The organism is Rossellomorea sp. GAMAL-10_SWC, from assembly GCF_049568075.1.
Taxonomy (GTDB): domain Bacteria; phylum Bacillota; class Bacilli; order Bacillales; family Bacillaceae_G; genus Gottfriedia.
Window position 1 is genome coordinate 3,689,997 of record NZ_CP144911.1, and the last position, 57,671, is coordinate 3,747,667.

Below are 57,671 nucleotides of genomic sequence, written 5' to 3' on the forward strand. Positions count from 1 at the left end.
TCTCTACTATTTCAATATTTTTTATCATTAAATTGCTTAAATTCTTAGACATTTCATTGAGGATTTTACCAAGAATACCGATTTCATTATTTCGATACAATGTAGGTGGATCCACATTAAAATTACCTTTACCAATTTGTTTAGCCATATAAACTAATCGATTGATTGGAATGACGATACTTCTAGACAACCAAATGGCAAAAACAATACTAATGATCGTCGTTATAACGAACAACTGGACACCTAATTGATTCATTGACTGAGTATTTGCAATAATCTTACGAAAAATAGGCTGATAATTACTAAGCTCTAAATCAACTAAGTTTTGACTATCCTCTCTAATAAACCCTGATATTTTCTCTATATCTCGGTATTGATCTGTATAACTTGAAAAATTTTGTGAGACTAAATTATCTGTAATCGATGATTCTAACTCTAGAAAAGAATCAATCATATGGGTAAAGTTTTCTAACACAAGCTGATTATTTTTAGTAGCATTATGTGTTAACAATTCCTTTTTTAATTTTTGTAAGTTGCTTTTATGCTGCAAAATTGATCGATAGTTTTTTGGCTGTGGATTAATAATATAACTACTAACTAAACTTAAGTTTTCCTGAGTTTCAGAAGAGATTTGTTTATATAAAAATATTTTATTAATCATTAAATTATAACTCTCTTGAACTTTCTTACCATTTTCAAAAACAAAAAATGAAACTAGATTTAATAAAATAACTAAAATAGGAATAAAAATAAATAACTTTGTCCTAATTTTCAACGTTTCTCCTCCTGATCAACGTTTCTTTCGTCACCACCTCGGTTGGTGTAAAATTTTCTTTATTAATAACTTTTCCATGTAACCAGTCGATTAATAAACCTACAGATTGAAAGCCCATTTCATATGGCTTCTGAATAACTGTTGCTTTAATCGCATCATCTTGAACTGCTTGGAGTGTACCTTCAATGTTATCAAATCCAAAGATCTCAACTTGATTTAACTTTAAATTTTTTGATGCATTCAAAATGCCAATCGCGTCTAAAGCACTCGTACCAACCATAACTGAAATGTCTTTATTATTACGAAGCATACTTTCAGTTTGAAGCTTTGCTTGAATAATCGATATATTAGAGGACTCAATATCCTTTACTACTAATTTCGGATGCTTTTTAACAATACTTAAAAATCCGTTTAGTCTCGCCTGCTGACTTTCCGACTTTTCACTCCCTATAATAACGCCAATTTTCCCAACACCATTCGTTTCCTCTACAACAACTTTTCCTAACTGCTCTCCCGCGCTAAAATTATTTGTACCTACATAGGCAATACGCTTACTTTTTGGAGCATCTGTATCAATTGTAATAACAGGAATATGTTGTGTAACCGCTTTATTAATTACGGGTGAAAAAGTATTCTCATCCAGACTTTGCACGATGATACCATCCACCTGAGAAGCAATTGCCTTTTCTAATAACTTAATTTGTTCTTCCGGACTTGTACGTAAAGGACCGATGTACTCAACATTCACTCCATATTTTTCTGCAGCAACATCTGCCCCTTCTTGTACTTTCCTCCAATAAGGATTATCAAACTCCTGCGAAATAAGGACAAAATGGAGTTTTTTCTTCGGTTCTACCTCTCGATCCTGTAATTTTTGAACTGAATTTTCAATATTTCTAGCATTTATTTCAAAATGAATAAGTACATAAACAAACAATAAAAAAAGTACGCTTAAAATAATCGACCATTTTTTCTCTTCCATAACGTCCCCCAGTCCTATATTAAAATAGTACATTTTGATTATACAGTTTACAAGACTATTAAACTTTACAATTTTTTCCCTTTTATTTAAATGAACGAATGGCTTCATAAATAGATCTTCACAAAATCGGTCTTTAAGCTACATTTAAATCGTTATATTGGAATTTTTTCAAAAAAAAAATAATCCCATTTCTATAATTGGAGATCTTCATCTTAAAACTAATTCAACTCTAATGCTCACGGCGATAATATAATAGTAGAAAGTGTATTAGGAAATGGTAGTACATTTATTGTTCGATTGCCGATTTGAATATGTATTTGATTTATCGAAAGCAATGAATTGAAATTTACTGCTTCATGAGGATGTTAATTAGCTGAAAGTTGAATAGCTAAAAAATTGAAATATACTTCCTCATGACTGCTTCATAAGGAAGTTAAATAGCTAAAAGTTGAATGTACTTCCACATAACTGCTACATGAGGAAGTACAATAGCAAAATGTTGAAAAATACTTACTCATAACTCGTTCATGGTTATGTACTTTTGCAGAAAACTAATGACAAACTCATTTTTCACCAATTTAAAGTCATCTTATAAGGTGGCTTCTTTGTTTTTCAAATTCTAAGAATAGACCTACAAAAAAAGGCAAGCATTAAGCGAGCCTTCTTAAACGGGATTTTTTATTTAACCTAATTAGGACGGAGACGGAAATCTCGCAGCTTCAAAATGAGTACTAACATCCCCATCTACATTTGCTCCGATTACACCAGCAATGCTACTTTGAGCAAAAATCTCAACCTTATCCAAAGCATTAAGTTTCTGGATCGGATCGTCGAAACATTTACAGCATTTCCGAAGTTTATTGGACCAAAGAAGTCGTTATCAATCGCGATTGCGGGTTGTCCATTTACACGTATTTCAATCCGTGCTCTATATTTGACACTATTATCATTCGGGATAAAAGAAATCGTAGCAGAAATTAAATAGACCCCATTATTTTTTGGTCTAAACACTGAGGTAAATGGATTATACTCATTTGCTAAATCAAATTGTTTAAGTTGATAATTCACTTTTACAAAAGTGTTTTCAGGAACAGTTTGATTTGCATTATTAACAGCTCTAAAAGCCGATGCAATATTAATATTCTCTTTATTCTCTTCATTTGAATCATTTGGTTTTTTTATTTTTGGCGGCACACTTTTCACTTCACTCTCTCATAAACTCCTATCATTATATTGAGACCAGACTTAAGTGATTGTATGCTTGTCCTTGTACGAGTACTATTTATGAGAAGTTAAATCTTATTAATTTATTGGGCTCAGTTAAATTAATTTTTTGATCTTTTAATCAAAAAAAGAGCTTTACTCATAAGAGTAAAGCACATATTAATTGATGACAAATTTACCAACTAGTTTCTACAAGTTTTTGTTAAGGCGACTTTTCCATATATACGTTATCGTAATAAAGATATAGATGCAAAGAGTAATAATCGTTACGATAACCGGTGTCGTGAAAATAATTCCGATTAGAATCATCATTAAAGCGATGATCACAGCCCAAGTCGTATATGGGAACCATTTAACCAAATAGTCACTTGTTTTTCTAGATGACTGTTTACGTGATTTCAAATGGGCAAAAGCAATAATCAACCAGATGAATAATACGGTATATCCAAGCGATCCCATTAGGAAATCAAAAGTCTTGCTTCCTGCAAATAAGGAAATTAGTACACCGCCAAGTAAAGTGGAAGTACACATTAATATTGCGTTTACAGGAACTTTCCTCTTAGATAATCTTGAAAAGATTTTCGGAATGCGTCCGTCCACAGCTTGCGTATACAGAACGCGGGATGAACCATACAATCCAGAGTTCATCGATGAAATAATCGCTATTAATACAACGGCGTTCATAATATGGTCAGCACCAGGAATCCCGATCATTTTAAAGACCATCACAAATGGACTTTCAGGTACTCCATTTACTTTGTTCCAAGGAATTAAACTAACGATAATGAAAAATGGAATGATATAAAAAGAAATGATTCTGACCAATGTACTTCGAACGGCTTTTGGAACCACTTTTTCGGGATTTTTCGTTTCTGCTAATGTAACCCCGATAATTTCAGTGCCACCATATGAATAAATTACCACCAGCATAGCTGAGATTAAGCCTGTTGATCCATTTGGAAAGAAACCGCCATGGTCTGTTAAGTTATGGAAACCTACTGCTTTGTGATCACCAAAATTCACTAGTAACAACACTAATCCAGCTAAGATGAACACAATGATGACAGTAATTTTAATTAAAGCAAGCCAGTACTCCGTTTCAGCAAAAACCTTTACTGATAGCAAGTTGATTGTTGTAACTACCACCGAAACAACTAATGCCAGTATCCAGATTGGATAGTTAGGCAACCAATATTGAATGAAAATAGCAGCAACGATTGATTCGGCCGTTATGTTCAATACCCACATTTTCCAATAGATCCAATCAAGGAAATAAGCAGGATACTTTCCTAAAATAGATTGGACAAGATCCCTGAATGTTCTTGCCTCGCTATTGCGAACCGCCATTTCAGCTAAACCTTGTAAAACGAATAATAAGATAATGCCTCCTAGCAAGTAAGCAATTATGATAGATGGGCCTGCCATATCAATTGCAGAACTACTTCCCTTAAATAAACCTGCCCCAATGGCACCTCCTAATGCCATCATCGTAATATGTCTTGACGTCATTGTCCTTTGTAAATTCCGTTTTTCCGTTTTCATATCCTAACCTCCCAAGAAATCAAAAAAGGCATATCATCTCATTCTTCATAATCAAATGAAGAAAGAGACGATATGCCTTAGCTTACCGCGGTACCACTCTTATTGGCTCTTTTGTGAACCCTACTTTAAAAACCTTGTAACGAAGGTCAATCGTTAAAACAAGAGAAAAGATTAAATCTAATCTTTCGCTTTACCACTCCCAGGCAAGTTCAAAGTATCATTGGACTGCGTTGCACCAACCCGCAGCTCTCTTAACCTAATAATTCACTTTTACTACTCCTGATCTTTGCGTTTTGATAAACATTTCTGAATATTTTTTATAATAACTAATACTATACGGACGTGAAGCAAACTTGTCAACAGTTTTTTTAGGATAATATTTTTCAAAAAACAAATTATAAGCTTATTGGTTCAATAGCAAAATAGATGCTTAAAACCCTTTTATTGAAGTATCATCTGTCAATTTTGTTAGCCCTTAAAAACCAACTAAATCAGACTATATTTGTTTCGAATACTATTATTTATTAATTGATTTTTAGTGGTCACATATGAATAAAATTACCTAAACGAAATGGAGGGTGCCAAGAATGAATGAAATGATTGAAAGTTTGAAAAGTATACACGATGAAATAAGTCTTAAACTTAGCAATGCTTTCAACTTCTCAGAAACCAATGATAAGCATAACCAAAGTTCACATCAAAATTATACTGAATTATCTAAAGCTGCTAAAGAACACTTAGAACAAAATAAAGAACATCAAATAGCTAAGACAATATTGAAACATTTAGAAACATTACTTATTGAGGTTGATGAAATAAAAAACGCTTAACTTTTGGATCGTTACATAACAATAATATTTTTAATCAAAATAGCACCCAAACCTGTATAAAGGACAGGACCAATAAATAAAAAAAATCTCTACGGAATCTTCCATAGAGATTTTTAAAATATTTATCTTTTTGCTCCTGTGAAGCGTCTATTTAAAAACTTAGCAAATAATCTAGCAAATAGATTAAATAAAAGGATCATTACAATTAAGACTGCCGCAGATTTTGTAGCGATGCTTTGCGCATCTGGAACTATACCTTCTGAATTTAATTTCCAGATATGAACTGTTAATGTTTCTGCTGGTCTAAAAATATTAAACGGATTCATCGGTGTATTTAATGGAGCAGCATTATTTAGAATAGGCGTTGTAAGTCCAGCAGTATAGATTAATGCCGCTGCTTCACCAAAAATTCTTCCAGCTGCTAAAATAATTCCCGTAATTAATTGTGGAATTGCAGTTGGGATACTAATTTTAGTAATTGTTTGCCACTTTGTAGCTCCTAATCCAAGACTACCTTCTTTACTAGTTTTAGGAACATTTAATAATGCTGTTTCACTTACCCTTGTTAAACCTGGAAGATTTAAGATTGAAATCGCAAGTGCACCACCAATTAAAGTGTAACCCCATCCAGTCATTGTTACAAATACTAATAAACCGAATAAACCTACTACGATTGAAGGCAATGAAGCCAACGTTTCAATACATAATCTTAAGAAATTTAAAAAACGACCTGGTTTTGCATATTCTGCCATATAAATCCCAGCTCCAACTCCAATCGGAACTGAAATAATTAATGTTAACACTAAGATATAAAATGAATTAAATAGTTGTGGTCCAATCCCACCACCTGCTTGAATATTACTAGGTTTTCCAAACAGGAAATCAAAGTCCCAGAATCCCCAACCTTTAAAAATAATTTCACTTAATAAAAATAGTAATAATATTACAACTAAACCTGCTATTAAACAAAGTATTCCCGTCCAAATCTTATCCATTTTTCTTGCAATCATGATTCATATCCTCCTTTTCTTCCAATTAATCGAATGACTAGTATAAAGAGGAAGGATATTAGAAGTAAGATCATTGCTAGAGTCCATAAAGTGTTATTCCAAGCTGTACCGTTTAATGTATTTGCCATATCCATTGTTAAAATTCCTGTTAATGTTGCTGTTGGGTCAAAAATACCATTAGGGAATTTAACTGTATTTCCGATTACCATTTGTACAGCTAATGCTTCACCAAATGCACGTGCAAGACCTAAAACGATCGCTGTTAAAATGTTTGTTTTTGCAGCTGGTACAATTGCCAATTTAATTGCTTGCCATCTTGTAGAACCTAGTCCGTATGATGCTTCCAAATAGGTTCTAGGAACAGCTCGCACAGCGTCAGATGCTATACTTGCAATTGTAGGTAAAATCATGATACTAAGCACAATAATCCCTGCAATTAAGCTAAAACCTACTCCACCTACAGTATTTCTAAGAAGCGGTACTAATATTGTTACGCCAAGAAATCCATATACTACTGAAGGAATTCCGACTAGAATTTCTAAAACTGGAATTAATACTTTTTCACCAAATTTTGGTGAAATAAAATTCATGAAAATTGCTAATGCAATCGCAATTGGTGCAGCTATAATTACTGCGCCAACAGATACTAGAATTGATCCAACAATAAAGATTAAGGCGCCATATGTTGGGCTTGAAGCATTATTTGGACTCCAATGTTTTGAAAACAAAATTTCACTTAACGATATATCATTTACTGTAAATGATTGGATTCCTTTACTAACAATAAATCCTATTATTGCTATTGTAATACCGATCATTAAGAAACCACATAAAGTTACAAGAGTTCTTCCGAGGTATTCAATTAGAAAAAAGTTTCTTTTTTTGAAATTCATGATAAACCCCTATCATCCATTAATAAATTAGTTTGAGAGTTGGTATAAAACCAACTCCCATTTTTTATATTATTCTAAACCTGTCATTTTTGAAGCTGGGATATAACCCATCTCAACTAACTTGTTAGCAAACTCATCGCCACTAATGAATTCAATATATTCTTTTACAGGAGATTTCGCATCGCCTTTTGTAATCATGTACTCGTAAGAATAGAATGGGTAATCACCTGCAACGATATTGTCTGTAGTAGATTCTTTTCCATCAATTTTCACAGTTTTTAAAGCATCCTTTTTATCGCCGATTAAATATGAGTTAGCAAGGTATGAGATTGCACCAGGAGTAGAGTTTACAGCTTGTTCAACTGCACCGTTTGAATCTTGAACTGTTCCTACGCCATCATTAATCTTAACGTCTTTCATAATTTTCTTTTCAAATGCTGCACGAGTACCAGATGATGCTGGACGATTAATTACATTAATTTTCTCATCTTTACCGCCAACTTCTTTCCAGTTCGTCACTTTACCTGCGAAAATATCTTCAATTTGTTGAAGTGTAAGTGAATCTACACCAACATCTTTATTTGTTACCATTGAGTAACCAACACCAGCAACTTTAGCTTCTACTAATGAACTTGCTAAAGTTTTATCTTCTAATTTTTCAGCAGCTGGTACATCTGAGTTACCAATTTGAATTGCTCCTGTAGATACTTGGTTTACACCAGTACCACTACCGCCACCTTGAACTGTAATTGAAACTTGTGGAAACTTTGCCATAAATTCTGTTGCCGCTTCGTCAGCTAGTGGTTGTAATGCTGTTGATCCTGCAGCACCAATTGTTCCTGTTAATTCTACTTTTTTATCATCTGAAGTCTTACCAGTTGTTTTTTCATCTTTATTAGAACATCCTGCTAACATACCTGTAATAGCCATTGCTGCAAATGTTAATTTTAATCCACGTTTCATTTTAATCCCCCTAAAATGTTTGTTTTTATTTTTAATTTTGTATTTAATTTTTGTTTGTTATCTCTTACAATCTCTACTTTAAAGTTTTTAGGTTAAGCAAGTTTTAATCAATCGTAAAGAAATTGTAAATCTTTTTAAGAGGTAGTATGTTTAATTGATTTATGGGCATTTAAAGTAGCGATAAAATACTAATTACTTATTAAAATCTGCTAAATATAAAAAAGAAAACTACTTAAAAGTAGCTCAACTTTTAAATAGTTTCAGGTGCTGATCTATTTCAAATAGGAAATACTAAAAACACATAGTGGATTCTAAAGGAAATAAAAGCTGACTCAGAAAAGTCATAGACCTTTCGAGTCAGCTCTAAATTGAATTATTATTGTAAACCTGACATTTGTGAAGCTGGGATATAACCCATCTCTACTAACTTGTTAGCAAATTCATCGCCACTAATGAATTCAATATATTCTTTTACTGGAGATTTTGCATCACCTTTTGTAATCATATACTCATATGAATAGAATGGGTATGCACCAGAAGTAATGTTATCAGTTGAAGATTCTTTTCCATCAATTTTCACAGTTTTTAAAGCATCTTTTTTATCGCCGATTAAATATGAGTTAGCAAGGTATGAGATTGCACCAGGAGTAGAGTTTACAGCTTGTTCAACAGCACCGTTTGAATCTTGAACAGTTCCTACGCCATCATTAATCTTAACGTCTTTCATAATTTTCTTTTCAAACGCTGCACGAGTACCAGATGATGCTGGACGGTTAATTACATTAATTTTCTCATCTTTACCGCCAACTTCTTTCCAGTTTGCTACTTTACCAGCAAAAATATCTTCAATTTGTTGAAGTGTAAGTGAATCTACACCAACATCTTTATTTGTTACCATTGAGTAACCAACACCAGCAACTTTAGCCTCTACTAATGAACTTGCTAAAGATTTATCTTCTAATTTTTCAGCAGCTGGTACATCTGAGTTACCAATTTGGATTGCTCCAGTAGACACTTGGTTTACACCAGTACCACTACCGCCACCTTGAACTGTAATTGATACTTGTGGGAACTTCGCCATAAATTCAGTAGCCGCTTCGTCAGCTAGTGGTTGTAATGCTGTTGATCCTGCAGCACCAATTGTTCCAGTTAATTCTACTTTTTTATCGTCTGTATTAGTCTTTCCAGTTGTTTTTTCATCTTTATTAGAACATCCTGCTAACATACCTGTAATAGCCATTGCTGCAAATGTTAATTTTAATCCACGTTTCATTATTTTAATCCCCCTAAAATGTTTGTTTTATTTTTGTTTTTTTGTTTGTTTTATTTTGCGTTTTTGTTTGTTTCTTCCTTACATTATCTACTTTAAAGTTTTTAGGTTAAGCAAGTTTTAATCAATCGTAAAGAAGTTGTAAATCTTTTTAGGTTTAGTATATTTAATTGATTTATGGACATTGAAAATCACGATAAAATAGGAATTGTTTATTAAAACTAACTAAATATAAATAAGAAAACTACTTAAAAGTATCTTAACTTTTTAAGTAGTTTCAGAATTCTGATCTATAGCTAGTAGGTAATATTGAAAAAACACAAACATATAGTGAACTTTATTGATAAAGTTGTTAAAATGCTTTCAGATTATTCATCCCCAAAGAAACAAAAAAAAAGCTGACTCAAAAAGTCATAGACCTTTCGAGCCAGCTTAAATTGCATTATATTATTGTAAACCTGACATTTGTGAAGCTGGGATATAACCCATTTCAACTAACTTGTCAGCAAACTCGTCGCCACTAATGAATTCAATATATTCTTTTATTGGAGATTTTGCATCACCTTTTGTAATCATATACTCATATGAATAGAATGGGTATGCACCAGAAGTAATGTTATCAGTTGAAGATTCTTTTCCATCAATTTTCACAGTTTTTAAAGCATCTTTTTTATCGCCGATTAAATATGAGTTAGCAAGATAAGAAATTGCACCAGGAGTAGAGTTTACAGCTTGTTCAACAGCACCGTTTGAATCTTGAACAGTTCCTACGCCATCATTAATCTTAACATCTTTCATGATTTTCTTTTCAAACGCTGCACGTGTACCAGATGATGCTGGACGATTAATTACATTAATTTTCTCATCTTTACCGCCAACTTCTTTCCAGTTCGTTACTTTACCAGCGAAAATATCTTCAATTTGTTGAAGTGTAAGTGAATCTACACCAACATCTTTATTTGTAACCATTGAATAACCAACACCAGCAACTTTAGCCTCTACTAATGAACTTGCTAAAGATTTATCTTCTAATTTTTCAGCAGCAGGTACATCTGAGTTACCAATTTGGATTGCTCCTGTAGATACCTGGTTTACACCAGTACCACTACCTCCACCTTGAACTGTAATTGAAACTTGTGGAAACTTTGCCATGAATTCTGTTGCCGCTTCGTCAGCTAGTGGTTGTAATGCTGTTGATCCTGCAGCACCAATTGTTCCAGTTAATTCTACTTTTTTATCGTCTGTATTAGTCTTTCCAGTTGTTTTTTCATCTTTATTAGAACATCCTGCTAACATACCTGTAATAGCCATTGCTGCAAATGTTAATTTTAATCCACGTTTCATTATTGATTGTCCTCCTAAGGAAAATTATTATTTTCTACATTTCTAACTATAAAAAAGAATAATTAACCTAGTTTTAAACGATTGTAAATAATTCGTAAAGTTGGGATAGGAGCATAAATTAATGATAATAATAAGAATCTCTATTTACTCTTATAGGTACTTGGATTTCAGAAAATATCTTTTTAATATAAAGAGCTAAAACAAAAAAATATGAAAATAGACGAAATCTTCGTCCATTTTCATTTAAAACTCTTTCCTACTAATTATAAGAAAACCCTATTTATTCACTTTCTCAACGCATAGTTTTAACACACTATTAAGTAAAACATTCGCTCCTTTAGCACAATCTTCATATGAAGTTAACTCATCTTCACGATGACTATATCCATTTACACTTGGTACAAAAATCATAGCCGTTGGGATATAGGAAGCAATGAATTGCGCATCATGTCCGGCACCGCTATACATTCGATTTTCTTTATACCCAAGCTCTTTGCAAGCATATTCCACAGCATTTACGACTTCTTCATCAAAGTCAACTGTGTCTCGATCCCAAAGACGTGTTGATTTGATTGGACAGCCACTTATATTTCCTGGCAGTTCTTCCACCATTCGTGTAACTTCTGCAATAACACTCGGATCCTTATGTCTCGCCTCTAAAGTAAAGGTTACTTCTGAAGGAATGACCGTATGAATATTTGGATATGCATTTATCCGACCGATTGTGTAAACGAGATCTGAATCTAGTCTTTGTAATTGCTTTTGTAAATCTACTACCACATTAGCAGCAGTGAACATCGGATCTTTGCGCATACTGATTGGCGTCGTCCCTGCATGGTTGGATTCTCCAAATACAGAGATTTCATAGCATACCATTCCTAGTACACCTTCTACTACCCCGATTTCTAAGTTTTTTCGTTCCAGTACAGGTCCTTGTTCAATATGTAGTTCGATATACGCGCTAGCATCTTTTAAGCGATTTGCTTCAGAACCCTCGAAACCACTTTCATTTAGTGATTTTTCAAATGTAATTCCATTTTTATCTGTAGAAGCAATCATCTTCTTTTTATCAAATTTACCTGATAGCACTCCAGATGACATAAGAGATGGCTCAAATCTTGCCCCTTCTTCATTTGTAAAATTGACAACTGTAATTGGGTAATCTAACTCAATCTTTTCATCTATAATTGTATAAACAGTCTCTAAAGCTGTTAGTACACCTAGTACGCCATCAAAACGTCCTCCCTTAATAACTGAGTCTAAATGGGAACCAATTACAATTGGAGGCAAGTTTTGTTTCCCCGCTAAAGTAGCATACATATTCCCCATATCATCATGCTTTACTGTCATTCCCACTTCTTCACATAACGCTTGAAATTTCTTCCTTGCAGCAATATCTTCAGCAGATAATGCTAGTCTTGTTACCCCGTTGTTTTCCGTTTTACCATATTCACTAAACAACTCAATTAATTTTTGAAGCCGATTAGCATTCGTCCTGATCATATGAAGGCCTCCTTTAATTATTGGGCAATATCTTCAATAAAAATTGCTGCTAATTCATTTAGTGAACTAGAAATATTTAAAGTTGTTTCATTAAATAATACGATGGAAACTACTGTTATAATACTAGGAATTGCACCTTACTTATTCATTCAAAAACAAAGACAGACGCGTTCCCATTTTTGGAAACTGCATCTGTCTTTATTTTTTATAAATATATGAAGAACGAACCCTACTTTAAATCATCTGAAACTATGATAATTACCTAATCCCTAACGAAAAAAGGTCAATTATATTATTTATATGAGCACTATCTATGACTGACATTAAGTGTCCACAATTCAGAAAATTTGTATTATTTTGCTATTTTCCATTGATTTGTGTTTATAAAAAGTTATAATTATTTTGAAAACAATTTGTGCAAACGTTTGCAATAAGTTGGCATTACCTACATACATATTTTTATTGCATCTTTTGTATAAACGTTTTCCTAATTTAGATAGAGAAAGGGGTTTTTTCATGAGGAGAAAACAGAGATCAATATTATCGCTTGTTACTGTATTAGGATTAGTTCTCCAGATGTTTCCGGGATTTTTTACAAATGTGAGAGCAGCAGAAACGACAGCTAGACAAGTTGTACTTGTAGGAAGTTTTCAAAAGTTATTAGGAAATTCAGGTGATTGGGACCCATCATCACACCAGACAGAAATGGTGTATAAAGGGAATGGTCTCTATACATTTACTGGTACTTTACCGGCTGGTGAATATGAGTACAAAATCGCCATTGGTGGAAACTGGTCAGAAAATTACGGTGAAGGCGGAAACCCTGGCGGCAACAACATTAAACTAGTTCTATCCGAACAAAAGGATGTCACTTTCTACTATAATGATAACACTCATTCAATTACTGATAGCACTCATTACACTCCTATAGCAGAGGAAAAACAACCACGTCTAGTTGGAACGATCCAGCCTGCTATTAATGCAGGATCAGCTTGGAGCCCAGCAGACTCAACAGCCTTTTTTACAGATGATAATTTCAAAAATATCTATTCATTTACTACAAAAGTGCCAAGTGGTACTTACGAATACAAAATTGTACTAGGAAAAGATTGGAGCGAGTCCTACCCTTCTTCTAATCTGAAGCTAACTGTACTCTCTGAATCTACTATTACATTTTTCTTTAATAGCCAAACAAAAGAAATGTATACAGATTATAAACCAACAGGCTCTGATGGCTTAATTGATCAGAATGCCCTTTATCACGATTCATGGGACCAAGTATACAAAAAGCCATTTGGGGCCGTTCCAGAAAAGACACCTGTCACCTTCCGGATATCGGCTAAGAAAGGAGATTTAACAAGCGCGAGCCTTTATGTAAAGAACTATAATTCTGGTACAACAAAGGTCTTGGCTATGAAAAATGTAGGTTGGTCAAATACAAATGACAAAGGTGACCTTGAATACTGGGAAGCTACGTTTACACCAACGGACAAAGGGGTTCATGGGTATAAATTCATTGTCAGAGATCAAGATACAACGGCAGAATATGGAGAGGATACACAAGAAGGTCATACTGGAAAAGCAGTAGATAAAAATGCAAGCCTTTTCCAACTGACAGTATATGACCCTAATTATCAAACGCCAGATTGGATGAAAGAAGCTGTAGTCTATCAAATCTTCCCCGATCGCTTTTTTAACGGAAATAAGACCAATGACAATGTAAAGGATAAAGTTGGAGCTCGGGGTAATCAGCCAATCGAACATCCCGCTTCTTGGTCAAGCTTACCTGATAATCCTTATGAACAAGGAACTGGATCATATACTGGAGATGGAGAGTTTAGTAATGATTTTTATGGAGGAGACATTGTTGGAATCAAGTCAAAGCTTGATTATCTTCAATCACTAGGAGTCAATACACTCTATTTAAATCCGATTGCTCTTGCACCATCTAACCATAAATATGATGCAACAGATTACAAATTAGTTGACCCGATGTTTGGCTCAGAAAAAGAATTTAAAGATTTCACAAAAGAATTAGCAAAACGTAATATGCACTTAATTTTGGATGGCGTTTTTAATCACGTCTCAGACGATTCAATCTATTTTGACCGTTATAACAAATATAATACAGTAGGTGCATATGAATATTGGTCTCGCATTTATGATTTAATGAATAATGAAAAATTGTCCGAGGCTACTGCCAAAGAGAAAGCAAAAAAGCAATTTATCTCCGAAGGCCAATCTTTTAGCCCGTACGGTTTTGAAAACTGGTTCCATATTGAAAATGTTAAAGTGCCAAATGAGAAAGTAAACGGTGTTTCAACTGGAGAACATTATAAGTATGAAGGTTGGTGGGGCTATGACAGTCTCCCTGTATTTGAATCAAAAGACGGATCAAAAGTTGATCACCCTAGTGAACTTAATAATACTGCATTTGCTAACTATATCATGTATGACAAGGATTCCGTAAGCAAATCATGGATTGATCGTGGTTCTTCCGGTTGGCGTTTAGATGTAGCGAATGAAGTAGACAGCTCATTTTGGCAGGAATTTCGAAAAGAAATTAAATCCAAGACGATGACAGGTGCAGGACAAACTCTTCAAAAAGATGAAAAACCACTTATTTTAGGAGAAATTTGGGATGATGCTTCCAAATACTTTTTAGGAGATCAATATGACTCCGTAATGAATTATCGTTTCCGAGGTGCCATACTAGATTATTTAAAGAATGGTAATGCTGAAAATGCACAAAACTCCCTCCTTGCTGTTCAAGAGGATTATCCAAAGGAAGCTTTTTATGCTCTCATGAATCTAATGGGATCTCATGATACTGCACGAGCTATATTCCTACTAGGCAACGGGACAGATACTTTTAACAGAGCTGAACAGGATCCGAACTATAATTACAATGAAGGTGTGAAACGATTAAAGCTAGCCTCTATCCTTCAAATGGGTTATCCTGGTGCCCCAACCATTTATTATGGAGATGAAGCAGGTCAAACAGGTTCAAAAGATCCAGATGATCGTCGTACGTATCCATGGGGAAATGAAAACCAAGATTTGATTAAACATTATCAAAATATTGGTCAAATTCGCAGTAAAAATTCCGATCTATTTAGTCATGGTGATCTTCACCATATTTATGCTAAAGACAATGTATTAGCTTACGTTCGTACTAAAGGCACAAAATCAGCTCTTATCATCATCAACAGAGGGAAAACTGCACAAACTGTTGATGTTGACACCAAAAAGCTGATTGCAAACGGAATTCGTCTAGAAGACCAATTAGATAAAAAATACGCTGCAACAGTGAAGGATGGCAAGTTAACATTGACCATACCTGCTGAATCAGGAAGAATGTTACTATCTAGTAATGACGTGAAAAATCCACAGTCAGTTAAAAATGTAATTGGTACTGTAGGCTCTAAACAAATTACGTTAAGCTGGACAGGAACTGGCACAAAATTCAATGTCTATCAATCTACTATTGCTGGTGGATTATGGACAAAAGTGAAAGAAACTACGAACACTTCTGTAAACATTTCAGATTTAAATAATGGTCGTACCTACTATTTTTCTGTAACTGCTGTAGATGCTAACGGGAACGAATCTGAACCTACAGTCTCAGTTGGTCTCGTACCTCATTACGATGTTAGCAAAGCTAGCGTGACCAATATGACAGCCTTAGCTAATCAGGAACTGAATTTAGCGCTCGATTCTACTGTTAAAGCAACTTTTTACTTGCAGGGTGCAACAGAAACAGGCCCAGCTGAAGGAGTTACGGCCGAGATACAAGTAAGAATGAAAGGCCAGACTGCTTGGGAATCATACCAAACACTATATAATGGTCAGTCTCAGGAAAATCAAGCTAATGAGTTTCAAGGTAGCTTCACACCATTAGAGGCTGGCATATATGAATATCGAATGGCCTTTACACCTGATTTAGGAAATACATGGGTATACTCTGAAACAAAAGAAGTAAATTATACACGTAGCACTTTAGATACTACTCCCCCTGCTACTAAGGTCGATTTGGAGACACCAATTCAAGAATCTGGTCAGGTTAACTTGAACTGGAAACTTACGCAGCCAGATCAGCCATATAAATCGGTCATTTATCGTGACGGTCATATACTTACTTCAGTGACTGGGGATACTACTACATTCCGTGATTATCAAGTCTCAAACGGTACAACATATAATTACCAAATCCGCGTCTTTGATCAAGCAGGGAACTATGTGGATTCAAATACTGTAACTGTCACACCAGATATAGTAATGGTACAAGTCACCTTTAAGGTGCATGCACCAAATGATACTCCATTGTCAGCACAAATGAATATACCTAACAGCTTAAATGGTTGGAATACAGGTGCATGGTCAATGAGCCGAAATGGTGCAGTTACACCAGATTGGGAATATACAGTTGAGCTTGAAGAAGGAACTGAAATTACTTATAAATATACGCGAGACAACACATGGGATCATGAAGGATTAGCAGACCACACACCAGCTGATCCATCTGATGATGATATCAGCTACTATGGTTATGGTGCGACTGGAACTGATATGAAAATAGTTGTTTCAAATCAAGGTGGCAACAAAATGACTGTCCAAGATACAATTTTACGTTGGATTGATAAGCCACTTGTAGTAAGCCAAATTGAAGTGAATGGTTCAACCTTATCTCTCAAAGGGAATTCTATTAAAGGCGCTAACCTCACGATCAACGGAGAAAAAGTAACTGTCGATAATGAGATGAATTTCAACCAATCTTTTAAACTAAACGATGGTCAAACACAAGTACCAGTACACATCGAACCAACTGATACAACCAAATCCACGATTTTTAAGGGTGATGGTGGTTCGATTAATAAAAACACTAAAAACTATGTGATTGATGTTATTAATAAAACGATTAGTGAATCCAAATAAATAGAATTAAGAAAGGTCTACCGATTTTGGTAGACCTTCAATTTTATTTAACAGTGATCTTTCTTGGAACGGTAGTTTTGTTACCTGTTTTATCAGCAACTACATACGTTAATGTATAAGTACCTTTTTTCTTTGTATTTACAGTTCCCGTAATTTTAATCAATTTTGTTAAATCTCCGTCAACATTATCTTTTGCAGTAACGCCTGATCTTGTATTGAAACTAGACTTTAATTTAATTGTTTTCGGTGCTGCACCATAAATGACAGGTGGAATATTATCTTTCACAGTGATTTTTCTTGGAAGTACCATTCTATTACCGGAATAATCAGTAACCGTATATTTTAATGTATATGTTCCGATTTTCTTTGTATTTACTGTTCCTGTTACTTTGATAAGCTTTGTTAAAGATCCATCCACATTATCTTTAGCAGTTACACCTGTTATTGGATTGAAATTAGTATTGATATTAATAGTTTTGTTAACTGCACCGTAAATGACAGGTGGAATATTATCAATCACCGTGATTGTTTTTTTAGCTGTTGTTAAATTCCTAAACTTATCACTAACCGTGTATGTAAGTGTGTACGAACCTTTTTTCTTAGTATCTACAATACCTGTTACTTTAATGGATTTAGTTAATTCACCATCTACATTATCTACAGCAGATACTCCAGCCATTGAATCAAACTTTGAATTAATATTTATTTTCTTATCTGCAGTACCATGTATAACTGGTTTAGTTGAATCGATTACAGTGATTTTTCTGATAGATGTTGTTGTATTACCTGCACTATCGGTTGCAGAGTAAACCAATTGATATTCTCCTGGTTTTTGGTTATCCACTGAACCAGATACTTGAATTTTAGAAGTTAAATCGCCATCTACATTATCTGTTACAGTAACGCCTGATTTTGAATCAAATGATGAACCGACTTGTATAATTGTATCTCCTGCACCAGAGAATACTGGTTTAGTTGAATCGATTACAGTGATTTTTCTAATAGATGTTTCTGTATTACCTGCACTATCTGTTGCAGAGTAAACTAATTGATATTCTCCTGGTTTTTGGTTATCCACTGAACCGGTTACTTGAATTTTATCCGATAAATCGCCATCGACCTTATCTATTGCAGTAACGTCTGATTTTGGATCAAATGGTGAACCGACTTGTATAATTGCATCTTCAGCACCCGAGAATACTGGTTTTGTTTTATCAAGTGTAAACGTAATTGTTGTTGTGTTACTTTCTTCATCTTTTACTTCTAATGTGTATTTTCCTTCATTGGTAACTGTAGTAACATTTTTGAAAACCGCTCCATTTAGTAAAGCTGTGCCTTCATCAAAAGTTATCGTTACGTCTTCATTGTAAAACGCATTATTTTTAACTCCGGTTACAACTGGATCAATGAAATCTTTCTTTTTGGCGATATAAGCAGAAGAAATATAACCAGAAATTTTACCATCAATTGAAGTTACGTGGAACCAAGTAAAAACATTTTGACTAGTATATTCCTTTGTATATTTTATTTCTCCATCCCAAATAAGTGTCTTATTTAAAGGTTGGGCTACTTCTTCTGTTGATGCTGTAGTAGGCTCATCTCTTACAGGTGCTCCTTCTTTAATTACTTTTACATAGGAGTCTTTTTCTAACATATAAACAGACTCATGTAGCCCATCAGTTATTACATACTCCGGCATTGGAGACTTGAACTTTATATTATCGCTACTGTTTGAGTCATAAATAAAATCATCATACTCAAACGGATAATGAGCTAGTATGTTATGTTTTTGGTCTTCCCCTAAGAAGCTTTGTACTTCAAGTATATTAAACACTTTATCTTGATAAGTCTTCCAATTCCTTGATCCATCACTACGTTTAATCGGACTGTTTACAGGTTTTAATCCGTTGTAAGCCATAACTGGAAAATACCAGTTTTCAATGATTTCTCGTCCTGCACCCTTAATTCTAGGTATACTTGATGTATTTTGAAGTTCGTACTTTGAATTTAAAATCTTTACACCTTGCTCAATATTATAAATGATATCGCTCTTAACTCTTTCTGGATCAGGCACAGAATCAGTCACCTGCATAATACCGAATCCTTTACCATCTGAAACGGCATTACCGTTTTCATCAAACTGCTTCCATCCAGAGGATTCTTTCTCAGCCACTGCTTTCACAACCTCAGGTGGTATATTTTGACTTAATGCGGCATTCGTTAACAAACAATTTATTTGTTGAAAGTCTGGATTCACTTTCGGCTGAATTTTACCCATATCTAAACATTTAGTAGCCCAATCCATTTCTGCTGCTGATGCTTTTCCAGTAACTAATCCAACAGAAAGTGTTGTTAATAAACCTGCTTTTAATAAGATTGATTTCAAGTCCCGACTCCCCAATCGATTTAAATAATAAACTTTTAATCTAGTGTATCATAGATAATATTTAAAATTGTTAAACAATTAATCTAGCAAAAAAAATTGACTCAGATAACTGAGCCAATTTTTCATTTTAGTTATTGTAAAAAATAATCTTGTACAAAATACGTTTGTGAAATATATATTCCTATTCAATTAATCCTAAAAAGTTTTTTCCGAGTATGTATTCCTTGTCGTTATCAGGAATTAGAAGGGATTCCACCCATCTTTTTTTGTCCGAATAGTCATATTGATTAAATGTCTTCATTCCATATGGTCCGTCGCAACCAAAAAGAACTTTACGGTAACCTAAAGCCTCTACCGCTTGTTTTACAATTGACGGATTGAGATAGTCACTTGATGTATCAACATATACATTTGGTTGTTCCTTAACGTATTTCCATAGATTTCTCCAAAATGGTAGACCAGCGTGAGCATAAATTAATTTAAGTTTAGGAAAATTTTCAGGTAGATATTTATAGGAGTCAATCTCAGAAGAAAGATGAATAATCATCGGTACACCTTTTGATTCACATAAAGCAGCAACCCTTTCAAGAGCTTTAATACGATAACCATGCATGAATGGATGAGCTTTTACCCCAATAAAACTAGGGCTTTTAAGATAGAATTCTATTTCTTCCATAACATTAGGAATCATAGGATTCACTGCTACCCAACCTAGAAAACGGTCTGGAAATCTTGCAATTGCAGTAGCCACAATATCGTTTTTCGGCTCGGTAAAAATCTTATATGTGTCACCATAAAGTTTCAAATAGCCATCTTTCACTAGACCGTTATAAATTTTGTGGCCAATTTGAGGTGTATTAAGTATTAGAAAACGGAATAATCGTTGGATATTATACTGAATGGTACGATCCGATTCAAACATTGTTTCACTCATAGGGGGAATTAGAGCAGTCTTTGCTATATTATTTTTATCCATCCCCTCTATCATTTTTTCTAAGGTCAGCATGGATTCATCCACATGGAAATGGCAATCAATAATTATATAAATCTCCCCACTTCTACTCTATTATTTTCAATGTATTGCTTTATCAACTTTAAAATTATTCACTTTTTACCTATTTTTACTTGTATCAAATATATGCTTTGAATAAAAACTTTATTAAATTATAGACTTCAGTGCAGATTCAATATTGCTTTGTAAACCAACTACTAGAAACATGAAATACGCATTTATAAATATCTAACTCTTTCAATATAAAAAAAGACTTTTTCAATACTAATCCCAGATTTGAGCCTTAGTATTTCCAAACTGAGGGTGTGGTTTTAAATCAATAAGGTCCCTTTATATGGGACCTTTACTCACATTAATCTATTCTAATATATGGCCCAAATGTGTATAGCCAGAGAAATTTCAAATTTTTTTAACTGGGACTTGAATTTCAAACATCACTTCATTAGGATTATCCGTTACGGTAATATCCACCACCATAATCTGCAATGCGTCACCAATAATACGATAGCCTGTTTCATGAAGGTATGTAAATAATTTATTTAAGCTTTTACTGCGATTCCTTAATAATTCCCCATTATAGCGGATGCATGCAAATAACCCTTCAGGAATCATTTTCAGATACTTTTTTTGTATTTTTTCATCCTTTTTCGCTACAACAAATATCACTGAGGGCTCTTCAAACCGTTTATCCTTTAGGTCATCTTCTTCGATGATAATGCCCAAACGATTACTCGCGAGAATGGGTGCCTTCTCTGTTAGCATGGTTTCCAATCGGATAATACTGTAACAAAGTTCCAAATTACTATTAATTTTTTCATTTAAAGTAATTAACTTTCTACTTTTTATTTCGCGAAAGATAATCTCTTGAAATGCTTCTTTTCTTGAAATAGTGTCTAAATAGGCTATTTTTTCTTTGATGTTTACTTCTATCTCGGTTAATTCCTTTAGTTTCGAAACAAGTTCAGCATGTTTGGCTTTAAGAATCTCACTTGATTTCTTAAAATTTCGTTGATTGAAATACTGTTTAATTTCACCTGTGCTCATCCCAATTTGACGAAGCTCTTTGATGGTTCCAAGGATCTCGTACTGAAAAATGGAGTAGTATCGGTATCCTGTTTCGGGATCAACAAATTTAGGTTTAAATAAATCAATTCGGTCATAATGACGCAAAGCCTCTGTCGTCATTCCTCTTAATTTGGCTATCTCACTTATCGTTAACCTTTCTTTCATAAAAACACCACCGTTTCCGAGAGTTAGAATAGAAGAAAAATGCTAAAACAAATTCTATTGACTTTTGTGTAACACAAAGCTTTACTATGATTATACACAATATTCAGAGTAATCTGAATGAATAGATAAGGGTGGTGATAAAATAGAAGATTTTTTGTTTAGTAGAGAACCCCAAGTATAACCTTATTGATCTCTGTAAGATTGAAAAGAAACAATGTTTAAAGCTAAAAGCCCCTATTAAATTCGTAAAGGAGATATGGAACTTGACTGAAAAAATAACGCTTAGAAGATCACTTACATTGTTTCACGTTGTTTTTTTAGGTTTAGCATGGAATAATCCGATGGTATTCTTTAACACTTATGGAATTGCAGCGAATAGTTCGAAGGGAGTGCTGGCGGGTGCGTATGCAATTGCATTTATGGCGATTGTTTTTACTGCATTAAGCTATGGAAAGATGGCAAAGGCTCACCCGGTTTCAGGCTCAGCTTATACTTATACTCAGAGGTCGATGAATTCCGAAACCGGCTTTATGATTGGCTGGACCATTTTATTAGATTATTTACTGACACCGATGATTACCTGTCTTATGTCCGCTGTATTTTTAACATCGCAATTTCCACAAGTTCCATTTTGGCTTTGGATTGTAATCCTAAATATCGGCATTACGATCATTAGTTATATTGGTATAAACGTTTCAGCAAATACAAGCAAGATTTTTGTGATCGCCCAAATCCTTTTTATTATTGTCTTTGCATTCTTAACGATAAAAAGCGTCTTAAACGGAATGGGTACAGGTACACTTTTAGCAGTTGAACCTTTCTTTAAAACAAATGTTTCAACTTCTGTTCTCCTTTCTGGAGCTTCCATTCTCTGTTTCAGCTTTCTAGGATTTGATTCTGTTACAACATTGTCTGAGGAAACCATTAATCCTGAAAAAACGATCCCTAAAGCAATTTTTGTCATGATGGTGATTATGGGTTTAATCTATATTGGTTCCTCCTATCTGGCTCAGATTGTCTTTCCGGGATATGCCTTCAAAAACACTGATTCTGCGGCGCTAGAGCTCGTAAAAATGGTTGGTGGCAATTTATTTAGCTCTTTATTCATAACGGTTATGATAATTGGTAATTTTACTTCAGGTGTTTCCTCTGTTACAAGCGTATCTAGAGTGCTATATGTAATGGGACGAGATTCTGTTTTACCTAAAAAGACATTTGGATATATACATCCACGATTTAGAACACCAACTGCTAATATTCTTATTGTTAGTTTAATTTCCATGTTAGGGACTGTCCTAAGCTTGGATACAGCGATCACGTTTATAAATTTCGGAGCTCTTATTGCATTTACTTTTGTCAATCTTTCTGTAATTGCTCACTATTATATTAAAAATTGTAAGCGCTCTCCTAAAGGGACTATTCAGTACTTAATTTTTCCTTTAATTGGGGCAGGATTCATCTTATGGCTATGGTCCTATTTGAATATAAATGCGTTAATTTTAGGGATCGGCTGGATGGCAATTGGGTTTGTATACCTGACTTTCTTGACAAAATTCTTCCGTCAGCGTCTTCGAAAGCTCCATTTTGACGATGTGAATGATGAAATTATGTTAATGGAAAGCAAAGAGAAAAATATTCCAGTCCATTCATAATACTATGTAGTAGGAAAAGGATATGTATAAAATAAAAAACTGGATTTCCCACTTGTGTTTAAGGAATCTAGTATCTAAAGGACTCCTCAAAATTTGTGGAGTTTCTTTTATTTTCCTCATTAAAACAAAGAGTCAAAGGGCTCAAAAGCAGGCTAAAATGAAAAACTTGAGTACACAGTAGAATTTGTGGTTACTTATTATGAAATAGAGCGTTCGGGTTTCGGGCATTCCAGAATAAAGTAAATTACAGCGCAATTTTATACGCTATTTCGATGATAATGCGGCTGAGTTATGAGAAAGTAACGATTCACGGTCCACCTTGAATCCCTGGTAACACCGATAAATTTATGGCGTTCGTTTATGATGTCTTCCTCATACATAATAAGGCACCATTTCAAACCATTTTCCTGAGACGCTGACAGAACAACATCCGTTTGTTCGATTCCCACCATGTGAAAGTTTCATTCCAATTTCTTTATTAAGGCTGAAGAAGCGCGTAAAACCAAGCAAAGTTTGCTTGTGCTCCTGAGTGATGCTGAACAGAACTTCCTTTTTTGCATGAAAAAAGGACAGGCAGGGGTAGCTTTTCCCCTTCTCTGTCCTTTTAGCTAGAACTTTGTCCCCTTTAGGTAGGTAACCTTACCCTTTGGTGTCGAAACCAATCCGTTTAAAATAGCATTCCTTTCTTCTCTTTTCCGTACTTTTTATTCCCTTTTATCTCTTTTTCCTTTAATACATAGCTGAGTAAGTCTAGTAAAATGCGGGCCGCTACTTGTCCGGTCATGCCAGTAGGGTCATATTGCGGGGCAACTTCTACTAAATCAAAACCGATAACCTCTCCTCTTTTGGAAATCCCTTCAAGCAATTCATTAACCTCGTCATAGAGGAGACCACCTGGAGAAGGCGTACCTGTTCCAGGTGCAATGGACGGATCGATTCCGTCAATATCAATCGTAACATAATATTTTTCGCCGGCAGGAATTAGCTCCAGCACTTCCTTAAGTCCCATCTTTCTCATCTGGCGTGGCGATAAGATCACGCTGCCATAAGATCTTGCTGCTTCGACGTCTTCTTTTTTGCTGCTGCTGATCCCGCGAATGCCAAATTGAAATATTCTCTGAACATAATCCAGTTCTGATAAACGGCGAATGCAATTTCCATGACCATACCGCATTCCAGAGCGATGGTCTGCCCAGTCTAAATGGGCATCAATTTGAATCACATGAAACGGACCTATATCTTCTAGACCCTTTCCAACCGCTGCTGTAATAGAATGATCACCGCCTAATACAACCGGCATAGCACCTTTAGAAATGATTTTTCGAATAGCTTCTTCTGTATTCTCATGGCATTGCATAATATCCCCATGTACCATGTCTACATCACCGCAATCGGCGACTTTCCATTCTGGCCCAAGGTACATAATATCGTTTTCAATGTCATAAGCACCATCCAGACCGAAACTATATAATGTAGAGCCTTCGCGAATTCCTCTAGGGCCCATTCTTGCTCCTGATTTCCATTGTGTACCCATGTCATTAGGCACACCGATGACCGCCACATCTGCATCAAGCTCATCCAGGTTCACACATATTGGATATTTTCCAAAAGTACAAATGCCTGTAAAAGGTAAATTTAATACCTGCTTTTCATTCCGATTAGACATTCATGCTACCTCCTTCCAAATTTTTATCCCTCTTGGTTATGCAATATTTTCTGACGGATGATCATTTCTTAACTGAGGATTTTACATTTTACTTCGATCCATTTTACACATTAATTTTTAATAAAAGTGGTGTTTTTTACCTCATAAGTTTTTTGAAATAAGTTCAGATAATCTTCCTCTGTCAAATCTCTTGAATTGGCCTGAGTACACAAATGTTTATAGGCTCCTTCCGCTAGGAAAGGGAAGTCTTCGGGATTTACATTCCCTAAATCTTGGAAGCTAGGAATACCGATTTTATTTGCCAGTCCTTTTAACAGCGCAACACCCTCGTACGCAGTTTCTTCCACTGTTTTTCCTTCTGGATTTGCCCCAAGTTTAATTGCTACCATAGCGTGCTTTTCTGGATTGGAAGGAATATTAAATTCAAATACATGTGGAAGAAAAATAGAATTCGCTACACCATGTGGAGTGTCATAGAGTCCTCCAAGTGGTTCGGCCATCGCATGTACCGCCCCAAGATCCGTGTTATCAAAGGCAATTCCTGCAACTAAACTGCCCAAAAGCATATTTTTCCTAGCTTCTAAATCGTGACCATTTTCTACTACTAATGGAAGATATTTTGCTATTAATTCTATTGCATATAGTCCTAAAGCATCTGATAGCGGTTGTGCAACTTTACAAGTATAAGCTTCAATTGCATGTGTGAGTGCATCCATTCCTGTAGCGGCTGTAATTGATTTAGGCAATGTTAACGTCAATTCAGGGTCGACAAGCGCTAGTTTAGGAGCGATCTTCAAATCTAGTATCGCCTCCTTCTGTTTTGTCACGGTATCGGTAATGACAGAACCTCTTGTAACTTCACTACCGGTGCCTGAAGTTGTCGGAATGCAAATTAATGGTGGAATTTCCCGTTCTAGTAAATTTACGCCGTAACGTTCTCTTAGCTCTCCTCCGTGTGTAAATAGTGTTCCAATTGCTTTGGCTGTATCCATCGAACTTCCGCCACCGAGACCAATTAAAAGATCGATGTTCTCGTTTTTAAACTGTTGATAAGCACTCTCGCAATCTACATCTTTTGGATTTGGAGCTATTTTATCGTAAACAATATAATTGACACCTTCTTGATCTAGTGATTGTGTGATTTTCTCCAAGATTCCCGTTTGTGCAAGACCTTTATCAGTAATAATAAGGGCTTTATTTCCACCTAATTCTTTAGCTCTTTTCCCAATATTCTTTACTGTTCCATTCCCAAACTCTATAGTAGTAGGCAGATTAAAATGAAAATCCCATAACATAATGAATTCCTCCTTATTTTTTCAATATTTCGAATTTAAAACTGATTTTTTTCCTCGATTTAATGGCTAAACCATTCAGTTGGTTTAACATCTAAATTTATATTAATTTGTTTTACCTCAGTAAACGTATCCAAACCAAAGGTTCCTAACCCGCGTCCAATCCCGCTCTGCTTGTAACCGCCCCACGGTGCTTCATTATAGGCAAGGTTATATGCATTAACATAGGTAATTCCGGCTCTTACTTTTTTAATAACCCTCAAAGCTTTTGCGCCATCTTGTGAAAAAACCCCTGCAGCAAGACCGTATGAAGTATCATTTGCCAGTTGGATGGCTTCCTCTTCATCTTTAAACTTTTGAACAACAAGAACTGGTCCAAAAATTTCTTCTTGAACAATTCTCATGTCAGGTTTCGTATCAACAAATATTGCTGGCTCAATGAAGTAACCATTTTCAAGCCCTTTGCTAGAAATACGCTTTCCACCGCAAGCTAATGTTGCTCCTTCGTCTACCCCAATTTGAATATATTCAAGAATCTTCTTCATATGGTCTTCACTTACAAGCGGACCCATTTCTGTAGAAGAATCATTCCCAGGGCCAACCTGAATCTTTTTCGCTCTTTCTACCAATCTCGCAACGAACTTATCGTGGATACTCTCTTCTAACAGCAAACGGGATCCTGCATTACATACTTGGCCGGTATTTGTATAAATCCCATTCAGAGTATAATCGATGGCTGTCTCAAAATCAGCGTCTGCAAAAACAATATTTGGTGACTTGCCTCCTAACTCGAGTGAAATGTTTTTAATATTTCCTGTTGCAGAATTCATAATGCTTCTACCCGTTGCTGTACTACCTGTAAAAGATATCAGATCTACCTTTTGGCTTTCCGCTATTTCATTTCCTACTGCTGAACCACCTCCCAAAACTAGGTTTACAACACCAGCTGGTATCCCCACTTCTTCCATGATTTCAAATAATTTGTAAGTAGTGACTGGAGTGATTTCAGCTGGTTTAAAAACAAGCGTATTTCCCGCAGCTAGTGCAGGGGCTATTTTCCAAGCTCCCGTCAACAATGGAAAATTCCATGGGGCGATAAGTCCGCATACACCGACAGGTTCTCGAATAACCATGGCTTGGACAGGATCGGCAACAGAATAGGTTTGACCATTTGGCTTAGTCACTAGCCCAGCATAATATCGAAAGCAATTAACGGTATCAGCAATATCAAACTCTGATTCTTTAAGGGGTTTTCCCATATTCTCTGTTTCAAGTTTGCTTAGCTCTTCTGCCTTTTCTTCAATTTTATCTGCTATTTTAAATAAATAAGAAGCACGTTCAGATGCCGGTAATTCTGACCAAATTCCTGAGTCAAAAGCTACTCGTGCTGCATTAATTGCCATTTGGGCCTCTTCTCTACTCCCGCGTGGAGACTCAGCCATGATTTTACCGTTTGCGGGATTCACAGCATGACTCTTTTCTCCGCTTAATGAATCCAACCATTCACCATTAATAAACATTTTCAACTTTAACATTTTGATAAACCTCCAATATGTTATTTTTACATTGCCAGTAGAGAGATAACCTCGCAATCGATGCCTAGGACATTATTTGAGATTAATAGATTTTTATATGATAGGTTAAGCTTTTCCCCCATCTTTCCTTGAAAAGAATGCCCATAAACGGAATATCATACGCGTCTACTAGTGCGCCATTCACTAGCGCTTACTTCTTCTTTAAACTCCCTCCATATCAATAAATTAAATCATCAAATCATTTTGAAGATTAAGTATTTTTAGTGTAAACCTTGTTGTTACACAAAGGTCAATATGTGTTTTTTTATTTTTTTATGAGTTAATTCCTATGAAAATAAAGGGAAAATCCCCATTAGTAAAATAGAGAGAATAAGTGGGTTAAAGAAGGGCACAAAAACTTGATAAAAAAATAAGGAAAAGGCTTAAGGTGACTACGATCGTCCCTTTTTCCTTTTCCCTGTTTGTGCCTTATTTCAGATGATTGTTCCGATTACGTTTTAATTATTTGCCGGAGAAGGTGCGCTGCTTTCAGGTTGCTTCTGCACTTCTTCAGGGCTCAGCGGCTGTTTATCCCCTGGATATGGTTGATCAAAGCCTTTTGTTGCGTACCAAACAGAATGATTTAGCATGTTGGCGTTGACTTCATCCGGAGAAGCATGTTTTCCGGTAAATAGATCCTTGTTCTTGTTAGACCATTCCGTCCATTTTTTTGAAAGTTCTTTTGAGTCTAGTGTAACTTGTTCTGTATTAGCAAGTGCAGCCGTATTGGCGTTCGGCTGTCCATTTAAAGTATCAAGCGGTATCTGATTAGGCTCGAAGTTATACGGTGTAAAGTCAGGCTTGTCTGTAAAGAGTTCGCTCATCGGTTCTGCAGCTGCATCATTTTGGTTCATAGCAGGGAGACCAAGAATTTGCTCGATACTTCTTACCATATTTATGACAGTCCAATAGTGGCTGTCCGTAATACCTTTTTTCACCCAAGGACTGATTACATGCGCAGGCTGACGGTGACCATCGACATGGTCTAAGCCATTCTGTGAATCATCTTGAGTAATGAAGATGACTGAGTCCTTCCAATAAGGACTATGTGAAATAAGGTCAACGATTTTACCAATAGCAAGATCATTATCTGCAACCATAGCTTGTGGTGTAGGAGAACCTGTTGCATTACCTGCAGTATGGTCATCCATTACCCACAACGTGTTTAAAGCTGGTAAATCGTTATTTTTGACGTGTTCTTCAAACCTTTGCTTAAATATTTCAAATCGATATTGATCTGGAATATTCGTATCAAAGGTTGGGAAAGGTTTATAAGTAATCGGTCCGAGAGATGGAATATCATATGTTGCCGAATAGTTTCCTATTGGTACATGAAGATCGCCCTCTTTCTGTCCGGAAAGAATCTGATAATCTTTGTACCAGTCCGTCCAGGTACCAAAAGGTGCTGATCCAGTGAAACCAGTTGTATCTTCACCGAAGTTTTCTACAGATACGTTATTTTTTGCTGCTTGATCCCATAAGTGTCCTGTAGGTGCGTACGCCATAGGATCCCCGGCCCCTCCAGGATAACTTCTAACATTGGCTGAATCTGTTTCTTTATCCTCATAGTCCGTATTAGTTCCTTGCATTACCCATTGGTGTCCGCTTGCTGATTGAATACCTGAAGTATATACGTTATCAAGGAGCGGGAATGTACTCGCAAGTTTGTGAATGTTTGGAGTTACTACTTTTGGGAACTGAGTTAAAGCTGGTTCTCCATTTCCTTTACCTAAATCTCCTAGAACCTGATCATAAGTGCGGTTTTCTTTAATAATATAGAATACATGTTTGATGGTTGAAGGCTCACCAACACGCTCAGGCATAGCAACTGGTTTTTTATTTTGACGAGGTTTTGCGTTCAGATTCTTTAAACCAAACCAGTTGTTGTCGGCAAATACCTGTTTGGTGCCTTTTGCAAGGTCCTCGGCAGATGGGAATGGGATTAATGAAAGAGAACCAATTTGAGCATATGATGATTTCCCGGTAACCTTAATTCCTTGAATCGTTAAATCACGTGAAGGTCCACGTGAACCAATACCATCCGCATTAGCAACGATTAACTTCTTATTTTCAGAATCAACAGCAATATCTACTGGAAACCAGGCTGTCGGCAAGAGTCCTTGCAGTTCAGCAGTCTTTTTAGGTCCTTGCCAATCGTATACTGCAATCGCATTATCCCGCCCAAGACTTACCATTAACTTATTATCTACTACTTTCACAGCGTTAGGTGCTGAGCCTTTAGCAGCATTAGGGTATGGTTTGATGTCGATCGTTTGTGCGACCGTATTAGTGTTAGAATCAATGACAGAAACCGTGTCGCTATTTGTATTTGCTACAAATATGTATTGACCTGACTGCGTCATACGTTCAGGCTGCACACCAACTTCGATCGTTTTTGTGACTGTATTCGTAGTTAAGTCAATAACTGATACTGTTCCTGTCGTCGTTGCACCTGTTTTAGGATCCACAACCACATTTGTCCCTGAAGAATTTACCGTTGTGTCCCCTGCTTTTGCAGTACGGCCACCCTGGTTTGTTACATAAGCAAAGTTACCTTTGACTAATACACCTGTAGGCGCATTTTCCACTGATACTTTAGTTACTGAACCCGTTTGAGGATCAACAATTCCAAGGCTGTTATCACGGTTTAGAGCAACTAGCAGCTTACCTTCTTGTGTAACCGCTATATCAAGGGGATTAATATTTCCACCGACAGATGCTTTGGGCAGATTAATGCTTTTTTTAACAGAGGGAGTTCCATCTTCACTAACTGACATAACGACTACTTTTCCGGTTGTTCCTGATGAACCTGTTGCATATAGCGAGCTACCATCTGCTGAATAAGCTAATCCCCACATTTGAGAGAGGCCTATTGATAAATCTTGAGTAGTCAATTTTCCAGTCGAAAGATCAACAATGTTAATCCCTTTTCCACCGTAATTATTGCGTCCAACGATAGTTGCTGCTGTCTTACTATTTGGATGTACAGCAACCGTTATAGGATTGCCCCCAAATTCAATTTGTTTTCCTGCTGGTGTGATGAGTTGATTGACTGGTGTTAATACGGAGCCGTCTGCCTGAGGGCCAACGAGCCTGTTTCCAAAAGCATTATCATTTGCAGCATAAGCACCGGCAGATCCTAACAATACTGTACTTAAGGTAATCCCAGCGAGCAATTTTGTCTTACTTACTTTCTTCTTCATTATTCTTCACTCCTTTCTGAATCTTCTTAAAGAATACTCCTATTCTATTAATCTACTACTTCAGTTTAGTAAATTTATATAAAGGTTATATTTAGTAGAGTTAAGTATTAATTAGTAAATTCCCCCTAAAAAATAGGGTAGTTGGAATAATCTTTCACATTAAAACGTTGATATATCAATATTGGTAGTCCTGGTATGCTCATTTTCTCATCTAAACAAATTTACATAATTTAAAAAAAGTACAAGTAAATAACATAATTAATTACTTACTAGGATATTGAACGCCCCTCAATCGGGGATGTAGTAGAACAATTATTGCGAAAAAAGAGTAGAAAGATAGGATTTAATACTAAATGTAATCCAGGAGTCTAGCAAATTTGCAGTGTTACGGACCAGAAATGATTGCACTGGTCTGATTGAACGGCTTCTATGTAATTTATATCTATAAAAAAAATTTCACCAATAGAAAAAAGAACCGTTTATAAAACGATTCTTTGATATAACGACAAGAATGGGCATAAAGTCTACAGCCAAAAACAATAGGATCTAATTCAAGAGATACAATAAATACTTAACACTTCCTAAACGGTTTTTTGAGATTTATGACTGAGGTCACCAACAATGTCGTTGGAACTCTTGTCATATTCCTTATGAAGCCATTTATACAGAATAGGAATCATAAATAAGCTGATAAATGTGGAGCTAACTAACCCACCAATCACAACTATACCGAGAGTTTGAGAGATAATGGTGTCAGTTCGAGATGATAAAGCTAAAGGCATTAGTGTTAAAATTGTTGTTAAAGCGGTTGTGAGAATCGGCCTGATTCTAGATAATGTACCTTGTAATATTGCTTCTTCTAAAACGTGTCCTGCCAACCTATTTCTCTCTATTTTATCTACTAATACAATACCATTCGTAACCACAATTCCAGTTAACATTAACAGTCCGACCAGAGCAGCCAGATTCCATTCTAACTGGAAGATTAGCATTCCAGCGACTGATCCAATGAAGGCAAGTGGTATACAAATTAATACTGTGAGTGGTGCCTTCCATCCCCTGAATACACAGCTAATAATGGAAAGAACGATCAAAATGGAAAATGATAAAGCAATGGCCATTTCATAGATCATTTCCTTAACTTGCTCAGGAGCCCCTGCAAAAGAGTAATTGACTCCTTCGGGAAGCGGAGTATCCTTAAGTACACTTTTAACTTGTTTGGTTACTTTCCCTACATCTCTAGAAAGAATGTTTCCCGTAATAACAGCGTAAGGATGACCATCCTTCTCTTGTATCACAGATGAATCTGTGATTGGCGCTGCAACAACAAGCTGATTTAATCTAAAAGTTCTTCCCTCTTTATTAATAAACGATTCGTTACCCATTTGATTTAATAATCGCAGTGCTGGGTCTGTTTCATTGAGGGCCAGGTCGTTCTTATTATCCACACTCTTAAGATGTAAAACGATAGGATATGTATTATTGTTAAGCGAAATCTCGCCTATTGTGCCTTCAGCAGTGTATAACTTGAACCTATTTATGATATCTGATAAATTCAGACCATTTTGTTCAATCATCTTTCTGTTTAAGGTTAATTGATATTGAGAAGCGGTTCCTTCTTCATCAGCCAAACCTTGCACGGCAAGGCCCGGTATCAACTTTAGGCGATTTCCAACAGAGCGTGATAAATTTTCAAGAGTTTGGCTATCCGCACCACTTAGATTAATTTTTAATAAAGAGTCATCTCCAGAAATACTCTTGTCAGTTACCGTGTAAATTGCTGAACTTTTAAGAGAATCCAACTGCTTTTGTAATTGGTTGGTCATTCTAGTTTTATCTGCATTTTTTCCAATACTTAGGGACAGATTGGCTATATTCGGCTGCTGGATCCATCCACCTCCAGCATCAAATACATCGTCTGATTGAGGAGTGAAAGAAGAACCGAGGCCGGAAGAAAATGAAGAAACGTTTGGATTCTTTTGCAAAAGTCCCTCAACTCTCTTCACTTCTTCGTCTACTTCACTCAGCGATGTATTTTTGGGTAATTCAATTTGAATGCCGAGCTGGCCTGTATTATTAGTCATGGTCAGGAAATTTACAGGAAGCAAGGTCGAGGCTACACCCAAAACAACAAATAAACTTACAGTTATTGTACTAAGAAGCTTCCTTCTCTGAAAAACCCAGCCATAAATCTTATAAGAACGTTTAGCCATGAAATCGTCGTGTGCTGTTGGCTTTCCTTTCCAGACAAGATTATATAGAGCAGGAACTACAAGAACTGAAACGACTAAGGAAATAATGAGAGCAATAACAACAGACCATGCAAAACCTGAAAAGGCTGCGCCAACGAGACCACCGACAAGGGCTATGGGAATATACACAGCAACCGTAGTGGCCGTAGATGAAACAATCGCCGGAATCATCTCCTTTACAGCCAGTGTAATGAATGAAAAGCTTTTTAATTCTTTTCCTTCTTTTACTTTTCTGTTGATATTGTCCAAGATCACAATCGAATCATCCACAACCCTTCCCATCGCCACCACAAGGCCGGAAACGGTAAGAATGTTAAGTGAGATTCCTAATAACTTTAGGATACCGGTAGTAGCTAAAAGACATATTGGCAAGGAAATAGCAATTAATAATGTAGAGCGTACATTGCGAAAGAATAGAAATACGCAGATCATGGAGAACAAGCACCCCAATAATCCCTCTTTAACGAGTCCTTGTAAAGAATAATTCACCTGCTGCCCTTGGTCAAAAAGTATGGAGGCTTCTACATCATTATTTTTAATCGGTGTTATATCTTGTATTCGGCTGTGAATGCTTTTCGACAAATTGGTAATATTTGATGAAGGCGTTTTTAAAATATCCAGTACTACGCTCGGTGTACCTTTTGTTCTGGATATGGTCTGAAGATTAACAATCGAATTCGAAATATCTGCCACTTCAGATAGAGAAATGGTCTTACCATCTGCCCGACTTATAGACAACTTCTGCAGATCTGTTTTATTCAGCCCCCAGCCGTTCACTTTTATGGGCACCGTCATCTGGCCGTCTGATAAGTCCCCTTCTGTTTCAGTTGTGTGTTGTTGTTTGAGGGAATTATTGATATCGTCCACACTAAAACCGGACTTAATTAAATCGTCCTTACGAATTGAGATGGCGTATCCAGCATTTCCACCACCTGACACTTGAATGTCCTTTATTCCAGGAATAGTTTTAAGTCTTTTTACCACTTCTTCTTGTACGGAAGTCCTAAGCATGTTTTCCGAAATATTGACATTATTGCTTTTTAGGCTGATTGTCATAATAGGAAGCGAATGCGTACTAAGGCGGTTCACAAGGGGTTTGTCAGATTCTTTTGGCAATGAAATTTCTTCGATCGCTTTATTCACTTGCTGCTCTGCCTTTTCCATATCATATTTCATAGGAAAATTTAGACTTATAAACGAGCCCCCGTTAAAGGAATTAGTTTCCACATCTTGAAGATTGTCTACTACCCTGACCGCCTCCTGGATAGGTTTCGTTATATATTCATTAACCTGATCAGCCTGTAGGCTCTGTGCTTTTACTGAAATCGTAAGTGTAGGATTATTAATTTCAGGCAGATAATCCCTCTGCATTTGAAAGGCTGATATTGCTCCCCATACCAAAATGATGATAGTTAGTGTAATAATAAGGCCAGCTCTTCTAATAGATGCTTGTAATAAACGATTCATTTTCTCCTAATTCCCTCCTTATAAAGAAATTATTATGTACGTTTTACTGCGCCAAAGAAACATGCCAAGCATATTTACCTTTTGAATTGGCATGAAACCTGAACTGCCCTCGTTTTCAGCGAGTAGATGACCAGTGGTAGTTGCGAAATTATGGTCATCGGTTCCACCATTTGCGTTAAAAGACCCAGCAAGCAAACTTAATCCCCTTTCTCCTTTTAATAGAGTAATCCCCATCTGTTAATCTACAATTTCAGATTTGTAAAGCTATATAAATTCTTTGTTAATCCTATTAATTATTTATTCACTTCTCGCAAGAATAACTTGCAATAGTCAAGGTGATGTTTGGATCCATTACGACCTCGTAAATCCTTTAGAAGAACAAAAAAAGGCACCAACCACAAGGGTTAGTTGCCTCCTTTTCCTATTCAATTAATCCTAAAAAGTTTTTTCCGAGTATGTATTCTTTTTCATTATCAGGAATTTGAAGGGATTCCACCCATCTTTTCTTGTCCGAATAGTCATATTCATTAAATGTCTTCATCCCATATGGTCCGTCACAGCCAAAAAGAACTTTACGGTAACCTAAAGCCTCTACCGCTTGTTTTACAATTGACGGATTGAGATAATCACTTGATGTATCAACATATACATTTGGTTGTTCCTTAACGTATTTCCATAGTTTTTTCCAAAATGGTAGACCAGCGTGAGCATATATTAATTTAAGTTTAGGAAAATTTTCAGGTAGATATTTATAGGAGTCAATCTCAGAAGAAAGATGAATAATCATAGGTACATCTTTTGATTCACATAAAGCAGCAACCCTTTCAAGAGCTTTAATACGATAACCATGCATGAATGGATGAGCCTTTACCCCAATAAAACTAGGGTTTTTAAGATAGAATTCTATTTCTTCCATAAAATTAGGAATCATAGGGTTCACTGCTACCCAACCTAGAAAACGATCTGGAAATCTTGCAATTGCAGTAGCCACGATATCATTTTGTGGCTCGGTAAAAATCTTATATGTGTTACCATAAAGTTTCAAATAGCCATCTTTCACTAGACCATCATAAATTTTGTGCCCAATTTGAGGTGTATTAAGTATTAAAAAACGAAATAATCGTTGAATATGATACTGAGTGGTACGATCCGATTCAAACATTGTTTCACTCATAGGGGGGATTAGAGCAGTTTTTGCTATATTATTTTTATCCATCCCCTCTATCATTTTTTCTAAGGTCAGCATGGATTCATCCACATGGAAATGGCAATCAATAATTATATAAATCTCCCCTATTCTATTATTTTCAATGTATTTCCTTATCAACAATGGCCTCTATTTTTAAAACTGATCACTTTTAACCCATTATTACTAGTATCAAATATATGCTTTGAATAAAAACTTTATTAAATTAAAGATCTGTCCAGATTCAATTCAGCTTTGCAAATCTACTACAAGAAATAAGAAAAACGAGGCCTAAAGGTGTATTTAATATCTTACTCCCTATGTAAAAAGAGTACGTTAGCAATTGGAGTTCACACAGGATTTTTTACCTACTTATACTATTGAAGTTATAAAAAAATAAAAAATTAAATTTTTCATTAAAAGTATATCAAGTTTGGATTTTCTTTAGTAAAATAAGAAAAAAATTTCATATCAGCGAGATAAAGTGGGGGGGTCACCATGCTAGAGGGACAAATAATCAAATTCTATCGTGAACGTCAGAACATGATGCAGAAGGATTTAGGAATTGGCATCTGTTCAAGTACACATATAAGCAAAATTGAACGAGGATTAACAGAAGTTTCTAAAGAAACAATAAGCTTTCTGTCAGAACGGCTTGGCATTGATATGGAAATAGAAATTAAAACATACAATAGCATAGATTCCATTTTAAAAAAATGGCATGAATCGATCATTTTAAAACTGAAAACAAAGGCTAAGAATCTAAAGGAGCAATTAGAAGCTATTGCTCTGCTGCATATGCAGGATATTTATCGTTCCTATACGCTCATACTCACAAGATATTATTTATTGATAGGACAGGGGCAACAAGCTACATCTCTAATTGCTGAAATTGACAAATGGTCTGATCTTCCACCATATGAAAAAAACATGCTTCTTCATATTAAAGGGATTAATGCATTGATAAATAAGGAATATTATAAGGCAATTTCATATTTTCAAGGAATTGATCTAACCTATTACAACAACAAAGAGTACTATTATCATTTGGCTTTTGCCTATCATTCTCTGAATTCACGAGTATTGGCTTATTATTTTGCCGAAAAGTCCCTGAGCTTTTTCACAGAAGTACGCAGTTTTACGCGTATGATTGAAGCAGAAATGCTTATGTTGGTCCAAGTAGAGCGGGACGAGTTTTACGATCCAAAAGATATCGAATATCAAAGATTAATCGAGATGACAGAAAACATAGGATTAGACCATCAAAGAGCAATGCTGATTCACAATCTCGCATACCAAAAAGTTCGCCAAGGAAATTATGATAAAGCTAGTCAATACTATAAACAATCCATGGATATAAAAGATCCTAATACAGCCCTTCATATAGCCTCTTTGGAAGGATATATAAATGCATTATCGAAACAAGGATTGAAATCAACCGAGAAATTGCTCCAATTGGTCGAAAAGGGTATTGCTCTTTCTGAAGAAATAACAGAGCCAATCTATTTACATTTCTTCTATTTGCATAAATATAATCTTCAAAAAGAAAAAGAGCTTTACTACCATTACCTTGAAAAAGAAGCATTTCCTTATTATCAGAAAATGGCACATGTTCGCTTATCTGAATATTATGGGATAAAATTGTTTGACTATCATATGGAAAAAGGCAATGTCGAAGAAGCAAATCAATACGCTGTGCATCTCGTGGAAAAATACCGCAGAAACGATAAATTTGCTTGATTTTTAAAATAAATGATAACAACATTAAATAAAAGCAGATGGAACCGAGAATCTATAAAAGATTCTAGCTTAAACATCTGCTTTAATTTCAATCCTTTCAACTATTCAATATAATAATTCAGGTGTTAAAGTATCAATCTTAGTAAAATAAGAAAGAACTTTTTGAAGAGTGTGGATATATTCGCGTTTATTTAAATCAAATAAATTCTCTTCCTTCAACTTTCACTTATCGAATGGCTGTATTTTCAGGCGGAATATTGAAAGTAAAGGAAGTAGCTGGCTTCGAATGAACATGTTTGTCATTTATTTTCCATATTTCTAAAATGACACTAACTGTATATGTTCCTGCAGGTGCTCTCTCTCCATCATTCGTTTTGTAATTCCACGTACTTTTCCATTGGATTTGTTCCCCGCTGTTTAATGACTTATGTTGAATCACCTGTAAAAAAAATTTCCCTTTACTAAAATGATAGACCTGTTCTCCTTGTGCATTATACACCTTATAATCATAAATCTGGCTTGTTTGAAACTCTATAAACATTGCTTGATCGCTATTATTTTTAAACGTAAAAATGAATGTGGCTTGTTCCACGTCTGCGATAACATCTCCAACCCATATCCAATCTGTCATGCCTCTAACCTCCTAAGTAAAGATTAAATGATTCCCGTAAACAAAAGTAATACTCTTTCCTAGTGTATAATCCCTGTAATATAGATTATTACTTTATAAAAAACCATAACAATCCGTCTAGTTAAAAGATAAGTATAGCCTATTAAAGGTTTCTAATAGCCTTCATCCAAACGCGGACGAACTACTGAAGAGAACCAATCTTCCAAAAGATATAATGTATTCTAATTTTATTTCTATTTTTTTCAAGAACAAAAAGGTACCAGCTACCAAAGTCAGAGTTTTTCTCTTTTCTCAGGAGCTGGCACCCTTTTAGTTTAGTTATTTTTTAACAATAACCTGTGTTACTTGTACATCTTTATAACCCTTTGCTTTTATGACGATCTTATAGGATTGAGCCTTTGTAAATACTTTTCCGTTTATTATTATGTTTCCTTTATCTATTTTGTAGTTTCCTTTTATTGATTTTCCGTTTACTGTTATGCTTGTTATTGAGCTTCTCCATTTTGCATCGTCTTTGAAGGTTATGTTGATTGTTTTTCCTACTTTATTATCTTTTTTGTCTGCTGTTAATTTTGGTGCCGGTTTTACTTCTGGAATAATAACCTGTGTTACTTGTACATCTTTATAACCCTTTGCTTTTATTACGATTTTATAGGATTGAGTCTTTGTAAATACTTTTCCGTTTATTATTATGTTTCCTTTATCTATTTTGTAGTTTACTTTTATTGATTTTCCGTTTACTGTTATGCTTGTTATTGAGCTTCTCCATTTTGCATCGTCTTTGAAGGTTATGTTGATTGTTTTTCCTACTTTATTATCTTTTTTGTCTGCTGCTACTATTGGTGCTGGTTTTGCTGGTGGTGCTGGTTTTACTACTTTTGAATTAATATACAATCTTCCTTTAGTCAACATGGTCATTTTATTTCCATTATTGTCCTCAACTGTAACCTCGATCTGTCCGCCGTTTAATACAATGTCCTTTGGAACAATCCATTGTCCAACATAATGACCTGTACCTTTTCCAGCTACATCTAGTTTCTCTATCATTGGCATTTCAATGGCAGAACCGGTTGTTGTTTGTATACTCATAGACCCATTTACGTTACCTATCGGTAAAATAATTCTAAATGCTGCTTTCTTTAATCCTACCTCTGAATCAAATTCAACCTTAACTGCATCACCAGATTTTAATTTTAAATCTTGATCTGGTTTCAAATTAGTAATACCTGTTATTGCATATTTTACATTTACAGTTAGACTCTTAACTGTTTCATTTCCTGCTTTGTCTCTAGCAACAACATTTATTCCATTTTTCCCTTCCTTAGAAATAAGCTTTGCTGTCCAATTTCCATTTGAATCTATGTCTACCCTTGTTCCATTAACATTAACATAATCTAAATAATCATCTTTGGCTGTTCCTGTTACAGTTATAACTTGATCATTTATATTTGCGTTATTTTGTGGACTTGTAATGTCTAAAGCTGGTGCTGTCTTGTCTACTATAACCTTTATTTCCTTCGAATAAGGAGTAGATCCGATTTCTGTAATCGTTTTCGCCTTCAGAGTATTAACTCCCTCTTGAAGTACAGTGTCAATTGAGAAGCTTCCATCATTATTTGTCTTTCCATTTGCTATATCTTCATCATTTCTAAATATATGAACGTCCATTCCTGGAGCTGCCATACCTTTTATTGTTACGTTTTCATTATTAAAATATGAGTTGTCCAATGATGAGACGATAACTGGAGATTTTGCTTCTAGCTTAACTGTTGATCTAATCATCATGTTACCAAAATCTTTATTTGCTAAAGTGAATGGCCCACCTTTTACAAACCACCATGATCTTTGTGCTACTACTGGATTATTTTTATCCAACATAATTGCTGGACTTGCAGGAGCAAACTTATCCTGTATTAAAACCATATAAAAATCGCCTGTTACAACTATTTGTTGTGCTGATAAATCAACGACTGTCCATTTCCCTGCCTCTCTTACAGCAGTTGCATTAATTGGCCCTGCTATTATTTTTCCAGGAGCGCCATCCTTTCCACTTGCATCATAAACTGCCACCTTAAATGTATTTCCACCTGAAAATGGATCAATCATAAATAATCCAGAAGTTACGATCGCTGAAGTCTGTCCCTCTGGAAGTGACATTCTTACCGCATAGCCGCCTCCTGCCTCCCATTGAGCCACTGAATATTCTCCTGTTCCATCATCATAGCCTATCTCTCCTGGGAAGTTTATAAATGGTTTTAGCTGAAGATCATGTGAGACATTTTCATTACCCGTAATATCTACAGTAAATTTCTCATCAAAATAGTTCTCTGCTGTAACCTGTACGGTATATTTACCTTCATATGCAGTTAATGAGTAATTACCCTCTGCATCAGTTGTTACTGGTGATACTGCTGCATCCTCAATTACGTAAACTTTAGCGCCTTTCACAGGTTTTCCTGTTTGGGCATTAATTATTTTACCTTTTAATGTTCCCTTAGGTAATGGAACCATTGTAAAGTTTGTATTTTCAAGAACTTGGTTTTCTGTTACTTGAACCTTCTGATCCTGTGGATAGTATCCATAGGTTTCAGCTCTTAATGTATACTCTCCTGCTTTAATCTTAAAACTATATGAGCCGTCTTGCGGATTTGTTTTTGTTGAACGACCATTTTCAACAATAGATACTGTAGCTAGTAATGGAAGTCCTGCTGTATCAGAATTTGTCTCTACAGAATTTATTATTTGTTCTTTTGGGCTGTTACTTAAAGCTGATTTGCCACCTGATGTTGCAAATAAATTTGTTAATCTATTCATCAGTTCTTTAGGGATGTTGCTTAAAGCTGATGATGTGCTGCCTGTAGCTGCAGATTTGTTTGTTAATTTCACATCATCAATAAACCATCCTTGATGATTATTGGAGTCACCAGATATAAAGGCAAATGCGATTTCTATTTTCTTTCCTGCATATTTGCTTAGATCTATTTCCTCATTTGAATATCCTTCTGCCGTAGTACCTACATATGCTGCTTCTATATCAAAATACTCAGCGCCGTCAGGTTTAACTGCAACAAATCCATGGTCATTTTCTCCTATATCATACCAATTTTTAAACTGTAAATACGCTTTCCCTTCCGGCAGGACAATAGCGGGCATTTTTGATACCATGCTTTGATTTCCTGAATACGTTCCTTCAAGATTAGTAGCTAAAACCTTTTCTCCCGAGGCTGCTGCCTTAGGTCCTGTTGTTGGTTTTCCCCACTTCAATTGATCCGGCACTTGGGAAATACCTTCCCATCCTGTCATTTCTGTTTCGAAATCATTAAAGTATCCTATTGTAAGTGCAGGCTTAACAAGAATTTTATAGATATCACTTGTAACCTCGTTCTTTCCAAAATCAACTATTCTCCATCTGTAAGATAGATTTGATCCTACTACTCTATCAGCTGGAATTACAGCTTCATAGCTTCCTGACTTGTAGTCCCCACTAATCCTTTTAGCTACAACTGTTGTCCACTCATCTGCTGAATTTTTATACTGAAGCTCAACTGTCTCAACACTTACATTATCCTGTACATCTATTTTTAAATCTTGTTTCAATCCTTCATATGTCTCTGTAACAGGTAGATGTTTAAATGTTGGTGGTACTGTATCTTCAGCTTCTTGTGATACTTGGCCTTTAATCTCAGAAATTCCTTGCATAACTGATGTTACAGCCTTAAATGCATTTATAACACCACTTCCATATCCATTGTTAGGGGTTTCAGGATATTGAGTGTTAGTACAAGGAGTTGCTGTATTCTCTATTATTCTTTCAATATCGTCAACTTTTAAAGATGAATTGGCCTGTAGAAGTAATGCTACAAGTCCAGATGTGTGTGGAGTTGCCATCGAGGTTCCATTCCACCCACCCTCATATACACTTCCTGGAACTGAGGATCTTATATTAACTCCAGGTGCTGAAACATTTGGCTTAATTATTCCACCATATGGTGATGGCCCCCTTAATGAGAAGCCGGCTAAATTGTTGTTTATGTCAGTTGCTCCTACTGTAAAGGATTCTGGATAATTTCCTGGATTAGCAACTGATCCTGGCCCACCAGGATTGGAAGGGGTTATATTTCCTGCTGCAAATACTGGCACTATATTTGCTGCTCTCCAGTTTCTTATAATCGTTCTATACCAATCATCTACTCCAGGACCGCCTCCCCATGAGTTATTAATAACATTAGGAGCCATTTCTGGATGTGGTACACCATTTCTATCCTTAGGTGCAAGCATCCATTCACCAGCTGCTATTAAATCAGCATCATTTCCGCCATCTTTTGTAAATGCCTTAGCAGCTATCCACTTTGCTCCTGGCGCAACACCTATCTTATTTGTTCCATTTGGTTCTGAACCAACCATAGTACCCACTGTATGGGTTCCATGACCGAGATCATCGTAGGGTACTGAACCGTGAGTTTCAGTTGCATCAAACCAATTGAATTCATTATTTGGATTGTCTGGATTATTTGGGTCATATCCTCTATATTTTGTCTTTAACGCAGGGTGATCCCACTGAACTCCTGTATCTATGCTACCAACAACTATCCCTGTTCCATCTATTCCCAAGCTCCAAACATCAGGCGCCCCAATTTTTTTAAGCCCCCATTCTGTATTCTCATCCGCTTGAACAGCAGCTCCAGTAGTTTTTTCAGGATGGATTAACTTAGTAATTCCATTAGGTTTTATACTTTCAACCTCAGGCATAGCTGCTATGTTTTTCATAACATCCTCTGTTGCTGTAACTGCCATACCATTTACGATGTAAAATGATTTAATATCCTTTACATTTCCGTTATTTTTTTCTTTTACTAAATACTTCTTCAAATTACTCTGTGATGAATCTGCTTTAATTCTCAATTCAGAAACGATTGATGAACGAACTACTAACTCTTTTTTTACATTTGATAGCTGCTTATTCTTAGCCTTTGCTTCATTAGCAACCTTTACTGTATCTACCTGATCCTTAAATTTAACAAGAAAGCTATTTTGAGACTTGTTGTCAAATTCTTTTTCAAGTTCTGGACTTATTTTATTCTCTATTACTTCTTTAGCTTCTAGGTTATTGCTATTCATATTATTTTTACTTGCATAAGCCTTACCATAATTTCCAACTGGTCCAACAAATGAGCTTATGGTAAGTAGGCAAGTTGTCGACAATGCAAGCAATTTTTTGGTGATTTTCATTCTGTTTATACCTCCATATTTAGATTGAATTTACCTAACTACTCCTTTTTCCTCCTTTCCTTTAATTGCTTGAACCTATTAAACTTATAAAATAGGTTTGCGATGAGAATTACAACACTCACTGCATGTTCAAATTTTAAGAAATATCTTGAAGCAGGATTCAAAGTTGAATAGGGAAAATTAAGAGATTGCTAACAAGATACCTTCTAAACCAATTACCAATTCTGTATCAGATTTATGTATTATCTAGCTGTATTTGAAATGAATGGGTAACATTGAATTTTAATAGAATTATATATTTGTCAGAATAGGATGACAAATGGGGTTTTGTAAGAGGGGGACGTTCTATTTTTTTACATTTTTTTATATTTTTTTACACTTTTTTACATTTTTAATAATTTTGAATATTACAATATTGTAAATCTATCAATCGTACTATTAATATAGATTTTGACTTGGGTTTATTAATCAATATATTGACAATTAAGAAATTGTGTGGAAGAAGGTGTATAAGAACTCAACCCCACATTCCTACGTTCCCATTTTCCCGTTCATAATTATAAGTAAAAAAGGCAGCGCCCAATGGGCTGCTGCCTTTGAAATTTGTTGTGTCACGCACTCCACGTGCGCAGTCTACAATTGGAAGTATATAAGAGTATACTACATTTAATCGCTAAATGATAAGTACAATTGACGCTAACAAGTACTTCAAGATCAGTTTATCGGTGTCTAATTTATTAAGTATTCATAACGCTCTTCCTTCATATCGGTATATCTTTTGAATAACTGATTTATTAACTGAAGATTTATTAACTGATCTAACTCTTGACTACATTGAATGGTTTTAGAATGAAGAAAACCATAACTTTTATTAAAATCATATAATTCGTTTCTCTTTTCCTCTATCTCTAGTGATGCTTGTCGTTGTAATAAAGTAGCCATCCCTAAAACCCCTCCATCTTTATTTTAAAGTAATCATATTGATTAATTGAAAGTCGCGCTCTATTTTGACACATCGCTTGATTTTGTCTATACTGCTTTTTCCTACAAAATAGAAAAATAAAAGGTAAAAAACCGGCAACGTCATAATGAAGCGTCACCAGTTCTTGGTATCATGTAAATTATCTAGGTTCCATCTATAGTTTGACATGTGACGTCATAAACTACCCAGTTGCTGTCCTGTTTATTTTTTAGTTTAAGACTGATCAAACGTAGGAAGTAAGCTAAGACTTTTTCAACAATTGGAAACTGTTTGAACGTATTGTTCAATCATTACACGCGTAAACTATAACACTCTTTGTCGAACTCTACTGTCCAATCTACCCATTATGCATTCGTCCTATCTTCTACCTTCATCTATTTTGATTATTACATTACTCGTATACAGCACCATCGTCTTTTTGTTTAGCTGTAACAGATAGAATAGCAGAGTATGTTACACCTTGATAATCATTATTTGCTGATTCATCAAGCTTTCACCAAATGAAATATCAATGTATTCATCTTTTTCTAAATTCCAGAACTAGTAGTCTCGCCCTGATTCTGCACCATCACCGAGGAGAATTTCCTTTTTCCAACAGTTACATTAGAATTTGCCGTTAAAGCGGCAACTAACTTTGCTGCTACCGGGGCATTCAAGTAACCAGTTACCATTTCGACACCTTTTGTAAGTTCAGCTTAATCCTAAGAAGCACTTACTTCATTTGTAGTTCCCTCGAATAATTCTTCTAATTTATCTTGTAATTCTTTTAATACTTCATCCGATCTCCTTTCCCTTAATTACTTGAACCCATTAACTTATAAAATAGGTTTAGCGATGAGAATTACAACATAAACTGCATGTTCAAATAAGAAATATCTAGAAGCAGGATTGATAGTGAAAAGGGAAATTAAGAGATTGCTAACAAGATGAAAGGGCCACCTCCTAAACCAATTACAGATTCTGTATAAGAGTTATGTAATTTCTAGCTGGATATAAAATGAATGGGTAACATAGGATTTTAAAAGAATTATATATTTGTTAGGCTAGGATGACAAATGGGGTTTTGTAAGGGGTTGACGGCCTGTTTTTTTACATTTAATTACATTTTTTTATATTTTTTTACATTTTTAATAATTTCGAATACTATAACATTTCAAATCTATCAATCGCACTATTTATATAGATTTTGACTTGGGTTTATAAATCAATATATTGACAATTAAGATATTGTGTGATGATTGGTAGATAAGAAGGATCAATACAGTACATTGGAAAGTATAAATAAGGAGAGGATATTTTTTTCTGTGTGAAAAACATATTTTACTTATAAACGGAAGTATAGGTGTTGTCACTATATATATTTAAATCTTTCGGTGCCGTTTTACAAAGAAGACGCCCCTACTTTTCTTTAAATTCTTTTAGCATTGATAGTTGTTTTGACCATGGTTTTGTTTTGTGGAGCAGGAATTTATTTTGGATTTACATTTTCTGTTCAGCAATATTAAACCCTTGATACAAAACCTCATTTTCCGATTTTTTCATTCTAATTTTTTTAGCAAATCATTATTATTTTTCGAATAAAGTTTTGATAAAAAAAGGGAAAAAAGGCTGAGGTGACTACGTTCGTTCCTTTTACCCTTTCCCTACTCATGCCTTTTATCAGATGTATATTCTGATTTTGGTATAGGTTTATTTTGTTTAGCAGAAGTTTATTTGTTTGTTACATTTTTTAAAACTAGTTGCGCCACACACTCCACATTTAAAGTTTGTAATTGGCAATACAATAGATGTTGGTGAGATACATGATGTTCATGATCAAAAAATCCCTCCAAAATACCATTAAGTAATTTAATCAAACAAAAAGCCAAGGATTTCTCCTCACTTTCTTAACAGTTCAAACACTTAACCATGCCTCTATGTCTATATTATATGGCATTCCATCTTGTGCACCTTTTTTTGTTACAGATATACCTGCAGCAATGTTAGCAAAACTTATACTTTCATTTACAGTTTTTCCTTTAGAAATAGCAACGCTAAAAGCACCAGTAAATGTATCTCCTGCTCCAGTAGTATCAATTGCTTCTACTTTTATTACAGGAACATTTATTTGTTGTTCACCATCAAAGTAAATCGTACCATTTTTACCAAGAGTTACAATGAGCTTATTAGGGTACAATCTTAATAAATCTTCTAATTTAATCTGATCCTCATCCAGAACAATTTTGTACTCATGTTCATTCGGTATAATATAAGTAATCATATCCAAAAGATTTTTTGTTAACTTTATTGCTGGGGCAGGGTTAACAACGATTACCTTTCCATTTTTATGAAGGATAGGTACTAAATAGTCAATAATCTCTATAGGAGTTTCTAATTGAAAAACAAATACATCATGTTCAAGGATACTTTTCTCCACGTTTTTTATATAAGTTAGGTTTGTTTCTAGATTTGCACCTGACACGACTGAAATTCGATTATCACTTTTGCATAATTCTATAAATGCTACTCCGGTTTGAGAATCATTAACATAATTCAGTAATGAAATATTTATATTCTCTTTGATCAGCTGCTCCTGAATAAATTGAACATTTTCATCCATGCCAAGTGAGCCGTAAAAAGAAACTTCTCCTTCTAGACGAGCTGCGGCCACCGCTTGGTTAGCCCCTTTTCCCCCTAATTTTTTAAAAAAATTATTAGCTAATATTGTTTTTCCCAAGTTCGGAAGCTTATCCGATTCTATAATTTAATCAATATTTATACTGCCAATAACTGCGATTTTTCCCACTACATCACCTATTTTACATTATGTTTAGCTTTGAATTAGAAAACTATACTCCTCCCCTTGTTAGTTTTAGTACAAACTTGACCTTGTGTCGCATCATCTTTTTCACAAAAGATGCTATCAAGTATTCGGAAAAGACAAATATTACCTTAATTGATGAAGAAAAGTTAATTCGAAAACTATTAAAGCGAGCCTTTTAACTCTTTATTAATTAGAAAATAATAGAAATATCATCATTTAACCTACCTTCATACAGTATTCGAATAGGCTAAATATACTATGTCTTAATCCTAAATTATAATTAAACATGTAAAGGCATCTGACTTAGATAATTGTAAAAATAGTTAAAAGAACAACAAAAATAAAAAGGAGTGTGAGTATTGGAACAGATACTTTTATATCTTTCATTCGGATTTTTTATCATATGGTATTTCGTACGTCCTTTATTAGTTTTAATATTTGGATTGTTAAATAAAAAGAAAATAACAAATTTTACATCTCACCAAACTGAGGGTGTAAGTGTTGTTATCCCCTGTCATAATGAAGAAGCCGTTATAAAAGATACTTTGCTCAGTGTATTAAATCAAAAAGTACCTTATGATTTTGAATTAATCGTAGTAGAAAATAATTCAACAGACCAAACCTTTTCGATTGTCAAAGAATTGGCTAAAGAATTTCCTCAAATTAAACCATATTCGCTTAAAATTCCTCGTTATAGACAAAATGGAACTCGTATAAATCCAATTAGTTATGCTATTAATTTCGGAGTAAAAAAATCAATCTACCCAATTATCCTTCGTTTAGATGGTGATACACAGTTAGGCAATGAGCATGTTATGAAAAAAATGGTTCAACCTATACTTCAAAACGAAGCTGTTTTATGTGCTTGTAATGTAGCTGTAGAAAATGCCAAAGAAAATATTTTAACCCGGCTACAAGTAATTGAATATTTCTTATCAATGGACGTAGATCGAAAGGCACAACAACTGTTGCAAACTTTAATTTGCGCGTCTGGTGCTTTGCAGGCTTTTTCAAGAGAAGAATTTTGGATTTCTGGAGGATATACAGATAATATTCATGTAAGTGAAGATATGGATCTTACATTGAAAATGCATCGTCAAGGCTGTGTTAAATTTGTAGAAGATGCGGTTGTATATACAGATGTACCAAACACATTAAAGAATCTTCTAAAGCAACGAGTTTGGTGGACACAAATTGGTATGAATTGCACATATCAGCATAAAAAGGGAGTTTATAATAAAACATATGGTAAGAATGGAATAGTTGGTTTTATTGGATTACCTTTAAAAATTTTCTTATCTTTCCAATCATTTTTTGGAATGATTATAAAAGTTATGACATCTATAGTAGCTGTACTTTCTGGAATTACAACGGACATAATAGAAACTTTTATAATCATTAGTATAATCCATGTAGCCCTTGATCTCTTTTCTGTTTTAATTTGCATACCTGTGTCCAAAAATAGAAAAGTGCTTTCTAACTTGTGGTTAATGCCTTTTGCTACATTAATTTATGGTCCCATTTTAAATTTTGTAAAAATATATGCTGTGTTTAATGGAGTTTATAAAGTAAATAAAGAGCATATTATGTTAAGCAAACAAACTAGGGAAGGTTCAGACACGAAAAGCTTCGTAGCATAATGTCGTTTTTTGGCATTATGATTCTTACCTTCAAATTTAAAAATATCGAATTATCAATGGTTTAGAAGGTTTCTAGAACGTCACAACTTTCGACATATAGTGCTACTATAATAATTTCACAAGTAATTCATGCAATTTTAAGAAATATAATTGAGCCTATCTAGAGATAGGCTCTTTTTATTTTATTATAAAAGTTTAATATTAGTTTATGCGCTCAGCAAAACAGGCCATTACCTAGGATGGTAACCAAAAAAAGTTACAAAAGTTAGTTAGTTTCGAGTTCTAGTTAGGCTGTTATAAATATCTTCTTAATTTTTTATTTTTTATCGGTTAACATCAATTTTCACTTCTTAAAATCCTTTAAGGACAAGCTTGCCAAGCACTACACATGCGCTATTTGTAATTGGCTATACATGAGACGATGTTGAGTTTACAACTAATCACAAAATAATATAGGCGTTTGACCATTAGTATGAAAAACCATTGATAAAGTACTACAAGATCTGTGTATCCGTGTCTAAATTATTAGGTAGTCAAAACGATCATCCTTCATAGCATTATAGCGTTTGAATAACTGATTTATTAACTGGTCTAACTCTTGACTACATTGAATAGTTTTAGAATGAAGAAACCCATACCTCTTATTAAAAACATATAATTCATTTCTCTTTTCCTCTATTGCTAGAGTTGCTTGTTGTTGTAATAAAGTAACCATTCACAAATACCCCCATTATAAAAACCTCTTATAAGAATTATCGCTTAATGTAACTTCCTAAATTTGCTACTCCGTTGTAATCTTTTCCGCTTGTCATAGTAAATTTAGAATAATTTTATCGTTTAATTGAAAACCACGCTCCATTTTGAAACTAGTGGGACACGGTTGGTAAACACTCAAATTCAAAATCCCATTTGTCACCCTTTCTCTATGCTTTTTCAGCAGAATAGAGTAATTAGTAGTAAAAAAATGACAACTCCATAACTAAGCGTCACCGGTTCTTGTTAATATTTAAATAAGCTAGAAACTATCTAGCCATCTTCTTTTTGCTTTACTGTAACAGATAGATTAGCAGAGTAGGTTACACATTGATAATCATTATTTGCTGATTCATCTAGCTTTACACCAAATGAAATATTAATGTATTCATTTTTTTCTTGATTCCAGAACCCGTTGTCTGTACCTGACTCTGCTCCATCACCTAAGAGAATGTCTTTTTTGCCAACAGCTGCAGCTTATATTAAAACTTTAAGATTTTATGGATATTTTGTAAAATCATGAATTATTATGGAAACCATAACATTATTTTATCAATTTCAAGAACATACTAATGTGCCCTAGTTACTGTTAATACACGTGTTCTGGCAACATAAGAAAAAACCAAGGCTTTTTTCAAGAAGCGCTTGGCTGAATTGGCATATCCTTTTACTAAGGAAGTGGTCAATGGTATTTCCCTTTGATTTGACTGCAAGATATTTTTGTATTTCCACATCGATCACATATCTTGTTTAGAGTAATAGTATCGATATGTTTAAGAATAAGAGAATAATTGCAATTGCTTTAAAGATTTTGCACCAGATCCTTCTGGAGCAGTAAGGCATACTTTCTTAATGTAATATTTTTGATTAATAATAAAATATAAACATTACTAGGGCTTAAAATCGTCCTGTTGTCTCCTGTTCAACTTGTCATGACATCACTACTTGTATCAGTGTGAAATCACTAATAAAAGAAGATTGTTTGACTTATTCCATAGTAGAAATGCTGTTCCAAATTTTTTGAATTAGATCAATAAAAGATTGAATGATTACTAATTTTTCTTTTTCCTTCAATGTAATTATTGAGGTTTTTACTTTTACCTTGTTATTAGTAGCCAAGATAGGGACTAAGTCACCATTGATAATTTCTTTATTTAAGCAACCACTGGTTCCCACCCCTACTCCAAGATTATTTAATACGGCCTTTTTAATCCCGTCTAAACTTCCAAATTCTATTACGTTTTGTGGTGAGAGTTTCAATTGTCTCAAAAATTTACTCATCATTGCTTCACAATATCCGTCATCTTGATATTTAATTAAAGGAAATTTTGTCAGTAATTGGTCTTCTGGGTACCGATCATATAAATCTTTAGAAGCTACTAGAACCATGCATTCCTCTGCGATTACAATGTTTGTAAATCCATTTTTACTTAGCTCGCCTGAAATAATTCCGATATCGTATTTGTTTGATTCTATTCCATTTATCACTTCATCACTTTTGCAGGAAATCAATTTTATCTGTATTTGGGGATATAGCTTTAAGTATTCAGAAATGACATAAGGAAAATAATTTGTACAATAGCTTTCACCAGCGGCAATCGTTACATTTCCATACGAATTTGAAAGTTCCGCGAATGATGATTCAATCTCCTCTACTATGGAAAAAAGCTGATCTGTATATGTTTTAAGGATTTCACCTTCAGGCGTCAAAAAAGTCTTCTTTCCTATTCGTATAAATAGCTCCTGTTTCAATTCTTGCTCGAGCGTCTGAATTTGTGCGGTTACAGCAGGTTGAGTGAAGTTTAACTGTTGTGCAGCTTTTGTAAAATTCAAGTGCTCTGCTACGAATTTGAAAGTTTTCAGATGTCTTAATTCCATTATAGCTACTCTCCATCTATCAAATTTTTTGGACTGGTAAATAATAATATAGTGCTAAATATCAATAAAATAATGTTATGGATACCATTATGTCTTTTAATAACAACCTCTTTAAAGGTCCGCCAACATTAGTTTCTTTTCCTAAAAAAAGAAAAGCTGACATAATCGTTATCTTAATGAACATTCCGTAACCTCTAAAATATTTTTTCCAATCAGTATCATTTTCGGACTATTTAAGGACATTACCTTAATTATAGCACACCTTTTAGGTTGTGACATAATATTCTGAAAAACTAATTCAAATGCACTTGTTCGTTTTAAAGATAGGTTTTAAATATTAATTATAAACTTACTTTTAATATAGAAGAGAATCTTCTCATGATCATCTAAACATAAAATAGATCAGATGAAATATTCATCTGATCTAGTATAAATACAAACCTAATTTATTTTTTCACTACAACTTTTTTCGCTTTACCTATATTCCCTGCCTTATCTTTTGCATAAACGTAAAGGACTGTTCCCACTTTTTGTTTTTTATAAGATACAGTATAAATTCCTTTGCTGTTAGCATTACCAGAACCAATGATTACTTTTCCTGCTTTCACATAAACTCTAGCATTTGGTTCGGCTTTCCCTGTTACTTTTGTCTTAGATATACTATTAGCAGAAGGAATTGCTGGTGGTGTTATGTCTTTTATTAAAACCTTTCTTGCAGCTCCAACATTCCCCGATTTATCAACTGCGTAAACATGAAGGATTGTTCCTACTTTTTGACTTTTAAAGGTAATAGAATAAGTTCCTTTGCTGTTTACAACTGAAGAACCTATGATTACTTTGCCTATTTTAACGTATACTTTGGAACCGATCTCAGCTTTTCCAGAGATTTTTGTATATGACACCTTACTTACCGAAGGAATACTCGGTACTGTTTTGTCCACTACAACAATATTAGTTTCTTTACTTACTAAACCAGTATCATTGCTAGCGATAGCATATAATTTTAGACCAGCCTTTAGTTTTGTACTTAATGGTATAGAAAACTGGCCATCCTCCCCTACTTTTCCTGTTAATGTAAATTGATTTTTATCTGTAATTGTAACAGTTGTGTTCGGTTCAGCTTTTCCAGTAATCTTTATACTTTCAGATGATACTTTATTTACATCGGGTTGATTTGGAGCTGGAACAGGCTTAGGTATTGAAATTTGATGGTTTGTTACATTAAATTTCACTATTCGTCTGTCCGCTTCCGAACCACCTAATGGAGTTAGAATTGCTCTGTATTCACCATTAGCAGCTAATTCATCTAGTTTAAAGCTTCCTTTAAAGGTAGAACTTGGATTCTTAGAGGAATCAAGTTTGATTTCATTCCCCTCTGGATCAAAAACTTTACCGTCCCAAACAATCGGTTTTGAAGCTTCAGCTTTAATTGATAAAGTATTAAATACATTTTCATCCTCTGGATTGGCAGTTAATGATGTAATAAATGATGCAGGTGGGGTAACACCTTTATAGATTGTAATATTCTTATACGTATAACGTCCTGCAAGATCAGTTACAAAAAATTGGAAATCATTTCTACCTTCTGATAATTTAAGAGTCATCTTTTGCTTATAATCTAAAGGTCTTTGCTCGTACGGTTGTTCTAGCTCTCTATAAGCTTCTTCGTTTCCATTCACTACTAAACGGAAGACATCGAAGTTATCAGTAATAGAAACCGTTACTTCTGGATCCACACCATCTTTTGCAATATAATTATTTTGTGGTAAACCTGTAATTTGAATGCTAGCACTTTGTGAATCAATAAAAATTTGTCGACGGAATTCAATTTTATTTCCAACTACATCTTCGCCTTCAATGAACACTTCATGTACACCATCTTCACTAAAGGTAAGTTGTGATTTAAAATCATAACGTTTTAAGTCTGGATTATATGTTATATCTAGTTTCTTCACTGGACCCCCAACAAGTTTGTCACTTCTCACTTGTAAATATTTTACTAGTGAATCGTCCGTTACGTATCCTGTTAAAGGTATTCCACGTATAGTATACTTACCGAATGGTGCTGGTGAAGCCGAAATAATATACGGGATCTTGTTATCAGGAACAGATGCTTTAAATGTTGAACTATTTTCTGCATTGTCCTCTACTATAATATCAATATTTTTTATGTCTTTGATTTCTTTTCCATCTGAGTCTTCGAGTTTTGTTAAATCAAACTCGAATTGCGTTTCTCCCTTCTTAGGAACGATATCACCTATCCATTCTTTCCGATCATTAAACAAAACCTTAACTTCATTAAGACCACTGCCATTGCTATCTTGAGCATTAAAATATAGCTTTTTCTTACTGTATGAAACATTTGAGATTACTGGTTTTGTATTATCAACAACTACAGGGAAATTTACTACTTGTTGAGGCTCACCAGGGTTGTCAACTTGTGTTTTGATTGTATAGTAATATAAACCTTCTGGAACAAGCTTATTATTTACCTTTCCATCCCATGTAGTATACTCAGGTTTCCATGTATAAGTAGAGTTATCCTTACGTTGCTCTTTATCAGTTCGTAACTTACGGAGTGTATTCCCACTTGTATCTGTAATGCTATATTCAACCGTTTTACTATTTCTTAAAAATTGAAGTACAGGTGTAAGTGACTCCTTTTTGTCATCTCCATTTGGAGAAATAGCTATTCTTTCTTTATCCCAGCTTCTTGTATACCCAAGTTGTCCAATCCTAAAACTACTATCTTGATCAACAAATCCCGAGAAATTGTAGAATGAATGTGATGCATCGTACACTGTAGCGTCAAGGACTGGAGGTGCATTCCAATCACCTTTAAAGCCTACATAAGGTACAGAAAGATCTGGAAGTGCTACATCCTGAGATTCATTTTTTAGAGTAATAAATCCTTCTACAAAATAACCATTTATCATCAATGCTTCTAACTCAGCTTTTGCATTTGTAAGATCGATTCTTACAGTAAAATCTTTTGATTGACCTGGGAATAATGTTAGAGTCGGTGTATCTGTTGTAACAACAGCCTTAGAAATTTCCTTTGATTTTAGATCGTTTCTTCCACCTGAAATTGAATCTGTTAAAACGGATGTGTCTACCTTGTACGACACATCTTTATCACTAAAGTTAGTTGCCGTTAACGTCATTTCAATTTTGTCGGTATTGATTTCTTTCAGTTCGACCTTTGCATCATTTGTACCTTTTCGAACAACATAAACAGGTGTATTAACAGCTTTATGTAGCTGCATAATACCAGCACCTTGTCTACGTGGAGAGTAATAATTATTATTGTTATCTGGATCCTGAACTGGTTTAGCTGTATTCATTAAGAGCGTTTTAACTCTTTTTACTTTATCCGCACCTTGTAATTGCGGGAATAATTCTTGAACTTTTTGAAGTACTAATGCAGCTCCCCCTGACACGTGAGGTGCAGCCATTGAAGTACCACTCATTGTTCCATATTTTCCGTCATTTAAGGTTGAGTAAATTTGTCCACCTGGTGCAGTGATTTCAGGCTTTAATTCCAAACTTGGAGTCACACCCCAAGAAGTTGAAGTTGACATTCTACCAGCAGCGTTATTTACAACAGTTTTATGATCGCCAGTAAATGTAACCTTCCCTGTGCCACCTGCAGCTTTAATTTTCTCCTCAAGAGTATTTCCTTCACTAATTCCTATCGAAACATACGGTATTTTTGGGTTAGTTAATGCCATGCTTACATAATCTCCATGGGAAACATGCCCTCTTACAATAACCCCTGCCGCTCCATTAGCTTCAGCATAATATCGAATAGTGTCATAAGGCATAGAACTTGAAGACCTTACTGCAAAAACGATTTTACCTTTTACATCTTTACCCTCATACGCTGAAGAAGTCCCATTACCCACATAAACAACATCAAGTTCTTTATTAGTTCCAAATACCTCCAATGGGTCTGGAGAAGATTGTTTCTTAAACGGGATTGGAAGCGTTTCGTCTCCAATTTTGACATTCATTTGGTCTAATTGAATAAAGTTATTTTCAATATTTGCTACTGAAATAGAGTTTGTTGCAACACTAGGAGACCCAACTAGACCAATATCAGGGTTAGATGCAAATGGTTTATTACCTTTTGAACTACCAATTCGATCAGAGTTTCCAGCAGAAATTGCCATTAATACTCCACTGTTAACAGCTCTTTCAACTGCTTTTTGCTCAAAATTATCAGAGTTAACAAAACCAGCCTCTGCACCTAAGCTCATATTCAGAACATCCGCACCTAGCTTAATCCCATCATCAATCGCTTTTACATAAATGTCACCAAAAGTAGTTTGCATTCCAGGGTCGTTACTGAATACTTTTAGTGCTAATAGCTGTGCTTCTGGAGCAACACCTTTAATGCCGTTTCCACTTTCGTCACCATTTGCCCCAACAGTTCCAGCAACGTGCATCCCGTGCATCGATGCATTTGGACCAAGATCACGAATTTCTTGATTTTTATCTGCATAGTTATAACCATACGGAACTTTTAAAGTATAATACTGTCCAGGTAGGTTATTTGCTGAGATAATAGCATCTGTTTTTTCCTTTGTCAGCTTGCGCTTAGGGTCTTCTTTTAAGGTCATATCTGGATGAGTTGGATCAATCCCAGTATCAATGATACCAACAACCATGCCTTTCCCATCATAACCTGTATTCCAAGTTTGAATGGCTTGTACCATAGCTTTACTGGTCAGCATATTTGGTTTTTCTTTCGGTCTTTCATATTCATTTACTAGATTGACAGATTCTACATTTGGTAAACTCTCAAGTTCATCGATCTTTCCATACTCGATTTCTCCACTTACTCCGTTAACAACTGTTGTAAATGTATTTTTAACTTTTAAATCGATATTATCTTCTTTCACATCTGTTAAAAATTCTTTTTGTTCATCTTTAACTTCTGATTGCAACTCTACTTTTTTTGACGCTGGTAAATCTTTATATCTTACTCCTTTTTTAATAGAGTAAGATATTGCTGGATCTCCATCCAACTCAATGAAAACACGAACTTTGTCATGATCTTTATGTTCTGTAGGTGCTACTGCACTTTCTTGACTTAAACGATCTTTTAATCCTTGTGTTGCTATTGAACTCTCTTGACCTAAACGATATTTTAATCCTGTAGGTGCTTCTGCACTCTTTTGAGACGGATGATCAAGTTTAAACAGTTCATCAGGTTTTATCGTATCTAAACTTGCAGCACTTACAAAAGTCGCTGTACCTGAAAGTAATAATAATGATGCCACTCCCACTGATGTGAACTTTTTCAATTTTTTATTTTTCTTCAATTGCCTCTCCCTCTTCTCTCTATTTTTTTGGCAAAAAAATAAATGCCCCCCTCTTCAATTCATTGCAAGTGCTTTGAAGTTCTTCTACCAGAACCCCAAAAATAATATAAGTTGCTTCAGTTCTTGTTCTTGTCTGCTACAAACTTATATTAAAACTTTAAGATTTTTTGAATTTTTTGTAAAATCATGAAATATTATGGTAACCATAACGTTTTTTTATTGATTTTAAGAATATTCTAATGTTCAACTGTTAATACATGCGGTCTGGCAACATAAGAAAAAGCCAAGGCTTTTCCAAAAGCGTTTGGCTGATTTGACATATTGTTTAATAAAGAAGAAAGTTAATGGTATTTCCTTTTAAATAGCTACACGATATTTTTGTTTTTCCTTACCGACACACAACTTTATTAGAGTAATAGAATCAGTCTGCTAAAGAGTTAGAGATTCATGCAATTGTTTTGCAGACATCACTATGGCTTAATGTGCCCTGTTATTTC

Annotated in this window: 31 protein-coding genes, 1 pseudogene and 1 other annotated feature (1 of these 33 only partly in view); of the genes and pseudogenes, 5 read left to right on the forward strand and 27 right to left on the reverse strand. The window is 34.9% G+C overall.

From position 1 onward, the window contains the following. The 4 genes and pseudogenes from V5E38_RS18210 to V5E38_RS18225 form a co-directional block, all read right to left on the reverse strand. On the reverse strand, positions 1-775 hold the 5' portion of the coding sequence (locus V5E38_RS18210; RefSeq protein WP_499211014.1) for a sensor histidine kinase. 647 nt of this gene lie to the left of the window's left edge; 775 of the gene's 1,422 nt are visible here — the first part of the coding sequence; its start codon is at positions 773-775; its stop codon lies off the left edge, out of view. Then, positions 765-1,757, reverse strand: coding sequence for a sugar-binding protein (locus V5E38_RS18215; protein ID WP_097973423.1), 993 nt, complete (start codon positions 1,755-1,757; stop codon positions 765-767). The genes V5E38_RS18210 and V5E38_RS18215 overlap by 11 nt, the downstream gene beginning before the upstream one ends. Before the next feature lie 691 nt (positions 1,758-2,448). Further along, positions 2,449-2,951: pseudogene (locus V5E38_RS18220) on the reverse strand (ABC transporter permease). A 219-nt stretch (positions 2,952-3,170) separates the two neighbouring features. After that, positions 3,171-4,523 carry an amino acid permease gene (locus tag V5E38_RS18225; RefSeq protein ID WP_499211015.1) on the reverse strand — a complete coding sequence of 451 codons (1,353 nt, stop codon included), beginning with the start codon at positions 4,521-4,523 and terminating at the stop codon, positions 3,171-3,173. A gap of 60 nt (positions 4,524-4,583) precedes the next feature. Next, positions 4,584-4,819, reverse strand: a binding site (T-box leader). A gap of 291 nt (positions 4,820-5,110) precedes the next feature. On the opposite strand from V5E38_RS18225, the gene V5E38_RS18230 reads away from it, so the two are divergent. Beyond that, on the forward strand, positions 5,111-5,353 hold the full coding sequence (locus V5E38_RS18230; RefSeq protein WP_499211016.1) for a hypothetical protein: 243 nt from the start codon (positions 5,111-5,113) through the stop codon (positions 5,351-5,353). A gap of 122 nt (positions 5,354-5,475) precedes the next feature. On the opposite strand, the gene pstA is transcribed toward V5E38_RS18230, so the two are convergent. From pstA to V5E38_RS18260, 6 genes are all read right to left on the reverse strand, one after another. Beyond that, on the reverse strand, positions 5,476-6,363 hold the full coding sequence (pstA, locus tag V5E38_RS18235; protein ID WP_097973410.1) for a phosphate ABC transporter permease PstA: 888 nt from the start codon (positions 6,361-6,363) through the stop codon (positions 5,476-5,478). After that, on the reverse strand, positions 6,360-7,256 hold the full coding sequence (gene pstC, locus V5E38_RS18240; protein WP_499211017.1) for a PstC family ABC transporter permease: 897 nt from the start codon (positions 7,254-7,256) through the stop codon (positions 6,360-6,362). Before pstC ends, pstA begins: the two co-directional genes overlap by 4 nt. 69 nt (positions 7,257-7,325) lie before the next feature. After that, positions 7,326-8,225 (reverse strand): type 2 periplasmic-binding domain-containing protein, encoded by a 900-nt coding sequence (locus V5E38_RS18245; protein ID WP_499213600.1) that lies wholly within the window; start codon positions 8,223-8,225, stop codon positions 7,326-7,328. Between the two features lie 370 nt (positions 8,226-8,595). Further along, positions 8,596-9,492: a type 2 periplasmic-binding domain-containing protein gene (locus V5E38_RS18250; protein ID WP_499211018.1), complete on the reverse strand. Its 897-nt coding sequence runs from the start codon at positions 9,490-9,492 to the stop codon at positions 8,596-8,598. A gap of 444 nt (positions 9,493-9,936) precedes the next feature. Then, the gene (locus V5E38_RS18255; RefSeq protein WP_499211019.1) at positions 9,937-10,833 is read right to left on the reverse strand and encodes a type 2 periplasmic-binding domain-containing protein; all 897 of its coding nucleotides are present in this window, start codon (positions 10,831-10,833) and stop codon (positions 9,937-9,939) included. A gap of 276 nt (positions 10,834-11,109) precedes the next feature. Beyond that, on the reverse strand, positions 11,110-12,336 hold the full coding sequence (locus V5E38_RS18260; protein WP_499211020.1) for a Zn-dependent hydrolase: 1,227 nt from the start codon (positions 12,334-12,336) through the stop codon (positions 11,110-11,112). 516 nt (positions 12,337-12,852) lie between these two features. Here V5E38_RS18260 and V5E38_RS18265 point away from each other — a divergent pair. Continuing rightward, on the forward strand, positions 12,853-17,271 hold the full coding sequence (locus tag V5E38_RS18265; protein ID WP_499211021.1) for a pullulanase X25 domain-containing protein: 4,419 nt from the start codon (positions 12,853-12,855) through the stop codon (positions 17,269-17,271). Between the two features lie 43 nt (positions 17,272-17,314). Here V5E38_RS18265 and V5E38_RS18270 read toward each other — a convergent pair whose 3' ends face one another. The 3 genes from V5E38_RS18270 to V5E38_RS18280 form a co-directional block, all read right to left on the reverse strand. Beyond that, positions 17,315-19,657, reverse strand: a complete 2,343-nt coding sequence (locus V5E38_RS18270) for an immunoglobulin-like domain-containing protein (protein WP_499211022.1) — start codon at positions 19,655-19,657, stop codon at positions 17,315-17,317. 181 nt (positions 19,658-19,838) lie between these two features. Further along, positions 19,839-20,633 carry an amidohydrolase family protein gene (locus V5E38_RS18275; RefSeq protein WP_499211023.1) on the reverse strand — a complete coding sequence of 265 codons (795 nt, stop codon included), beginning with the start codon at positions 20,631-20,633 and terminating at the stop codon, positions 19,839-19,841. Between the two features lie 435 nt (positions 20,634-21,068). Next, positions 21,069-21,899 (reverse strand): MerR family transcriptional regulator, encoded by an 831-nt coding sequence (locus tag V5E38_RS18280; protein WP_097973400.1) that lies wholly within the window; start codon positions 21,897-21,899, stop codon positions 21,069-21,071. Positions 21,900-22,162: 263 nt separating this feature from the next. Between V5E38_RS18280 and V5E38_RS18285 the strand changes: the two genes are divergently transcribed. Beyond that, on the forward strand, positions 22,163-23,551 hold the full coding sequence (locus V5E38_RS18285; protein WP_499211024.1) for an APC family permease: 1,389 nt from the start codon (positions 22,163-22,165) through the stop codon (positions 23,549-23,551). Between the two features lie 667 nt (positions 23,552-24,218). On the opposite strand, the gene speB is transcribed toward V5E38_RS18285, so the two are convergent. From speB to V5E38_RS18320, 7 genes are all read right to left on the reverse strand, one after another. Further along, a complete protein-coding gene (gene speB / locus V5E38_RS18290) occupies positions 24,219-25,217 on the reverse strand; it encodes an agmatinase (RefSeq protein ID WP_499211025.1) in 999 nt (332 codons plus the stop codon). A 110-nt stretch (positions 25,218-25,327) separates the two neighbouring features. Then, entirely contained in the window at positions 25,328-26,512 is a 1,185-nt protein-coding gene (locus V5E38_RS18295; RefSeq protein WP_499211026.1) for an iron-containing alcohol dehydrogenase, read from the reverse strand. 59 nt (positions 26,513-26,571) lie between these two features. Then, entirely contained in the window at positions 26,572-28,044 is a 1,473-nt protein-coding gene (locus V5E38_RS18300; protein WP_499213601.1) for an aldehyde dehydrogenase family protein, read from the reverse strand. A 497-nt stretch (positions 28,045-28,541) separates the two neighbouring features. After that, complete coding sequence (locus V5E38_RS18305) at positions 28,542-31,286, reverse strand: bifunctional YncE family protein/alkaline phosphatase family protein (RefSeq protein ID WP_499211027.1); 2,745 nt, start codon at positions 31,284-31,286, stop codon at positions 28,542-28,544. 581 nt (positions 31,287-31,867) lie between these two features. Continuing rightward, positions 31,868-35,005, reverse strand: coding sequence for an efflux RND transporter permease subunit (locus V5E38_RS18310; RefSeq protein WP_499211028.1), 3,138 nt, complete (start codon positions 35,003-35,005; stop codon positions 31,868-31,870). Positions 35,006-35,023: 18 nt separating this feature from the next. Next, the gene (locus V5E38_RS18315; protein ID WP_499211029.1) at positions 35,024-35,239 is read right to left on the reverse strand and encodes a hypothetical protein; all 216 of its coding nucleotides are present in this window, start codon (positions 35,237-35,239) and stop codon (positions 35,024-35,026) included. Positions 35,240-35,426: 187 nt separating this feature from the next. Next, positions 35,427-36,221 carry an amidohydrolase family protein gene (locus V5E38_RS18320; protein ID WP_499211030.1) on the reverse strand — a complete coding sequence of 265 codons (795 nt, stop codon included), beginning with the start codon at positions 36,219-36,221 and terminating at the stop codon, positions 35,427-35,429. A gap of 468 nt (positions 36,222-36,689) precedes the next feature. Here V5E38_RS18320 and V5E38_RS18325 point away from each other — a divergent pair, with 468 nt between their 5' ends. Then, on the forward strand, positions 36,690-37,931 hold the full coding sequence (locus V5E38_RS18325; RefSeq protein WP_499211031.1) for a helix-turn-helix domain-containing protein: 1,242 nt from the start codon (positions 36,690-36,692) through the stop codon (positions 37,929-37,931). 226 nt (positions 37,932-38,157) lie between these two features. Here the strand turns inward: V5E38_RS18325 and V5E38_RS18330 are convergent, their stop codons facing one another. The 4 genes from V5E38_RS18330 to V5E38_RS18345 form a co-directional block, all read right to left on the reverse strand. Continuing rightward, entirely contained in the window at positions 38,158-38,562 is a 405-nt protein-coding gene (locus V5E38_RS18330; RefSeq protein WP_499211032.1) for a BsuPI-related putative proteinase inhibitor, read from the reverse strand. A 318-nt stretch (positions 38,563-38,880) separates the two neighbouring features. Next, complete coding sequence (locus V5E38_RS18335) at positions 38,881-43,791, reverse strand: S8 family serine peptidase (RefSeq protein WP_499211033.1); 4,911 nt, start codon at positions 43,789-43,791, stop codon at positions 38,881-38,883. Positions 43,792-44,520: 729 nt separating this feature from the next. Beyond that, positions 44,521-44,733 (reverse strand): aspartyl-phosphate phosphatase Spo0E family protein, encoded by a 213-nt coding sequence (locus V5E38_RS18340; RefSeq protein ID WP_499211034.1) that lies wholly within the window; start codon positions 44,731-44,733, stop codon positions 44,521-44,523. 1,934 nt (positions 44,734-46,667) lie between these two features. Beyond that, positions 46,668-47,489 carry a ribokinase gene (locus V5E38_RS18345; RefSeq protein ID WP_499211035.1) on the reverse strand — a complete coding sequence of 274 codons (822 nt, stop codon included), beginning with the start codon at positions 47,487-47,489 and terminating at the stop codon, positions 46,668-46,670. Between the two features lie 446 nt (positions 47,490-47,935). Here V5E38_RS18345 and V5E38_RS18350 point away from each other — a divergent pair, with 446 nt between their 5' ends. Next, positions 47,936-49,216 (forward strand): glycosyltransferase family 2 protein, encoded by a 1,281-nt coding sequence (locus tag V5E38_RS18350; RefSeq protein ID WP_499211036.1) that lies wholly within the window; start codon positions 47,936-47,938, stop codon positions 49,214-49,216. A 517-nt stretch (positions 49,217-49,733) separates the two neighbouring features. Here V5E38_RS18350 and V5E38_RS18355 read toward each other — a convergent pair. The 3 genes from V5E38_RS18355 to V5E38_RS18365 form a co-directional block, all read right to left on the reverse strand. Continuing rightward, entirely contained in the window at positions 49,734-49,931 is a 198-nt protein-coding gene (locus tag V5E38_RS18355) for an aspartyl-phosphate phosphatase Spo0E family protein (RefSeq protein ID WP_499211037.1), read from the reverse strand. 1,025 nt (positions 49,932-50,956) lie between these two features. Further along, positions 50,957-51,847, reverse strand: a complete 891-nt coding sequence (locus V5E38_RS18360; RefSeq protein WP_499211038.1) for a LysR family transcriptional regulator — start codon at positions 51,845-51,847, stop codon at positions 50,957-50,959. A 446-nt stretch (positions 51,848-52,293) separates the two neighbouring features. Continuing rightward, positions 52,294-57,174, reverse strand: coding sequence for a S8 family serine peptidase (locus V5E38_RS18365; protein ID WP_499211039.1), 4,881 nt, complete (start codon positions 57,172-57,174; stop codon positions 52,294-52,296). Positions 57,175-57,671: the final 497 nt, after the last annotated feature.

What these genes read in the sequence shown, in the direction of transcription:
- V5E38_RS18215 (WP_097973423.1), bottom strand. Translation starts at nt 1,757, where the DNA reads ATGGAAGAGAAAAAATGGTCGATTATTTTAAGCGTACTTTTTTTATTG.
- V5E38_RS18225 (WP_499211015.1), bottom strand. Translation starts at nt 4,523, where the DNA reads ATGAAAACGGAAAAACGGAATTTACAAAGGACAATGACGTCAAGACAT.
- V5E38_RS18230 (WP_499211016.1), top strand. Translation starts at nt 5,111, where the DNA reads ATGAATGAAATGATTGAAAGTTTGAAAAGTATACACGATGAAATAAGT.
- pstA (WP_097973410.1), bottom strand. Translation starts at nt 6,363, where the DNA reads ATGATTGCAAGAAAAATGGATAAGATTTGGACGGGAATACTTTGTTTA.
- pstC (WP_499211017.1), bottom strand. Translation starts at nt 7,256, where the DNA reads ATGAATTTCAAAAAAAGAAACTTTTTTCTAATTGAATACCTCGGAAGA.
- V5E38_RS18250 (WP_499211018.1), bottom strand. Translation starts at nt 9,492, where the DNA reads ATGAAACGTGGATTAAAATTAACATTTGCAGCAATGGCTATTACAGGT.
- V5E38_RS18255 (WP_499211019.1), bottom strand. Translation starts at nt 10,833, where the DNA reads ATGAAACGTGGATTAAAATTAACATTTGCAGCAATGGCTATTACAGGT.
- V5E38_RS18260 (WP_499211020.1), bottom strand. Translation starts at nt 12,336, where the DNA reads ATGATCAGGACGAATGCTAATCGGCTTCAAAAATTAATTGAGTTGTTT.
- V5E38_RS18265 (WP_499211021.1), top strand. Translation starts at nt 12,853, where the DNA reads ATGAGGAGAAAACAGAGATCAATATTATCGCTTGTTACTGTATTAGGA.
- V5E38_RS18275 (WP_499211023.1), bottom strand. Translation starts at nt 20,633, where the DNA reads ATGGATAAAAATAATATAGCAAAGACTGCTCTAATTCCCCCTATGAGT.
- V5E38_RS18280 (WP_097973400.1), bottom strand. Translation starts at nt 21,899, where the DNA reads ATGAAAGAAAGGTTAACGATAAGTGAGATAGCCAAATTAAGAGGAATG.
- speB (WP_499211025.1), bottom strand. Translation starts at nt 25,217, where the DNA reads ATGTCTAATCGGAATGAAAAGCAGGTATTAAATTTACCTTTTACAGGC.
- V5E38_RS18295 (WP_499211026.1), bottom strand. Translation starts at nt 26,512, where the DNA reads ATGTTATGGGATTTTCATTTTAATCTGCCTACTACTATAGAGTTTGGG.
- V5E38_RS18300 (WP_499213601.1), bottom strand. Translation starts at nt 28,044, where the DNA reads ATGTTAAAGTTGAAAATGTTTATTAATGGTGAATGGTTGGATTCATTA.
- V5E38_RS18305 (WP_499211027.1), bottom strand. Translation starts at nt 31,286, where the DNA reads ATGAAGAAGAAAGTAAGTAAGACAAAATTGCTCGCTGGGATTACCTTA.
- V5E38_RS18310 (WP_499211028.1), bottom strand. Translation starts at nt 35,005, where the DNA reads ATGAATCGTTTATTACAAGCATCTATTAGAAGAGCTGGCCTTATTATT.
- V5E38_RS18315 (WP_499211029.1), bottom strand. Translation starts at nt 35,239, where the DNA reads ATGGGGATTACTCTATTAAAAGGAGAAAGGGGATTAAGTTTGCTTGCT.
- V5E38_RS18320 (WP_499211030.1), bottom strand. Translation starts at nt 36,221, where the DNA reads ATGGATAAAAATAATATAGCAAAAACTGCTCTAATCCCCCCTATGAGT.
- V5E38_RS18325 (WP_499211031.1), top strand. Translation starts at nt 36,690, where the DNA reads ATGCTAGAGGGACAAATAATCAAATTCTATCGTGAACGTCAGAACATG.
- V5E38_RS18330 (WP_499211032.1), bottom strand. Translation starts at nt 38,562, where the DNA reads ATGACAGATTGGATATGGGTTGGAGATGTTATCGCAGACGTGGAACAA.
- V5E38_RS18335 (WP_499211033.1), bottom strand. Translation starts at nt 43,791, where the DNA reads ATGAAAATCACCAAAAAATTGCTTGCATTGTCGACAACTTGCCTACTT.
- V5E38_RS18340 (WP_499211034.1), bottom strand. Translation starts at nt 44,733, where the DNA reads ATGGCTACTTTATTACAACGACAAGCATCACTAGAGATAGAGGAAAAG.
- V5E38_RS18355 (WP_499211037.1), bottom strand. Translation starts at nt 49,931, where the DNA reads ATGGTTACTTTATTACAACAACAAGCAACTCTAGCAATAGAGGAAAAG.
- V5E38_RS18360 (WP_499211038.1), bottom strand. Translation starts at nt 51,847, where the DNA reads ATGGAATTAAGACATCTGAAAACTTTCAAATTCGTAGCAGAGCACTTG.